The organism is Paraburkholderia franconis, from assembly GCF_009362735.1.
GTDB lineage: Bacteria > Pseudomonadota > Gammaproteobacteria > Burkholderiales > Burkholderiaceae > Paraburkholderia > Paraburkholderia franconis.
This window is the reverse complement of sequence record NZ_WHNP01000019.1, coordinates 113,211-154,713: the sequence shown is the minus strand read 5'-3', so window position 1 is coordinate 154,713 and position 41,503 is coordinate 113,211. Positions and strand designations below refer to the sequence as shown.

Here is a 41,503-nt window from a genome sequence, read left to right as displayed (position 1 = left end):
TGCGCGGTTCAGTTGCTGGAACGCGTGCCTTACTGGCTGCTGGCCATTCCGCTGCGCCTCGCGGTTGCAACGATTTTCTGGAATTCGGCGATGACCAAGCTCGCAAACTGGGATGCGGCGCTCGAACTGTTTCGCGACGAATACAGGCTGCCGGTATTGCCGCCGGATGTGGCAGCGCACATCACCGTATCGATAGAACTGAGCATGCCGGTGTTGCTGGTGCTCGGCCTGGGCGTCAGGCCCGCCGCATTGGTCCTGCTCGGGATGACCTCCGTGATCGAGATCTTTGTGTACCCGCGGGCATGGCCGACGCATATCCAGTGGGCGGCCATGCTGCTCGTCCTGTTGTGCCGGGGCGCCGGAGCCTTGTCGCTCGACCATCTGGTGCGTCAGCGACGGTGGCGCGTTGCTTCGTCGGAAGGCGCCCGACGTCAGCGCGGTGACCGCTGATTTCGACAGGAAGACCGCCACCGTGAGCAAAGTCGTTCTCGCATCCGTGCTGACCTGCCCGCAATGTGGAGTTGCCACGCCAGAAGTCATGCCCACGGATGCATGTCAGTTCTATTACGAGTGTCAGGCCTGTCATGCGCTGCTGCGTCCGAAGCCGGGCGATTGCTGCGTGTTCTGTTCATTCGGCTCGGTACCGTGTCCGCCTGTTCAGTACAAGCGCGCGTGCTGCGAACCTCAGACGAGGTGACGCCAGATACGAACTCAGCGGTCGATGGATCGAACACGTCAATCTCACGTCACCGCGGTTACCGGCCCGGATGTTGTCCTTGTGATCCCTTCTTCACAGGAGCCCAACGAGACTTTACATACGGTAGATGAGTCGATGTCCGCGGTACGATGCATAGTCGACGCTCAAATGCCGGTGAAAATGCAAGGACCCGTGCCCGCAGATGACCGCACCAGGTCCGACGTCGATCGGGAGCCGAGGTCCTCCATCGATCGATCCGCATCCGGCAGCGATCGCCCCCTCAGCGGTCCTTCGAACTGCCGAGCATCGAGAGACCGCGTTGCGAGGTCAGCCGGTCACCGACGCCTATATTCGTGACGCGCGGCGTTTCGACGAGCCTCGGGGCACACAGTCGCGGACTGCGGAAAAAGGTACATCGGTCTGGTTGCCGTGTAAAAAGTGCCCATCTCCGGCCGGACATTGATTCGCCCCACCATTAGCGATACCTTTACATCTATCCTGGTCGTCGAATTCTGGTCAACGAGGGAGAACCGTTTCGTGAAGAGAGCGTGGGCTTTCTCCTGCATCGTCGCCTTGAGCGCGATCCTCGGTGGATGCGGCAAGGAGGGATCGCAAAACGTCACTGAGGCATCGGGCGCATCCGCGAGTCAGGCGCCGGGTCAGCCAGCGCAAGGCGCAAGCGATACACACGCCGCATCAGGCGCGCAAGCGACGGGCACGCTGGGCACCGTCACCAGGACACAGTTGCCGGGTGAAGCAGCCGAAACACTGCGGCTGATCAAAGCGGGCGGCCCCTTCCCTTTTGGCGAGGACGGCGTCTTGTTCCGTAACAGCGCGCTTTTGCTGCCGAAGCATCCGCGCGGCTACTACCACACATACACGGTTCGCACGCCTGGCTCGACGGATCGCGGGCTGCGCCGGATCGTATGTGGTGGACCGCGCAAGCAGACCAGCGACTGCTATTACACCGACGATTACTACGCCAGTTTCAAGCGCATTGCAGAATAAAGACGGGATTAACTGCAATATATGTCGGCCGGGCGGCAGAAGCTGGCCCGGACCGAGTCGTTGTCGGCGCCATCGGCTTTAGAGCGCCTCGCTCGCAAGCGGTGTTTTGTTGCCGACGGCGCCAGGGGCAATCAATTTGCCGCAGAGTCCCCATCGTTGGCAGCCCAGGCAGTTAGCTGGCGCGCACCTCGCTGGAGATATCGCGCTTGCTCCGCGTTCTTGTCCTGACGTCTCCTGAGATAATTTCGCGGGTCTTGCGCAACGCGGCACAGATGAACGCACTCCGCCACCCCCAACGCTACCGCGCATCGAACTGCAGATACTTGTGCGCGAAAGCGATTGCCATGCTGCCCTCGCCGACTGCCGAAGCGACGCGCTTGACGGGACTCAACCTCACGTCCCCGCACGCAAACACACCGGGTACGCTGGATTCGAGCAGGTATGGGTCCCGCCTATGGGACCAGCGGCCCGCCTTGACGACATCGTCACCCGTCAGAACATAGCCGCGTGCGTCGCGCGCGATTTCCGCCGGCAGCCAATCCGTTTCCGCATCAGCGCCGATGAAAACGAACAGGCCGCCACAGTCGCAGCGGCGCACTTCTGCGCCCGTTCCATCGCGCACGTCGATCGCGCTCAGACACGTATCGCCATGTGCGCCGACGACTTCCGATCGCAACTGCACCGCGACATTCTCCTTGCCGGCGAGCTGCTCGATCAGATAGCGCGACATGCCTTTCTCGAGCGAATCGCCTCGCACGACGAGCGTCACCCTGCGCGCGTGATTGGCAAAATAGAGCGCGGCCTGTCCAGCCGAATTTCCACCGCCGATCAGATGAACATCCAGTCCATGCGTCGCGCTCGCTTCGCTGCGCGACGCGCCGTAGTAGATTCCTTTGCCAATGAACCGGTCGAAGCCATCAATGGCGAGGCGCCGCCATGTCACCCCCGTCGCGAGAATAATCGTCTGCGACCGCACGACATCGCCGCCGTCGAGGTAAATCTCGCGTCGTTCAACATCGATTCGCGCCACCGACCGCGTAACGAGAATCTCGGCGCCGAGCCGCCTCGCCTGCTGTAGCGCGCGGCTCGCGAGTTCGTCGCCGGAAACGCCGTTCGGAAAGCCAAGATAGTTCTCGATGCGCGACGATGTGCCGGCCTGCCCGCCCGGCGCCTCGCGCTCCAGCACCAGCGTGCGCAGGCCTTCCGATGCGCCGTACACTGCCGCGGCCAGCCCGGCCGGCCCGCCGCCGATGATCGCCGTGTCGTATTCGGCGAAGCGGGGCTGGGTCTGCAAACCCAGCAAGCGTGCAAGCTCGCGCGTCGCGGGCCGGCTCAGCACCGTTCCGTCGACGAGCCGCAGCGCGGGGCACCCCGCCTCAGACGGAATGTCGCCGGGCCAGCGCGCCTGCAGCTCTGGCGCGTCGGGCGTCATCCAGTCATGGCTGATCTGATTGCGCGCGAGGAACTGGCGCAACGCGGTACAGGCGTCGTCCCAGCGACTGCCGACGATGGTCACGCGTGCCTTCGGCGGTTCGGCGGAGAGGCTCTGAAGACCGCCGATGCGCTCGCGCGCGAGAGCCCCCATCTTGAGCGCAACCTCCGGCGACGCGGCCGCGAGCGCGTAGTAGCGCTGCGCATCCACGCGCATGACGCGCGAGGGCTCCGCGGCCCGATACGCGCCCGGAAACGGCGAACTCAGCGCAAGCGGCACTTCGCCGAAGATGGTGCCCGGCAGACGCCAGCCCAAAGTGCGCTCGATGCCGTCGAACGTCTTGATGACTTCCATCTTGCCTGACAGCACCGCATAGAGCGCGCGTTCGCCGCCTTCATGGACGGCGAATTCGCCCGCGCACAGATGCAGGTCGGCGGACGTGTGCGCGAGGCTCTCCAGTTCGTCGGCGGGAAGTGACGAGAAAAGCGGAACTGCCCGGATGTCATCGATGGTCAGCATGGCTTCGTCCTGTCTGGCAGGTGCCGTCAAGCCCGGACCACCAGGCCTCGTGGTCGTCACGTCCGACGAAAGGACATGCGCGGGCAAACGGCTGAGCGATACGGTTACGGCGTTGTTTGTTTTCCAGTCGCGGGGCGTCCAGGCGTGTTCGATGAGCGTTTATGCCGACGCATGCTCCAAACGCACCGAGCCAGTATATGACTTCCGGATGCGAATGCTCACTCGTTGGTGCACTGTCACCGAAGCGAACGTCCGCATTGCCGTTTCGGTCATGCAACGAGCCGGTCCCACTGACCGAAACTCGCCGCGTTCGGAAGGTCGTCGGCATCTTGCTGACGCGGCGATAACTCGTGCATACAGTCAGTGAACCAGCAATCGGGAAATCCGGGTGCACGCCGCACGAAGGCGTCGGGCGCGGTCTTCAAAAATATATGAAGCGGCCAGCGTCAACAGGCCCGACATCACACCGGTTACGACCGCCTCGGCAAAAGGAACACCATAGTGATTCGGGTGCGAGTACGCGTCGCCTAACATCGTCAGGAAGCCGACTATCAGCGCGTTGCCGTATCGCTGCGCATAGAGCCTTGTCAACGGCGTGAACGTCAAAAGTACGGCGAGGATTCCGGTGAGCAGACCTGTTTGCAATGCAATCGTCCAGTGGGCAAGACTCAAGATATTGCCCCAGCTACCCGGCATGCAGGTCATGCACGCGCTGGTCGGCTGCCAGAGACGCTGGATGAACAGCCAGACGCGGCGCTTCCACTCGATTGACATCATGCTTCCTTCTGTCCGTCCGGATTCCGCACCCCGACTTGCCTGCCTTTCTGTGAACTCCAGAAAGTAATGCGCACACCGTGGAATGCTACACCGCGATCGCGCAGATTGTGGCAGGCTGGAATTGCCCCGTACTTCGGACACCATCTCGAACCAACGTCGATGAATCGATCCGGCAACGTCCGATAGAATTTCACGCAGGATGGCATTCGTTCTTCACGTTGGATGGCGTCAAGTTGTTCTGCCGATGGATCAAGGACATTCAGCAACGTGCGAACGACGACATTGTCTTCGGATAGCACGTAACCTTCGCGGCGATCTATCCTCCCCAGCACTTCGGAACCGGCACGGCGCATCGTCTCCGTGGCTTCGTTTTTGTGGCTTCATGTCCCGCCCCCAACAATCGCACCTCTTCTTACGATATATCGCCGTTGCGCTCGCGCCGGCCCTTCTGCTTGGATCATTCGCATGGGTCGGAGGGTGGGTCCGGCTGCCCGGAGGAGCGGACGCGCTGACGCCCGATCGTCTGGTCGATTCTTTCGAAGCCGTCGCGGGCAGGCATCCGGGGTTTCGCCGCAATCACGCCAAAGGCATCTGCGTGAGCGGCTATTTCGACGGCAACGGCAATGGCGCGGCGCTGTCGCGAGCGGATGTGTTCACGCGAGGCCGCACGCCCGTCACAGGCCGCTTCTCTGCGCCTGGCGGCAATCCTGCTGAAGCGGACGCCGACACGACCGTACGCAGCTTCGCACTGCGCTTTCTTCCCGCCGACGGACAGGAATGGCGCACAGGCATGAATTCCGCGCCCGTCTTCGCGGTGCGAACGCCGCAAGCCGTCTACGAGCAGATGCAGGCGTTGCGGCCAGATGCGCGCACCGGCCGTCCCGACCCCGCAAAAGTCGACACGTTCGTCGCGCGTTATCCGGAAACGAGTGCTTTGCGCGATTGGCTCGCGAGTCATTCGCCATCGTCGGCTTTCTATAACGCCAGCTATTTCAGCATCAACGCATTCCGCTTCACCGATGCGCACGGCGTCACGCGATTCGTGCGCTGGAGCGTGGTCCCCGACACGCCTTACGCGCCGCTCGACGAACACGACGCGCGCGCGAGCGATCCCGATTTCCTCGCGCACGACCTGAGAACGCGGCTGAAGTCGGGCCCCGTGCGCTGGCGTCTCATGCTGACGCCGGCGGGCCCGGGCGATCCCGTCGACGATGCGACACGCGCCTGGCCGGCCGAGCGCGAGTTGCATCGCATCGATGCGGGCACGCTCGTGATCGACCATGCGCAATCGCAGATCGACGGTACGTGCCGCGATATCAACTTCGATCCGACGGTGCTGCCGGACGGCATCGCGCCTTCGGACGATCCGCTGCTCGCCGCGCGCTCCGCCGCCTACGCGGTATCGTTCAACAGACGCACGCGCGAAGAAGCAAAGGCGGCCACGAGCGGCCATTGAAGACACGCAACCAGAGAGACAGAACAAGGGCGTGGAATAAAGCACCACCGCCAGGTGTTCCGTCTTAAGTTAGACTAGACGGCCCGAACTTCGCGCCCACAGCCAGACGATCGCACACGATCGCATTCGCGCAAGGTCGGCCCGCACGGGGATCATGGAGAAACACCTTCGATGAGCGGTGCAGACTTACCCGGCATGCTTCCCGCCATGCTGCCTCGACTGTGGGCGTTCGCGCTTCGCCTGTCGGGAAACCAGCATGACGCCGAGGACCTCGTGCAGCGCGCGTGCCTGCGCGGGCTGGAACGCGCGCATCAGCTTCGAGCCGACACGGCCCCGTTGAGCTGGATGTTTTCCATCGTTCATTCCACCTGGATCAACGAGTTACGCGCCCGCAGCGTGCGCAAGCGGGCCAGCTTCGAGTGTGACGACGATTTCCTCGAAAATCTGCCCGATCCCGTCGACAATGGTCCGGAAACCAGGCTCATGCACAGCCAGATCGTCGAAGCGATCGAACGCCTGCCCGAAGCACAGCGTGTCGTGATGCTGCTCGTCGCGGTCGAAGGGCTGACGTATCAGCAAGTCCCGTTCGGCCCTTCATCACTAGCTTCGGTCTCATCGACCTGTCCTGTGACTACTACGGCCTCTGCTGACTTCTCGCTCCGGCTCGACGCCGTCGCCCTTTCAGGCACAAGGCGAGATCTCCCCAGGTAAGAACGCACTCCTTCATCGCACAACCGCCGCATCTACGCCACTTCGCCTTGATCACGGGAGCTTCGCGGTTACGTGCCCGCTCGCCCTGCTCGGCAGCGCCTTCTATACGGTTCTTGTCCATCGGCTCGCGATTTACGCTGCCGACGTACTCGATATACCCATCGGCACGGTGATGAGCCGGCTCTCGCGAGCCCGGCAATCTGTCGGCGCCATGTTCGGCGGCGACACGCCCAAGGCGCGTCCCGCCCCGCAGCACAAGGACTCAATCGCATGAAGGCCGACGACGCTCAGTTACTCGCCTATGTAGACGGCGGCCTGTCGCCTGACGAGCGCGCCGCAGTCGAACTGCAGTTGCGCGAGTCCGCCGAGGCGCGCAAGAAGGTCGCGCTGCTGCGCGCCTCGCAGGTCGATTTCGCGGATGCCTTCGCGCAGCAGACGCTGCCACCCGTGCCGGAATCACTGCGGCTTCGCGTCGACGAGATGGTGCGCGCGCATCGTCCTTCCAGCGCGAACGACGCAGCCATGCCAACGTCAACGCAGTCGCCTTCCGCGCCCGGGCGTTCACGTCTGCGCGGCGTGCCCGTGTGGCTCGCGGCGGCGTGCGTAGCAGGCGCATTCGTGGCCGGCCAGTTCGTTCATCCCGGCGCACTGTTCGGACCCGGCGCGCCGGGCTCGAGCGGCTCGCAGATGGCAAGCGCATCGAACGTGTCGCCGTGGGTGCAGGCGGCCGTCGGTTACCAGAAGCTCTATACGCGCGATACCGTTGCGTATCGCGAGGACGATCCGGCGGTCGCCGCGAAGGTGGTCGAGGACATCCGCCGCGACGACCATCTCGCGCTGCGTGTGCCGGACCTGAGCAGCGCCGGGCTCACCTTCAAGTCGGTGCAGCGTCTGCGCTTCAACAACAAGCCGCTCGTCCAGATCGTCTATCTGCCGCGCAACGGTCCACCCATCGCGCTGTGCGTGATGAAGGACGCGCGCCCCGATCAGGCGGTCGCGTCCCGCACCGTCGAGTCGATGGAGGTCGCCACGTGGCGTCAGGCCGAACTGAGCTATGCGCTCATCGGCCAGGCGGACGAAGCCGATCTCGCCGCGCTCGGCAAGCGCATCTCCAACCTCGACATGGCCCCTCTGTTCGGCGATGCGCAACAGGCGGACCCGTCGCGCGCCGGATAGCGCCGTCTCGCGGAAACGCTCCACGCATCGAATGGAATAACGACCCGGCACAGGTGTTATGCCATTGACCCGCATGGCTGCATGCGGGCGCGGGCCGCGCCATGCACTCGTGGAAATGCGCGGCACACGCACTGCGAACCGCGTTGGACCGGCCTTATGAATTCGGACGACATCGAACTGATGGCCTACGTCGACGGCGCGCTGGCCGCCCGACGGCGCGCAGAAGTCGAGCGCATGTTCGACGATGATCCCGACGCGACCCGGCGCGTCGCGTGGCTCGGTGCGTCACGCCTGCCCTATGTGCAGGCCTTCGCGCATCAACGGCTTCCGCCCGTACCCGCGAGCCTGGCCAACACGATCGATGTCATGGCGCATACGGCGCGGCGCAGAACCGATTTCACCGCATTCGTCGACGGTCGCGAGAGTGCGAACGATGCCTTCGCAGGCAAGCGGTGCGGCACGACGTGGAATTGGCGCCGATGGATTGCGCTCGCGTGGTTCGGCGCGGCCCTGGGCATCGCCTTCGTCGCCGGTGCGTCCGTTTGCAGGCTCGTGCTGTGTCTCGCGCATGCCGCGAACTAGCTCGGAATAATTTCTCTGTCCGGCTGTTGTGCTGAAGGGACCGGCATTTGCCGGACGCGAACGCTCCTTCAATCAACGGTTGAGCATGATTCATCGATTGCACACATGGGCGGCGGGCGACGCCCTCCCCGACGGCGATTTCATCGAATCGCGCGAAAGCATTGTGCGTTTGCGGGATGGGCGCGGCACGCTCGTCGCGCTCGGTCTGCGGACGCGCGCGACGCTCACGGCCGATGCGTTATTCAGTTAGATTTTTGTTTTGCATTGCAATCCTTGCTATATGGACGAATATGATCGAACAGATGAATCGCGGGTCTAACCTGCAGTCTTACCTGTAGAAAAGATAAGTCGCGATATAGGGCGAGCTGCCCGGCTGATGCTGCACCGTGCAGGGCGCGGTCGGCTTCACACCGCCGACTGTCTTTACTCGCTGCACATAGCGCGCCGAAGCGAGCAAGCCTTGCGCTCCTGTCGAGCGCGCCCGCAGCAGAAGTTGCGGCACGCTGCCAGGCATGTCGCTCGGCTTCTGCGCGATGATGTCTCCTTCGATGCGGCTGCCGTCGCGCGCTTCCCATGAGGGTCCAGTCGAATGCGCGATCACGGCGGCGCCGTTCGCATCGTAGAGCGTGGCGCGCGGCTGCCGGAAAACCCAGCCGAGCGCGTGATCCGAACCGTACTCGCATGCATAGATCTGCACACCCGATGCGGTCGCACTCAGAAACGCGCGTGCGTCGGGCAGATCGATCGATTCCGCTCGCGCGGACGATCCGATCACGGCCCAGATCAAACCAGCACCAATTGCAATTGGTGTCCCGTGTGAACGACGAATCATGGCGATGCTCCTCCTGTTGTTGGGTCGAGGCGGTTCGAACCGCTCTTCCACAACACTCCATCGCATGAGCCTATTCCATTTATTTCGCGGATTCGTGCATCGCGCTATATGGAATATTCGACGACGTCCGGCTGTTTCCTCTCCCATTGCGGATTGCTCAAAGGCGCCCGTTAGCCGGTACTTCGGACGCGTGCCTTCCTCTCGCGCTTCAGACCCATTCGTCAGTACTTCGTCTTGAATGCAGCTTGCCATCGCGCAGAACTTCAGGCGCGTCTGTTCGCGTGACCGTGCGGGACCGGCGTGCGCAACTCCGAGCTCAACTAACACGGATCTTTTATTGCCATGAATTGCGCACACCGTCTCTATCGACTGACACATCCTGCGTGGCGTTCCCTCATGCCACCGCAACCGTGATCACCGTGCGGCCCTTGGCCCGATCGACAAGTTCAGAATATGTCGGCGCGCCACCCAGCCAGCGAGCAAGCCCGTAACGCCTTCGATGACCGACGACCAGCAGGTCTGCGTCAATCATTTCAGCATGTTGTGCGATGCGCTCGACCACGTTGCCAACCGCGAAGTGTCCACTCACCTTGATGCCGCGCGCGGTCATGTGATCGAGTGCTTCCTGTAGCACGTCGCGCGCCCTGTTCTCGATCAGAAAGTACGCCGGCTCGCACAACATGCCCGAAGTTGACACGATAGCTGTGTTGGTGTCGACGACAGTAAGCACATGAATATGCGCATCGAGCGCCAAAGCTATCCGACTCGCGCGAGCGATCGCCGAACGAGCCTCCTCGGTGCCGTCGTAATAGATGAGTATCCGCTGATTCGAAGTCATGTGTTGTTCCTGTTTCAATTGTCCTTTCCTTCGCGAAACGAGGTGACTTCTCGTCGCGTCCGGCACTCAGAAAACACGTCAGCGCTATTTCTATTCCATGCGCTATTACTATCGTTCCGGTTGCTGGCCGCACGGACGCATGAGCGGAATAGCTCTGTGAGCGACGTGTTCTCGTAGGAACCGACGGGCATGGCCGCGCCGGTGCAAGCAACCCGGCGCGCGAGTGAAAGCAACCAGTCAATCAGGCGTTCAATATATCGGCCATTTTTCGTTCTATCGCATCACGAGAAGGAGTTGAATCATGAGTCAATTGACGACAGCGGTGGATAGAAGAGAGAAAAGGGCGACTCGTCGATAGCACTGCAACGACGTTCGAGGCGTAGGCAATTGATCAGAAATACGAACTACGTGTCGACCGTGACAGCGCGCGAATTTTCGCCTTGATTGATCGGTTATCGCACTGCCCTGATGTTGCATACGTCATTGGCTTAGGCGCTTAGGCGCGAGGGCACCTCCTTCAACCTGCGCACGTGCGAATTTTGCGCTCACGCTCCGCCGCGCTCGACATAGACGGCTCATAACTGTGCCGATCGGCACATCGAGGACTTTCGCAGCCTCTTGATAGCTTCTTCCCTCAGCGTCCACCAGCAGTACAACGGCACGCTGCGCATCCGGCAATTGCTCCACGGCCTTGATGATCTGCCGACTCATTGCCTCACATTCGGGATTACGAGTTGCAGAGTCCGCGACCATTTCGAGGAGGCTATCGTCCCATGCCGCGCTTGTGCGGCTTCGCATGTTGCGTGAACGAAGTTCGTTGATCCACGTGGAATACACGATCGAAAACATCCAGCTCAAGAGCGACGTGTCCGGCCGCAACTGATGCTTGAGTTCGAGCGCGCGTAAGCACGCGCGTTGCACCAGTTCCTCGGCGTCGTAGTGATCCCGCGAAATTCGTAACGCGAATGCCCATAACCTCGGAAGAAGTTCGGGAAGAACCTTAGGTAAATCGCGAGCCATCGACGCCAACCTCATGCTTGATCTGTCGTTGTGGGCGAAGTCGCCGAAAAGGAAAGACTCGATTTTCCGGAGCCTCAACATTGGCGGCCCTTTCCGGACCTGGATCGTCAAACCCGCATGACGGAAGGTGGCCATCCGCGCGAGCAGGTCCTTGAGTGATTCAACCGCTTTTCGTCGCAGAAATGGTGCCAGCAACAAGCGTATGTGCAATGCGCGGTCCACGTCCAACCGCATTTCGCGAAACTGACTTCGTGAAATTCGAACGGTTACTCTGCGTCGCTGTTGTCATAACGAGGGACCGGTGCGCCCTTCCGGGCGATGGCGTCGACGCGCAATCGCCCTGAACTCCGCTTCGCACCCGCTGATTTCCAAGTAGGTGCACGACCTATCTGTACGACGACACCGTGGCCTTCATTTCGTCGCGGGCGGAGCACTACGCGTTGTCCAGTCAAAGCGCGCGGAGTTCTTTGCGTTCGAGTGCAGTCTCTTCGAATTGCTGTGGAGCGTGAGCCCGCCCGATCGGTTCGACAAACCCGCACGAACTGCTTTCACGCTTATCGATAGTGTTGCGAACTAATTCAAAGACGCGAACCAGAAAGAAAGCGATTGCAAATCCGTTCGCGGTCTTCGCGATAGTGCTGTGGGCGCGCAATTCGGATCGCACGAACGAACGCCCGTCTGCACGTCGCGATCGCGTGTCTGGCGGCCATTATCGACATGCTGATGTCCGGACACGCGAGCCAAGCAGTCGTGCTGATCATCGGACTGACGCTTGCGAACGTCGGCATCAATGCGGCAAAGCCGCCGTTGTGGAGCATGCAGACGCAGTTCCCGTCCGGTTCCGCGACGGCCGCGCGCATCGCGCTGATCAACGCAATGGGTAGCCTGATCGCCGGCACGATTGGGCCGATGGTGATCGGCAGGCTACGCGACATCAGCGGCGACTATTCGCTGGGGCTGCATTTCGTCAGCGCGACACTGCTCGTTTCATCGGTGCTGTCGTATTCGTTCGGTCTGCACGCCGCCACCTCTGCACGGTGCCTCGCGATGAGCGGCGTGCATAACCGGCAGACGCATTCACCCGCCCGGCGCGTCCGCGAGCGGCGCGGGCGCGATGTTCTGGTTCAGGCGGAACAGGTTCGTCGGGTCGTACTTTGCCTTGATCGAGGCAAGCCGACCGAGTTTGGTTCCATACGCTGCCTGCAATCCGTCAACGCCCTCGTCGCCGCCGAGATAGTTCACGTATGCACCGGGCGCTGTGTACGGACGCAGTGCGTCGAGCAGCTCGCGCGTCCATGCAATGTTCCGTTCACTATCCTTCGCATCGGACCATGCAGACGTGACCACGATATTCCACGGCCAGTTGCGATGCCCGAACGCGGTCGCGGATTCGGGAACGCGGCTCCATGCGCTGTTGCCATAGTTCTCCAGCACGATCACGGTCTGCCGCGACGGGACACGCGCAAAACGATCGACGACGATGTCGACGGCTGCGTCGTCAAGCGCCTTGAGGTAGCTCGATTTCCAGTAGCTATGCAGGCCCGGCGGCCACAGGAAGTCCGCCATGCGCTGAGCCTCGTTGTATGGCGTGGGTGCGAATTTGTCGACAAGAGGCGGCCCGTATTCGCGCAAGCGCCGCAAGACTTTCTCGCCCTCTTCCACCGGACCGGCGTAGACGCCACCGAGACCTGCGACGGGAGCGCCGCGCATCGGTGGAGGCAGCGAAGGATCGTCCGGCATGTGAAACAGAAGCGCGCCTAGCGTCGATTCGTCCGGGGCTTCCGCTTCGAGATCTCGCCACCTGCGGATCGCACCCGCGGCTGCGCTGGCGGGATGGAGCACGATGCCGGCGAGCACGGTACCAGCCGGGTGCGCCTGGAATTCGAACGACGTCACCACGCCGAAGTTGCCTCCGCCGCCGCGTATCGCCCAGAACAGATCCTCATTCTCGCGGCTGTTGGCCTTCACCTTGCGGCCGTCGGCGAGCACCACCTCGACGCCCAGGAGATTGTCGAGCGCGAGTCCATGCTTGCGGACGAGCCAGCCAAGGCCGCCACCCAGCGTCAGTCCGCTTACGCCGGTAATCGACACGAAGCCGCCCGTGGCGGCAAGGCCGTGCAACTGAAGCGCGTCGTTGACTTCGCCCCAATCGCAACCGCTTTCCACACGCACGGTACGCGCCGACGGATCGACCGTGATGGCTTTCATCAACGACAGATCGACCACGACGCCGTCGTCGCAGACTGCATATCCGGCGACGTTGTGACCGGTGCTGCGTATGGCAAGCGGCAGGTTGTGCCTGCGTGCGAGCGCCACGATCCTTGCCACGTCGTCCGCGTCGACGCAGCGCGCGATCAGAAGAGGACGCCGGTCGATCGAGACGTTGAACACGGCACGCGCTTTGTCGTATTCCGGATCGCCAGATTGAATGACTTCGCCCTGAAAGCCGGATTGGCGAATTTCAGAAGAATTGATCATTGCTTTCTCCTTCGGTGATTCGCCCGTCACGTAGTAGAACTGTGTTGGCCTGAGACGCTAGACAAATGCGTCGCTATGCCGACGCCGATGAAGCGTAGGCTCTTGTCGAAAAGCGGATGACGATCGCAGATCAGCCGACGGGCTTCTCCAGCGCTTCGGCGCAGATAATCACTGACGATCGGTGAATCGGGTAGTTCAGGATGGGCGTCATTCTTGCCCGATACGGCCAGTTCACTTTAGGAAAATGTAAGCCGTATATCAAGGTTCGCGACAGGATAGCGTTGATTTTCGTTGCGCGTGCAGCGTCTGGTCGCGCCCACTAATCCCACAGTGAAGTGCTTCGTTAATACAGTGGAGATCCAGGTGAAGGTCGTGTTGGATATCGGCCGTCCATTTCGCAAGTCAGTTCAGTGTCTGCGCTTGCGGTGGCGTGAGTTCACGCAAGTGGAATTTGCGGTCGTCGTTGAACAGCCAGTCCTCGAACAGTTCCAGCTGCCCGCGTCCATCGAGCAGTTGCGCCGGCGGCTGCGGCAACGGCGAAGAGCGGCGAAGAGAGGCGAGCGCAATGCTCTCAGCGTCGCCGTCGCCATTCGTTCGATACACCGAAGATTCGATCACGCGTCCCTCGCGGTCGACGACGAACGAAAGGACCACGACCGAGCGCAGCATCGCCTGGGGATCGCCGTGCAGCACATCCGACGGGTTGCTCTTTTCAATGCGTTGCGCGACCGCGACCTGGTATTGGTCGAGCTGTGCAGTGGGAGCTTGCATGTCGTTCGCCATCAGATCGTGATGCACGTCGTGCGCGCGTTTTTCAGCCGTATTTTTCTCAGCGATATCGAGTGGATGCGTCACCTGCCCCAAACGATCACCGCCTCCACCTGTATTCGCCAGCCAGCTTCCGACATTTCGTGCATCGAGGATGGTAACGGCGACGCTCATCGGTTGCCGGGCACGAACCAGCTGTACTGCGATAGTTACCCCGGGACGCAGGTTTGCCACAGCCTCGGAGAATGCGGCTGCGTTGGCAATCGCCCCGTCGCCGATCCGGACAATCAGGTCCCCCGGCACGATGCCAGCGACCGCGGATGGAGATTCCGGCTTGACTGCGTTGACCAGCGCCCCTGACGGCTGAGGCAAGCCCAGCGCAGCGGCAACTCCCGTACCGACATCCTGCACATCCAGACCCAGATCATCGGGTGCCCGTGCTATCGGACGTCCCTGCCGGCTTTGCAATGTCTTCAACAGCGCGCTTGCGGCGTCGACGGGAATGGCGAACGTCATTCCCGTATACCGACCGACATCCGGGTGCATCTGCACGCCAATGCCGATAACCTGGCCGGCCCGGTTGAACAACGGACCACCGGAATTGTCTGGATTCGTCGCTACCTCGGTCTGGAAGAACGTAAACCGCCTGCCATCAACAAGGGTGGTTGGCGCAGCGCTCACGATGCCCGCTGTCACCATGTTGTCCCCCGCAGGCGTCGTTCCGATCGCGAGTACCGGTTCGCCGACGCGTACGTGCGAAGCGTCGCCGAGCCTGACGACGGGCAGATTCGTTGCCTCGATCTTGAGAATCGCCACGTCGCTTGCGGTATCGACCAAAAGCACCTTCGCCTTGTATGCGCGATGGTCGGTCATGGTAATCGTCACATCGCGTGCATGATCGATGACATGCGCTGTCGTCAAGATCAAGCCATCGGCACTGGCGATGAAACCCGAACCAGCGCCCGTCATCACACCTGGGAAATGGCCCGTGGTCGGCCGCATCTTAGGCGACGAAGTATTGAAAAACGCAACGAGTGGATCGGCGGGATCGACGGCTTCTACTGCCGGTGGCTTCTGCCTGGACCGCGCTATGACGCTGACCACCGCGGGACCGTATCGGTCGACGATAGCCGGAAAACCGCCAGGCTCGCTCTCTCCTGACCCGACTGGCACAGCGTCGGCCGTTCCCGGCGGAGGTTGAATGACATCGGCAGCGAACGCTGCAGGTAGCGAACAGGAAATGCCGACGACGACGGCAAGCGCGACAGTCCGCAAGGGCCTGCGAACGCGCTTCTGGAGCAACACGGACTACTCCTGGTTCTGCTCGTCGGTTCGACCGAACGCCTTCTGGCGGCAACGCAACTGCTGCTGAGGATGGCGAGAAGAACCGGCACGCATCTCGCGCGTTCGATTTACCCAAGCATACGGAGTGCCCGGTGCCCGAGCTGCTGCCAGGCGTGCGCTCCTTGCCAGCGAACGGGCTCTTCCTTTAGCACGGAAGCCCATTTCATTGCCCCTCTAGCCGATGCAGAACTGCCCGCATCAACCGATCGAGCACATCCAGGACGGGTTAATCTTTCAATAGCTGTTGCGATTTTTTTCTTCGCTCGCTCTATCGTTTGGTGTCAATTGTCAGACGAGCGTCTGCGGCGCTCGAACAGATGGCCATGCGGCTGAACTCGAATCCGCGAGCAGCATGACAACGCCGATGTGCAAGACGCCTTCGTTCAGTGATGTCGCGAGCCGCAAACGTAAAATGGTTCAAACCGAGCCGCGCAACGGGTTTTCGTCGAGCCGCCGCGCCGGCACTGATTTAAGCCCTCGTTCAGCGCTGATTCACTGAAGGGAGACGTTGCATGAAGAACTCGCCGACGATCTGGCCAGTGCTTCTCGCATTGACCTTCTCGCTCGCTGGCTGCGCCACAGCCGGCACGCCGGAAGGCGCGGCGCATCTGAGCGCAGCGCAATGCCGCGACCTCACCGCTCTCAGAAACAACGCACCCCCCGCATCCCAGCGCAACAGAAGTGAACTCGCCGCGCTCGAGGCAGCGGGATACGACCCGTCAAGGTGGTTCGATCCGTACTATCCGGATGATCTGCAAGCGGCGCAACGTCAAGTGGATCGTTGGTATCAGCAGGATTGCCAGCAGGCGCGGCTTGAGTGAGGCATGCACGGCAGCACGTGAAGGTCGCCGGACTCGTTGTCGATTCACATGCGAATTGTTCGTCGTATCTTAGGGAGCGGTTGGGTCCGTAGACCTGGAGAACATCATGCGCAAGCTCATCGTTTCAGCTTTCATCAGTCTGGATGGCGTAATTCAGGCCCCTGGCGGGCCTGGAGAAGATCTCAGCGGCGATTTCCGCCTGGGTGGCTGGATCGTTCCCTATGCCGACGAAGCCATCGCCCAAAACTTGCACGACCTGCTCTCGCAGCCGTTCGACTTGCTGCTGGGGCGCAGCACCTATGACATATTCGCGGCGTATTGGCCGCACGTACCGGCCGATTCAGGCAGCCGCGCCATCGCTGATCTCTTCAACAGCGTACCCAAACATGTGGCCACGCATCGACCCGGTACTCTCGACTGGCAGAACAGTCACGCCCTGGAGGGCGATCTTGCGGACGCGACACGCGCGCTTCAACGCCAGGACGGCGCCGATTTATTGACGTTTGGCAGCGGCGACATGGTGCGCCAACTGCTCGCAGCCAGTCTGGTGGACGAACTCCGGCTTGTGATCTACCCGGTCATACTTGGGCACGGCAAGCGCTTGTTCGGTGACGACGCACTGGCGTCCGCCTTCACTCTGGCGCGCTCCACCAGCACGCCTGGCGGTGTGCTGATTACGCGCTACGTACGCGACGGCGAAGTGCGCACAGGAACGTTCGAATAGGACGATCAACACTCCATGCAGCAAAGTAGCTTGACATTCTATCTATCAGTAGATAAGGTTCGTCCCATGGACACGACAACCACAGTTCGCGATCAGATTCTCGACCACGCCATCACGTTGATGATGCTGCGCGGCTACAACGGGTTTAGCTATCGCGACCTGTCCGGGCTGGTTGGCGTGAAGACTTCAAGCATCCACTATTACTTCCCGTCGAAAGACGACCTGGTGCTCGAAGCCGTCAACCAGTACAGTAGCGGCATTCTCGCGACGCTCGGTTCTATCGACGCTACGCTCCGTGCGGATCAGAAACTCAGCAAGTACACAAAGCTGTTTGGCAGAACCTTGGGCGAAGGCGATCAGATCTGTCTTTGCGGCATGCTCGCCGCCGATATCGAGGCATTGCCCGACAACGTGCGCGCGGCGGTGCAAGCATTTTTCAAGGCCAACGAAAGCTGGCTCGCAAAGGTGCTTGCGCAAGGTGCGAAGGAGGGCACGTTGAACGTCAACGGCAAGCCCGAGCATGTCGCACGAACGCTGTACGCTGCCTATCAGGGCAGCGTACTTGCAAGCCGGCTGTTCAGGACGAAGGCGCGGCTTGAAGAAGTCGAGACTTCGTGGAAGGTTTCGAAGTAGAGGTATTGAGGCGGTCGAGCACCGCCTTTTGTTGGGTCAAGTTATCTATCTTCTAGTAGATTCATGTCTGGGCAAGTTGCATCGAAGACGGGTCGAGGTTCGCACAGCTGCCTATCTACATGTAGATAGCAGACGAATCGCTCCGCATTTCAACCATTGTTTGTCAGGAGTTACATCATGTCGATCGAAAAAGTTCTGTACCGTGCCCACGCTCATGCCACGGGAGGCCGCGACGGCCGCGCTGTCGTCCCCGAAGGCAAGCTCGATTTCAGGCTGGTCACGCCGCGCGAACTGGGCGGCGCGGGTGGAGAAGGCGCCAATCCGGAGCAGTTGTTCGCCGCCGGCTACAGCGGATGTTTTCTTGGCGCGATGAAGTTCGTTGCGGCGCGCGACAAGACGCCGATTCCTGCGGACGTCTCCATCGACGGCAGCGTCGGCATTGGCGCGATCCCGAACGGCTTCGGCATAGAAGTCGAACTGAGGATCTCGCTGCCCGGCATGCCCCGCGACGCCGCTCAATCGCTGATCGACAGGGCCCACATCGTGTGCCCGTACTCGAATGCAACGCGCGGCAACATCGACGTCACGTTGACGCTGGTTTGATCGACTTCGCCTCATTGACGGAATACTGGAGCCCAAAATGAAAACCCTGAAGCCTTTCATCCTCGCCGCCGTTCTCGCCGCGAACGCCGTGCTTGCTTCAGCAGCAACGCCTGCCACGCAGGCAACGCCGGACCGTGTCACGATGGCATTCCTGACGCAGCTCAACAGCGGCACGGGTCCCGCCATCAATACCCTGCCGCCCGCCAAGGCGCGTCAGGTGCTGATCGATGCGCAGAACAGCGTGAAGGTCGATTTGTCGGGCATCGAAGTGTCGAACCGCACGATCGTACAGGACGGCATTAGCGTGCCGCTGACCATCGTCCGTCCGCAAGATGCCACGGGCACGCTGCCCGTGTTCATGTTCTTCCATGGCGGCGGCTGGATACTCGGCGACTTCGAGACTCACGAACGGCTCGTGCGCGACCTCGTCGTTCAATCCGGCGCGGTTGCCGTGTTCGTGAACTACACGCCCTCGCCCGAGGCCCGTTATCCTGTCGCGATCAATCAGGCCTATGCCGCAACCAAATGGGTCGCGGAACACGGCAACGAGATCGGCGTGGACGGCAACCGTCTCGCCGCGGTCGGCAACAGCGTGGGCGGCAATATGGCGGCCGTGGTGAGCCTGATGGCGAAAGACAAGCACGGTCCGCAAATCCGCTTCCAGGGTTTGATGTGGCCCGTCACGGACGCAAACTTCAACGACGGCTCGTACCTCGCCTACCAGAAGAACCATTTCCTGACGCGAGCCATGATGCAGTGGTTCTGGGACGCGTACACCTCGAACCCCGCGCAGCGCACGCAGGTCTACGCCTCGCCGCTGCGTGCGTCCGAGGAGGAACTACAGGGACTGCCGCCCGCATTGATTCAGGTTGCGCAATTCGACGTGCTGCGCGACGAAGGCGAAGCATACGGACGCAAGCTCGGTGCAGCGGGCAACGAGGTCACGACGACGCGCTACAACGGCACGATCCACGATTTCGGTCTGCTCAATGCACTCGCCTCCGACGCACCGACGCACGCTGCGACGAAGCAACTCGCGAACGAAATCAGGACGCGGCTGCAATAGTGGTTTGATTCCCGTCCCGGCGAAACGGCAGACAGGCCATCATGTCGGGCTCCGGGTTTCGGCGAAAGCGTCAACCTCGAGCGCTCTCGCCTCTCCGACGACATTGACCCTACTCCACAGTGTCTACGTCAGGGGATCACATCGCGCGAACCCGCGATGTGTTTGTGAAGGCATCGCGATGCCTTTAGCTCCACGGTGCTTCTTGCGGACTGATGTTCTCCGATGCAAGACTCACTTCGGGGCAGCCTGTTCACGGACGATGAATTCGGCATACCAGTCCGGCCAGTTTTCGTCGTGCTGGCCGGTTAGTTTCTCGTGCTCGCCGTGCGCGGCAGCAGCACGGCGCAGCGCGCCCGCGAGCTCCATCGACGAAGCGAATGTCGTTTCGCGCGTCTCCACCCTTCCGGGGAGCCGTGTGGTCACCTCCTGAAAGACCCAGCCATTTCCATCGGGATCGCTGAACGAAGCGAATGAACCGTAGCTTTTTCGTTCAGGATGAGGGCCGCTCACACGCCCTTCTTCACCGGCATGGTGGAATACGCCGCCGACGTCGTGGAAGATCTCGCTCACGTCGACGCAACGATCGACAAGCGCTGCGCGCGCCGCGTCTATGTCGGACACAATGAGGTGGAGTCCCTGCGCCGAGCCGGGCTCTGCTGTCGTGACGCCCTTGCCGAACAGGACCGAGCACTGCGAGCCCGGGGGCGTGAAGTGTACAACCCGAAACTGATCATCCTTCGCGATATCGACGTCGAACCTCCATCCCAAGCCAGCGTAGAACTGCTTCGCGCGGTCGACGTCCGACACGGGAATGACGACGACCTCAAGTTTCATGTCGACCGTGCCCGCTCTTCCCGTCGCCGCCGCAGCAGCCTCGCCGCGCGTCTGTCCATTGCTCATGTCAAGCTCCTTTCGATTGCAAGACCCACGGGTATTAAATGCAAACAAACAACGGCAGAAACAGGCAATCGATTCGATTGCTAGTAGAAACGGTTGAGTACAAGTTCAGCGCTGCTTTAGCAGATTGCCGTTGCTCACGTAAAGTCTCTGTAAGACCTTTACTCTCGTCAAAGAAATCTGCTGCGTGTGCGCTGCACCCGGGGCGCGCGAACTCGACGGGTTGCGCATGTCGTCATGTCGGACACCGCAACAAGCTCATCGTCGAAAGGTTTTATTCGTATCGGAACTCACGACCGAGTTCCATCTGCGAAACATCAATGCCAGGCTCGATGCGAAAAACCGAACCCAAGTTGTCGCGACAGGAAGAGACTTCGCGTTCGGCGTCATCGTGTCGAAGTCGCAGCGTCGACTTGCATGTCGACAAACGGCGTCGCGGTCATGGATGCGGCTACGTGATCCGATGCCGGTAGAAGACCAGCAAACGCCGCAATACCTGTCGCACACATTACCGCAACAGAGAAAACGGCAATGATGACGAGCGAACGACGGGTTGCGAAGGATGCGACAACGTTCCGCGGGATGAGCATGACCATCTCCTGTATTGACGCAGCGATGGTCCGCAATAACCGCGCCAATGGAGATAGCGTCTGCCCCGCTTTTGCAGCATCGTGGTGTTTCGTCGCGCTGCCCACGATTGCGCGCGGCGAGCGATTGGCGAACGATCGCCGCGATGTTGGATTTGGTCCAACACTGCATCGCGTCCGCTACGCTTCAGGCCAACACCGACACCGCCCGACACGCGTCTTATCGCCCGCTCCCCGAACGATGCGAGTGCTCGCACAGGCGCAATCCGCTGGCAACGGCAGCCGTGTTAAGCGACAGCAATGCCTTGTCCAAGCTCGGCCGGTTCGAGTATGTGCCGCGTCACCTCGATAAGGCCCAGCACTGCTCCGAGGATGCCGAACGTCGGCGCATAGCCGCCCGCTTGCTGCCAGATGCGCGCGGCGGCCATGTGGTTGCGCTCGTACGCATCCAGTTCACGCTGAAGCGCGTCTTCAAGCACGGGGGTAGGCACGCCATTGGCCAGAAGCTCCAGGCCTTTTTGCGCGAACGGATTCAGTCCTCCCGTATCGATCGACTCGAGCGCCAGCATCCCGTTGAGCTTGGCCTGATCGCCCCACTCGAGCACAGCGCCAGGTTTTCCCTGTCGACCTGGCGTGCCTTGAGGAACGCAAGACGAATCTGGCCCACGCCAACGAGCACTCTGTAGCATTTGATTAACGTGGTAGGTACTACCACAATCATGACGTCGGGCGGGAGAAGCGCCGAGTGACTCACTGACCGGCGTGCGACTTTCCCACCGTCAATGCTGCCCGCGAAGAGCACACGTCTCAAACGTCAGTCGAAAGGCACATTTTTCTCGTTGTTCCAGCGTCGTATTGCGTTTGATCTGCGCGCCGGTGCGTATTAGCACTGCGGCTTCAGGAAGAAGCGAACAATGGGTACCATCCGGGGCAATTCCAGGTTCAGCCTTTTCCTGCACACCGGGATCGTTGCATTGGCATATTACGCAGGTGCAAGGATAGGTCTTGCCTACGCCGTCGTGGGCGGCGCGATCTCCCTGGTGTGGCCTTCCAGCGGTATCGCTCTTGTTGCGCTGCTCGCTCTGGGCTTCAGAGTTGCGCCGGGAATTGCCATTGGCTCATTCCTCGCCAACGTGTCGGGGGGCGTGCCGGTTGCAGTGGCGGCAATGATCGGCACCGGGTCAATGGTTGGCGCCTTGACGGCCGCAATCGTGCTGAGCCGCGCGACCCGATTCCAGATCACCCTCGACCGCATCAACGACGTGTTGGCCTTCATTGGCGTCGCTGCCGTGATGAGCACGGCAGTCAGTGCGCTGGTCGGCACGACTGCCCTGCTAGGAGGGGGCCTGGTGCCCGTCACCCAGTACGTCGCAGCCTTTCTGAAATGGTGGCTCGGTGACATGATGGGCGTCCTGGTCGTGGCGCCGCCGCTGTTCAGCTTCCTCACGTACTCGAACCCTGTCCGCTCTGCGGAGCAGGCCATAGAGGCGTGCGGACTGACCATTGCGACTTTCTGGGTCAGCTATCTCGTCTTCGGCGCCCCGCAACTTGCCGGGCTTGGCTACTACCCTGCGGCTCTCGCGATTTTCCCGTTCATCATCTGGGCGGCTCTGCGCTTTCAGCACCTCGGCACCAGCATCGCGACCCTGATGGTCTCAATCGTTGCCATCTGGGGCACCACCCACGGCACGGGCCCCTTCGCCGCCGAATCTCCAGTGGATAGTCTCGTGAGGTGGTGCACCTTCGCGAACGTCGTGGCGGTAACGGGACTGCTGCTGGTGGCGGCACGCGCTCAGGAACAGCGCGTCTATCGCCTGCTGCAGGCAGCTCACGTCGAACTGGAACGACGCGTCCAGGCGCGAACAGAAGATCTCGAGAAGGCAAACGATGAACTAAAGGAGGAGATGGCGCGACGCCGTCTGCTGGAAGGAGAACTGATCCAAATCGGCGATCAGCAGCAGAAGCTCATCGGCCGTGAACTGCATGACGGACTCGGGCAACAGCTGACCAGTCTGGGGCTGTACTGCACCGCCCTGAATCAGAAGCTGCAGACGCAAGGCCACCCCGCCGCCGCCGACGCCGCTACCGTCGTCGGCCTGGTGAAGCAGGCGTCGCTGACGACCCGCAGGATTGCTCATGGCCTGGACCCGGTCGCGATGGAATATGGTGGCCTTGCGGCCGCACTGCATGGGCTGGCAGACACGACTCACACGCTCAACGGCGTGGATTGCACGCTGCGGATCGCGCCGGACGTGGACTTGCTCGATCCGCTCATGCAGATCAACCTTTACCGTGCAGCGCAGGAAGCGGTCAACAACGCGCTGAAGTATTGCCACGGCCACCGCATCTGGATCGACCTGGAGCGCGCGGGCGGTCTGCAGACGCTTTCAATCAGCGACGACGGCGTAGGCATCGGCCAGGAAGAAATGGAGCGTGCGTCAGGACTGGGACTGCGCAATCTGCGTCACCGGGCAAGCCTGCTGGGCGGCTCTTGCACCGTGACTCGCAATGATTTGGGTGGCACCACGGTCGCCATCAGCTATCCGCTGCCTGAGGGCCCTGGCCATGCACGAGAAATCCGCTAGCCCGGGCCGCAAGACCCAGATCCTGATCGTGGATGACCACCCCATCATCCGCGAAGGGATGACACATCTGCTGAATCTGCAAGAGGATCTGCACGTCTGCTGTGCAGCCGGCAGCGCCGAACAGGCTCTCGCAGCGATGGCCTGCCGGCCCGACATGGCGATTGTGGACATCAGCCTGCAATCGGACTCCGGCCTGGAGCTTGTCAAGACTCTCCGTCATCGCTATCCCGATCTGATCATTCTCGTGCTCAGCATGCATGACGAAAGCCTCTTTGCCGAACGCGCACTGCGGTCCGGGGCAAACGGGTATCTGATGAAACTGGAGGCCACCGAGCACGTCATGAGCGCCATCCGCGAAGTGCTGGCAGGCAATGTCTACTTGAGCGCCGCCATGCACGAGAAGCTGGCGAGAGCGCTTACGGCCCCTCATAAAAAGCCGGAGGGCCGAATTGCGAGCCTTTCGGAACGGGAATTCGAGGTACTGCACCTGATCGGCCTCGGCTTCAGCACCCGCGAAATCGCAGAGAAGCTGAACCGGAGCGTGAAGACGATCGAGGCGCACCAGGCCAATATCAAGGAAAAGCTGAATATCCGTAATGGCAAGGAACTGATGCGGTTCGCCATTCAGTGGATCGAGAGCCAATAGAAGCCAATAGAACGAAACCAGCCTGCAGAATAGGGCAATCCCCGATCCTCTTTTAGGACCGGGGCCTTATTCATGCGCATGTGACCAGCGAATACAGTCGGCGATGCCGGCGTGCTGCGTCGGCAATGTCAATGCACCATGCTGGAGAATGCGATGAAAGCCTTGATTTTGATTCCCGTCGCAGCATTGTCACTGTCTGCGATGCAGGTCCATGCCGCCGATGCCGCGAGTACTTCGAGTACTGGTTCCGAAAGCAATGCCGCGATGGCAACCGACTCCGTCGGCGGAACGACGGCAGGCGCGACCACCAGCGGAGCGAGCGTCGGCAAGACGCGCGCCCAGGTCTATCAGGAACTGATCCGTGCCGAGAAGGATGGGACGCTGAATCGGATAAACGAGTACTACGGTGGAAATTGACGCCTGATTAAGAACTGCACGGCGCCCGTTTGGAGCCGGCGACTCCCGGGCGCTGCTCGAACATGTTTGGCGATCCCTGGATGCGCGACCACAGCCAGACTGAAATTGATATCCGCGTTGATCGTTCTCCAATGGCGCGATGACGCTCGACACTTCGCGATCGCCTCGGACTAGCGGTACAAAGATTTCGGCTCACAGCGGCTTTCACAACAGGCAGTCCCCAACCGGATCTCACATCGGCTTATTGAACCAAGCGCCTCAGCACCGAGCGATCCTCTGCCGGTGCGTCTGCCGAAACCATGCGACGGGTGCAACAAATGGGGACCCGACGCGACACGCTGAAGGAACGATCATGCGCGCACTCGACATCATGACTACGCCCGTCGTTACCGCCACACCAGACATGACGATCCACGACGCTGCAAGACTGTTCGTCGACAACGGCATCAGCGGGATGCCTGTCGTCGACGAGGACGGAAAGGTCATCGGCATCGTCAGCCAGAGGGACCTGCTGCATCGCGTGGAGAACGGCACCGGCCACGGGAAGCGTCGGTGGTGGCTCGAATTCCTGTTGTCGTCGCCCCGCGAGCAGGCGGCGAGGTATGTGAAGGAGCACGGTCACGTCGTCGGCGACGTGATGTGCAATCAGGTGATTTCGATTTCGGAAGACATGTCGCTCGCTCAGATCGCGGACCTCATGGAGCGCCGGCACCTCAAACGCGTGCCTGTGCTCAAAGACGGCAAGCTGGTCGGAATCGTGAGCCGTTCGAATCTGATTCGCGCACTGGCGAGCGTCGTGCCGGCCGTTGACGCTATTTCGCTCGACGATGCGAGCCTGCGCGACGCGATCGTTCGGGCAATGCGCGGGCAGCGCTGGAGGGTGCCGAAGCAGGGTGTGCTCGTCAAGGACGGTGTCGCACACCTGTGGGGCGTCATCGAATCCGAGGAGGAAAAGCGCGCGATCCACATTGCGGCCGAGTGCGTGCCCGGCGTCAAGCGCGTCGAATACCACCTCGAGTTTCCGAGCGTGATTCCGACGCTTTAGCTGTTCTCCGCGCGCGCCAGACAACATCGGGCTATAGCAAGTCCCGCGACAAGATCCAACCGGAGACCATTCATGAGAACATTGCGCACCTTGATGGCCAGTCTGCTTTGTTGCCTGTTTGCAGCCGCGGCCTATTCCGCCGACATTACGGGAGCCGGCAGCACGTTCGCCGCGCCTCTCTATGCCAAGTGGGCCACCGACTATCAGAAGTCGGGCGGAAGCAAGGTGATCTATCGCGGCACGGGCTCGTCCAACGGACTCAAGCAGATCATCGCCCACGAAGTCGACTTTGCCGGATCGGACGCACCGCTCACCGACGATCAGCTGGCCAAAAACGGATTGCGGCAATTCCCAACGGCGATCGGCGGCGTGGTGCCCGTCGTGAACCTGCCCGGCCTCAAAGCGGGCGAGGTCATCCTGACGGGGCAGGTACTCGCCGATATCTTTCTCGGCAAGATCCTGTATTGGGATGACCCCGCAATAGTGCGGCTGAACCCGAAGATCAAGATGCCCAACTACCCGATTGCCGTCGTGCGCCGCCAGGACGGCTCAGGCACGACGCTCATCTGGACGCACTATCTTGCGCAAGTCAGCCCGGAATGGAAGCGCAGGGTCGGCGAAGGCACTAGCGTGCGCTGGCCGCTCGGCATCGGCGGCAATGGAAACGAAGGCGTTGCCACGTACGTCGGGTATCTGCCTGGCGCGATAGGCTATGTTGCGTGGGACTTCACGAAACAGAACCACTTGACGTACACGGCGATGACCAACGCCGCTGGCAACGTCGTTCAACCCGGCGTCGCGACGTTCAAGGCAGCGGTGGCTAGCACCGACTGGTCCGGTTCCCTCTATCAGTTGCTGACCAACCAGCCGGGCAAGGATGCATGGCCGGTGATGGGGGCCACGTACGTGTTGCTTCATCAAACGCCCGACAAGCCGGGCCACGACGGAGCAACGTTGAGGTTCTTCGATTGGGCATTCAACCACGGGGGACAGACGGTCGATACCCTGGACTACATACCGCTTCCAGAGTTGGTCCTGGCGAAAATCCGCGCGCAATGGCCCGCGACTGCGGGCGAAAACGTGGCGGGTAAGCGGCTCGCAGGCCAATGATCCGAAACGGCGGATATGAACTCGCCCCCAATCGGGCGTCCTTCAGACGGGGGCATGAAGCGATATCGGGCACTGCTGGCATCATACGAATCCGTAACGTGTGCATTGTCCGATTGCATGGGACGGTTCGGGGCAATGTCCGCCCGACGGGCACTCACCGTCCCATACGTCTGTCATAGCTGCGCGAGATGCGATCGAGCAGCGAAGGGTCGCGTGCGTCCTTCGAATTGAACTGCACGACGACACTTCCATCGGCTTGCTGTCGTACGCTTGCGGTCACAGTAGCACCGTCAAGTCCGCCGGCGATCGTGCCGCTGGCAGGGTCCTGCACGGTAATCGACAGACCCTCGTCTTGCATTGCGCCCGATGCGGCAGCGAACGAGCGGTCGAAGCTTGCCGGCGTTGTGATGACGGTGCCGGGAGGCACGGCATAGTATGGACATCCCGTCAGAGCCAGCAGCGAGCCGAAAACGCCCATCAGCAAAAGGCACCTGAAAATGACGCCGCCTGGTCCGGGCTTGCCTTTGCCGCGCATAGCCTTCTCCGTGCCTGCATGAAACCGGCTTGTTCCGCGAAGAATCATCGCTGTTCCCTGGATCGAACACGACATCCGCGTGCACCATTGGCTGCCGGCGTTCGCGCGTCTATACGTGATGTTTCGCGCCGTTTTTACTGTGTGGCACCAGGCGTGACCGTGATCGCGACGGCTTCTGTGTAGACAATCTCCACCTGATCACCCTTGCGGACGTTCTTCATCTGCTCCGGGTCCTCCACGTGCACGTCGACCAGATTGCCCTGCGGTCCCTTCAACGTGACCGTCTTCGCCTTTGGATCGACCGAGACGACATCTGCCATCACGGTGATCTCCCGGCCGATCGTGCCGCCTGGCTTGGCTCCGGGAGCCGCGCGCTCTTCGATCAGGCGTTGCGTCGCTGAACGCGGACCGTTGGTTTTCGAGAGGCTCAGCGACATCGCTTCCCTGTATTCGGTCGTGACGATATCTCCGACCTTCAGCTGATCGAAATTACGCGCCTCTTCTCCGACCTCCAACTGGATCACCTTGCCTTTTCTGTCTTTCAGCGTAACCGTCCGGGTCGCCGGCTCGATTGCTACGACCGTGGCCGTCACCTTCGACGTTCCGACAACCGTCGCGCTTCCCGCCCCTTTCGTGACATCCACTGAGGTTTGCGGTTGGGCAAGCGCCGGGCACGCCGTCATTACGACAGCCATCGCAAGAAAAACGTGACTCGCTTTCATTTCTGCGCTCCCGGCAATTAGCCAGTAGTCCGCTGCCCGGAACAAGTTCTGCCGGAGAAGGACTGCGGACCACGGTCAATGGCGATTGAATTCAAGAATTCAGCGTGGCTCATGTGCGCACACGCGCTCGACGCGTCGCGGCCAGTGTGCGCGCATTCAGTCTAGACGCTGCCTCTGATGGACGGTATTGGACTTTGGTCTTATGGACTGCGGACGTGCGCAGCGCGCATTCTTCCTGGATAGGCCGCCCGATCCTTCTATTGCCGTTGGCGTGACTGAACTATTCTTCTTTTGAAACGGCATTGCGACCGCTATCCGGTTAGTGGCTCTTTCGATCTCGAGCATCAAGCAAATGCAATCCGATCATCCAGTTCCTGAAGGCGGGCAAGCCGCGGCCAGCGCGCCGGGATGGTTGCGCTGGCTGCCGGGCCTGACGATGCTGAAGACGTATCAGGCGAGCTGGCTGCCAAGAGATCTGACAGCCGGGCTCGTATTGACCACCATGCTGGTGCCCGTCGGCATTGCTTATGCCGAGGCGTCTGGTGTTCCCGGCGTCTACGGCCTCTACGCGACGATTGTTCCGTTGCTTGCGTACGCCATTTGGGGACCCAGCAGAATCCTCGTCCTGGGTCCGGACTCCGCACTTGCTGCACCGATTCTTGGCGTCGTCATATCGGTCGCGGGCGGCGATCCGTCGCGCGCGATCGCGGTGGCCAGCATGATGGCGATCGTCTCCGGCGTGTTCTGTATCGTGATGGGGCTTTTGCGACTCGGTTTCATCACGGAACTGTTGTCCAAGCCGATTCGATACGGCTATATGAACGGCATTGCGTTGACCGTGCTGATCAGCCAGTTGCCGAAGCTCTTTGCGATTTCGTTCGACGATCAAGGTCCGCTGCGGGACCTCCTGACGCTCGGCAACGCAATCGCTGCGGGCAAAGCCAACTGGTACAGCTTCGCCGTGGGCGCGGGAAGCCTTGTGCTGATCCTCGCGCTCAAGCGCTTCGAGAAGGTTCCGGGCATTCTGATCGCGGTCGTTCTGGCGACGCTGTGCGTCACCGTATTCGACCTCGACAGCGTCGGCGTGAAAGTGCTGGGCAAGATTCCGCAAGGCCTGCCGTCATTCGCGTTGCCATGGGCGAGCGATGCCGATCTCGTCAGGATATTGCTTGGCGGCTGCGCGGTCGCGCTGATCTCGTTTGCGGATACGAGCGTGCTGTCGCGCACCTTCGCGGCGCGGTTTCACACTCGCGTCGATCCGAACCAGGAAATGGTCGGGCTTGGGGCAGCCAATCTGGCGGCCGGCTTCTTTCAGGGTTTCCCGATCAGCAGCAGCTCGTCGCGAACGCCCGTGGCGGAGGCGGCGGGTGCCCGAACGCAGTTGACGGGCGTTGTCGGCGCGGTGGCGGTAGCGTTTCTTCTGATGGTGGCGCCGAATCTGATGCGCTATCTGCCCAATAGCGCGCTGGCTGCCGTCGTCATTGCCGCGGCCCTCGGACTCTTCGAATTCGCGGACCTCAAGCGCATCTATCGCATTCAGCAATGGGAGTTCTGGCTCTCTGTCGTCTGCTTTGCCGGAGTCGCGGTTTTCGGCGCGATTCCCGGCATTTGCATCGCGGTGGTGATTGCGGTCATCGAATTTCTATGGGACGGATGGCGGCCTCATTTCGCCGTTCTCGGCCGCGTGGAGGATTTACGCGGCTACCATGACATCAAGCGCTATCCGCATGCCACGCGGATCCCGGGACTGCTGCTGTTCCGCTGGGATGCACCGTTGTTCTTCGCAAATGCAGAGCTCTTTCAGGAACGCCTGCTCGAAGCGGTGGACGAATCACCGACGCCCGTGCGCAGGGTCGTGGTGGCCGCCGAACCCGTGACCAGTGTCGACGTGACTTCTGCCGACATGTTGCGGGCGCTGACGCGAATTCTGGACGAGCGCGGAGTCGCGTTGCACTTCGCCGAAATGAAAGACCCCGTGCGCGATAAGCTCAAGCGTTTCGAACTGCTCGACATTCTCGGCGATGAGCGCTTCCATCCTACCGTGGGCAGCGCAGTGGATGCCTACGTTGGAACCAATGGACAGCGGCCATAAACGTTGATCGATCGCCGGCATCCACGTGACGAACGGCCGACGTTTTCGAGGAATCAGAAGCTCACCGCCAGCCCGAACGACACGCCGTGCACATTGTGTCCGAACACATATCTCACGAGCGCGCGCGTGCGAGTGATGACGATCGGATATTTGCTGCTGTCGAGTTCCAGTCCGACGCCCAGCGACGTCAGATCGTTGAAGCCCAGCACGCCGGCGCTGTCGCCGAAGTAATGCGAGTAGGCAAGCTCCAGCACGTAGCGGACCGGCCGGTCCAGCGCACGCCAGCCGGTCGGCGCGCGCCAGCGCGTCCACAAGCTCAGTTGCTGCGCCATCGCTGAACCCTGAACGGCGTCGGAGCCACCAAAGCTGCGCAGATAGATATCGGTGGCTCGCAGTTCAGCGTCGATTTCGTAGTTCTCGCGGTAGTGCTCGTAGTCGAGCATCAGCGAGCCGCCATAGCCGTATGCGTCCAGCGATCCATTCTCGAGAAACTGGAGGTTGCTGTCCGTGACGTGGTTGAAGACAGACTGTCCTACCTTCAGATCGCTCGACACGCGTCCGATCGTACCGTTCAGGATGGGACGGAACACGAGTTCATCGGTGATCCGGAAATCCCAACCGAGGCCCACCGTGCCGCTGAAGGTGTTCCATCGGGTCGGCACCTCGCGCTGCGTGGCGCCATCCGTGGCGATGAACGTCGGGTCGTAGCGGCTATAGGCGAGCGTGCCCTCCATGTACAACGGAAACGACTTGCTGATCGTGAACCCGCCGCCGAGCTGCGTCTGGCCAAACCCCGGGTTGCCCGTGGCACCGCTATTGATCGACAGCGAACTGGTCGTGACATCGGGAACGGTCGTGTACGTCATGATGGCAAGCACGGCGTCGGCGTGCTGCTTCACGTTACCGCCTATCACAGTGCGGCTCGACAGTTGATTCGGTGTCCCTTGGGCATGTGACTGCGAGGAAAACAGCGCGATGAGCAGATACGCGCCCATCATCCATCGCGCGTAACGTGACCGTTTGCACCGGACAGCGCCGGTTTTCATGCGAGCTCGCGGACCGTCGAGTTGACCGCACGCCCATCTATCGGTGTGCGCCTGCATATGTGCTCCGTCGATTTGCTGCGTCTGATTGCTTCCCTGCAACTTCCGTCGACCATTCCGGTTTTCTATCCGGCTAATCCGCTGCGCCCGACAGGCGCGCGGCTTCCTGCACCCCACGGACGGCCGCCGCAACGATCAGCCCCGTAAACACCACGCCGATCAACCCGAGCAATACGGCGTCGATCCGACCAAACGTCGAAGTGGGCACCACATCGCCATATCCGATCGTCAGCGCCGTAATCGCGCAGAAGTACACGGTTTCATCCATCGGCGAAGGTGTGCGGTTCGCCGTCTCAACAGGACCGCCCCAGTGGTACATGCCGAGCGTCAGCAGAACGAACAGGACAAGAAGGCCAGCCAGAATCGCGCGGAGATACCAGAGGGTCCTGCCCATTTCTCGCAGAATCTCACCAGCCCGCAGTCGGACGATGGTATCCCTTGTCGCATTTCCCATTGCACGCTCCTCTCAGAACACGATAGACCGCTTCAGGCCAGTCATCTTGCAGAAAGCCGCCCGACCGCGTTCGGCTGGCTGGCGAACGACTGGACTGAACACCGCTTCATCCCGCCCGGTGGCGTTGCTCGAAAAGCAGAAGCATGAAACACGCGTAGACCGTTACCGCCAGAAAGAGTCCCATGCGCACCGCGAATGCGGTGTACACATCCTTGCCCGCGACGCTGTCCTGCACCGACTGCCCCAGCAGAATGATCATCGTGACAAGGCTGTTCAGCCAGAAACCCGGCGAGTAGCGCGTCTGGCTAAGGCCGTGAAGCTTGCGTCCCACCAGCAGTCCGAAAAGCAGCATCCACAGAAAGAACATCCATAGATCTACAAAGAGCCTGAGTGAAAACCAGAATGCGATGGCGAGCAGGCCGCCGAGCAGCGTGGAGCCGATCAGATCGCGTGCCGCACTGCGGGCCGTCGTTGTGCAGCTTTGTCTTCCGAGGCTGACGGACTTCATGATGATCGGCATATAGCCCGCGGGATCGGTCATCGCGAGCAGATACGCCGGCATCACCACTAGCGCGGCGCGAAGCGCGATGTACGCGGCCTGATCGTCGGGCATGGCTCGCGGGGCAGGCTGCGGCCGCGCGCTCACGGGTTCGGGAACGAGCCCGTGCGTCAGTGCGGACACCAGCACGGCAAGCAGGAGCCCCTTCACCAATGCGCCGACGACCGTCATGGCCAGTTCGAAGTCAGCCGTGCCTGCTGCGGAGATCATCGTCAGTCCGGCCACCAGAAACGTCGCGACGAGATTGTTGCCGCCGCGCAGTCCGTAGCGGAAGGCGAGGAAGAGCATGAGGCCAATGAGCGCCACGCCAGCGAACGCATAGTGACGAAGCAACGGAACAAGGAGAAGGCCGCTGCCCGTGGTCAGCGCCACGACCAGCGCGAGAACCACGCTGGCCTTCAACGACAGTGGCCGGTTTCGGGTGGCAAGCAGATAGACGGCAAACACGGGCGCGACGACGGGAATCGACAGGTCCAGCGCGAAACTGAGCGCGAGACATAGCGCCGTCCCGATAGCCAGGCGGAGCGCGCGTCGACCGGGAAGCAGGAGCCTGTTTTCCATAGCCGTCGTCAGTAGAGGTAGGAGACCCAGCTCATCACACGCAGGAACACGCGACCCAGCGGATTGAGCGGATTGCCCTGACTGGGAAACGCCATGACCTCGGCCTGCCCGCCCACGCGAATGTCATGCAGACGCGCGCGCTCGTCGCGATCGAACTCGACGATCACCGGAAAGCGTTGAGCGGGACGCAACCAGTCACGGCTGTTCTGCACGGTGGGCAGGCTGCCGGGCGGCGTATCCTGACCCACGCTCACGCCATAGCCGATACTGCGGACCCGGCCTTCGAAGACTTCGCCCGGCAGTGCGTCCAGCGCGATCGCGACGGGTGTGCCCGGCTTCAGATGACCCAGGTTGTTCTCGGTCATCTCCGCGCTGACCCACACATCGCGAATCGCGATCAGCGTCATCACCGGCTTGCCTGCCGCCGCGAACTGGCCGACCTCGGTACTGAGATCGGTGATAACACCACCCGTGCGCGCCTTGATGCGCGTATTGGCCAGATCGAGTTCGCTTTTCTCGAGCGCGGCGGCAGCGCTGCGCAATTGCGCGTTTCCGGCCTCTTCGCCACCTTGCTGCTCGCGTGCGCGCTCGACTTCGGCGCGCGCCGCGGCAACCTGGCTCTGTGCCTGCTCATGCGTCGCTCGCGCCACTTCGAGGCGCCGCAGCGAGACCGTACCCTCGTCCTCGCGATACAGCCTTTCGAGCCGCTCGCTGTCCTGCCGCGCTTTCACCTCGTTCGCGATCGCTGCGCGAAGCGACGCGAGCGCCGAATCAATGCCGGCCGTGCTCGCCCCGACCTGGCGTCGTGTGGTTTCGAGGTCGGCCCGCGCGCGATCGGCTGCAATGCGGTACTGCTCGCCATCGATTTCGAAGAGCACGTCGCCCGCGTTGACCTCCTGGTTGTCGTGCACGAATACGCGCGTCACCCGTCCCGATACCTCCGCGGCGACAGGGACGACGAAGGCCTGCACGCGCGCCTGCTGCGTATAGGGCGTAAAGCGGTCGGCAAGCAGATACCAGATCAGGCTCACCGCGATCAGCCCGACGATCCACTTCACCGCCCGGCGCGACGGATCGGCGGGGGGCGCTGGCGGCGGGCCCGGCGACGGCGCAGTCGTCGATCGGGAGGTCTCAGTCGTTTCGCTCATTGCGACGTACCTTCGGATGGAGCGGTCGCCGCTGGTGCGCCCGTTTCGTTCAGCAAGTCGCCCCAGTCGGTGCGTTGCTGCATCTGCTGGCGCGTCGCGGCATCGACGAGCGGCTGTTGCGTGGTCCAGCCGCCGCCGAGTGCCTTGTACAGCGCGACCAGACTGCCCACCGCGTTGCTGCGGTTGACGATGTAGGCGTCCTGCTGTGCGAAGAGCGCGCGCTGCGCATCGAGCACACGCTGGAAGTCCGAATACCCTTCGCGGTAGACCGTGTTGGCGAGCGTGAGCGAACGCCGCGCGGCCGCTTGTGCGTCGTTCAGGATCGAGTCCCGCTGCAACGCGGCGATCAACGCGGTGGCGGCATCGTCGGCCTCTCGCGCCGCCTCGCGCACGGTGTTCTGGTAGGCGACAGTCAACTGCTGCAACCGGGCATCCTGCACGCGCACGTTGTTCGTGATCCTTCCATGATCGAACACGTTCCATGTCACGCTCGGGCCGGCGGCAAAGGCCAGCGTGTTCGGCGAACCGGTCAGCGAACTCGCGCTCCAGACCAGCGAGCCCAGCAACGAAACGGACGGATACAGATCGGCCTTGGCGACGCCGATAAGCGCCGACTGCGCTGCCATCTGATACTCGGCGGCGCGCACGTCCGGACGGCGCAACAGCAGATCGGCGGGAACGCCCTGCAGAACGGCACGATCCACGAGCGGCACCAGGCCTTCTTTTCCGGATTGCGCATCCAGTTCGGGGAGCGGGCCCGGTGGCCGCCCCATCAGCACGGACAGCGCGTGACGCGCGAGCACGATCTGGCTTTCGAGATCGGGGATGCTGCTCAGCGTGCCCAGATACTGCGTCCTCGCCTGCTGGAGATCCAGTTCATCCGTCTCGCCGGCCTTGAAGAGCTTCTGTGTGATGTCGTAGCTGCGCTTTTGCAACTGGGCGTTTTCGCGCGCAATACGCAGACGCGCCTCGGCCGTGCGCAGCACGAAATAAGTATCGGCGACCTGCGCGTGCAATAGCACCAGCGCCGCATCGCGGTTGGCCTGCGCGGCGAAGAACGCGGCGTCGGCCGACTCGATGGCGCGGGCGAAGCGCCCCCAGAAATCGAGCTCCCATCCGAGGGTGAAGCCCGCGCCGTACTGCAAATAGACGCCCGAGCGCGTATTGAATCCATCCGAGCGCTTGCGCGCCGAGGCAAGAACATCGGCACTCGCCTGTTGCACCTGAGGATAGCGCCCCGCGAGCGCGATGCCGAGCTGGGCGCGTGCTTCCAGTACGCGCAGGCCTGCGATCTTCAGATCGCCATTGCCGGCATCGGCTTCGGCGATCAGATGCTCGAGGTTCGCGTCACCGAATACCTGCCACCACTGCCGCACGTCGGGCTGCGCCGCCTGCTGCGTGACCTGTTCTATCGACGCGCTGCTCCAGTGTTCGCTCCATGCCTCATGTTGCGGATGAAAGTCGGGTCCCACGCGCATGCAACCCGTCAGAACGCCCGCGAGGCACACGATGACGCCGCCTGGCCGAAGCAGCAGTAGCGTCCCGTATCGGCGAATCGAAGGCAACATGGCGCCGTCTCCACAGCGTCCTTCACGGCTGCTTCTGTTTATGCCACTGCTCGCGTTCCGGCTGTTCTTTCACCCAACGCCAGAACAACTGATAGGCCACTGCGAGCATCACGGGACCGATGAACAGCCCAATCACCCCGCCCGTCACCATGCCGCCGAGCGCGCCGATCAGCACAACGGGCATCGGCACCGCGACACCACGCCCGAGCAGCAATGGCTTGAGCACGTTGTCGGCGAGACCCGCGACGAAAACGTAGACGGAGAAGATGATCGTCGCCGTGCTCACACCTTCCGTAACGATCACGAAGACGATGACGGGAATCGTGATCAATGTGGCGGGTAACTGCATGATGCCGATCAGCAGCACAGCGAGCGCGAGCAGACCCGCGCCCGGGATGCCCATCACGATGAACGCGATGCCGATCAGCAGCATCTGGATGAACGCGATCCCGACCACGCCCTGCGCCACGGCCCGGATGGTGGCTGTGCAGAGATCGGCGATCTGCCGGCCGTTCTCGGGTCCCGAGATGCGCGACGCGATCTGCACTGCGCTGCCATAGCCCTTCTCGCCGTGAGCCATGAAAATGCCCGCGACGATCAGCGCGAAGAAGAAGACGAGCAGCCCTGCGCCAAGACCCGTGACCATGCCCAGCAGGGCGACACCCGCTTCCTTCAGTTGAGGTGCGAACCTTTGTGCAAGACCGGTGATATCTGTCGAAGCCTGCGCCCAGAAGTCGTACACCCGCTGGCCCACTATCGGCCAGGCGGCAACCGATTCGGCGGGCGGCGGAATCTGGAAGCTACCGCCCCTGACAACGGCCATCGCGCGCTCGATCGAATTGGCCACCGCGACGCCCAGCAGATAGGTCGGCACCAGAATGACCGCAAACGCGACGAGAATGATCAGCGTGGCAATCAGGCCGTCCTTGCCGGCAAGCGGACCGCGAAGTTTTACCTGAAGCGGATACAGTGTGATCGCGAGGATCAGTGCCCAAACCATCAGGTTGAGGAACGGGACGAAGATCCGGAAACAGAAGACGGCCAGAACAGCGATCAGTCCGGCGCGAATCAGGACATCGAGCAAGTCTCTCGATAGCGTCCGTTGGGTAATCGGCGTGAGCATCATCAGGTGTCTCCTCACAGGCTGCCGCAAACAGTTGTCGCTGCCCTGGCGACCCAAGGCCTGCCTGGGCAGGACGCTATCGTGTGCGCGACCCGCTGGCAGAAGTTCGTCGAAACGGACGAAGCCGTCCCGACGTGCCGTCTACTGGCATGCGCTCAAAGGACTTGCCGCGCAGCCGCCGTTTTAACGAATCAGTTTCGTCCCTGTTGCTTCGGGAACGGTGCCGCCTTCTTCTCGCGACGTTACGCGGCCGTCGCGATTCCGTTCAAACTCAAGCGCGGAAATGTGCTCACGCTTACTCATGTTATTTAACGGACCCGAAAATTCAACGCTGTTGCAATGTCCAGTCAGTCCGGCCGGTACCGCAAAAGTTGGGGTGGAGATTCATCGACTGCCCTTTCGCAGACAGGACGACGGAAACACGACGGCACGTTTTTTCGCCTTCGTGGCTCGTGCTCTCCGGTGTCATTGCCGCATCAATCTTTACGCTATTTCCCGTACCCTCGTTTATCCATCGAGTCGTCTCGCCGTCATTCTTTGTGTTGAGCACCTCGACCAGCGCACTTTTGATTGAGTCCATGTCGCGCTTTTTAATGTATGACATCGGCGTGTCCTTGAGGAAATTGAGGTTGCTCGCCTCTGCAGACGCCGTGCTAGCCAATAGCAGCGCCGCGAACATCACGCGCACGCAATGCGTCAACAACGGGAACTCGAGTTTCCGTAACGACATAAAAATTTCCTCCTTCTACCGCCGCTCATTGCCTTGCATGGGATCGCAGCGACGCGTGAAGCGCATATAGCAGAGAGTAGTGCACGACGCACTACCAGAAGTATTTCATCGAGAAAACACGTTCCCCTATTCACCATTGCCGGAGCGAGCGAATCGACCTTTGGCTGACCTCGTATGAAGACATATCGCGTCCCAGTTTCAACGATAACGATCGATCCATATGTCATTTGAGACGCACCCACAGCGGTACAGATTCGAGCAGGTCATCGATGCCCAGCCACAAGATCTGAATTCCGATGCAAAAGAGTACGAACGCGAAGAGCCGCTCGGCGACTTCAGTGCCGACTGGCCCAAGCAGCTTCTCGATGTTCGCTGTGAACCGGATGCACACGTAGATGCTGCACCATAGAACGGCCAGGGCCACAAGCACACCGGCGAGGTGCATCAACGCGACGCCTCCGCGTGGCCTGCCAGTGCCAAGTGCAATCGCGACGGCGATCGATCCTGGGCCGACAGTGATGGGAAGCGTCAGCGGATAAAAGGCCCTCGCGCGCAGCGAGGCCTCGCGAGTCGCGTCGGACGCCGTCCTCTGTTCCGGCTCGCGATCCGCATCCGAAGGCGCGTGCAGCAGATTCCATCCGGCAAACGCAATCACCATCCCACCGGCCACCCGCAACGCCGGCAGCGATATACCGAAGAAGGACAGCACATACGCGCCAATCGAGAGCGAGAGAAACAGGATGACGAGACTGTTGATCGAGATGCTTTTGGCAAGATAGGCTCGCTCAGCCGGCGTCGCTTGCGGGACCAGGCTAAGGACGATGAATCCCGCCGCCGGCGGATTGATGACGGGAAAGAGACCCGCGACGACGAGAAGAAAGGTCTCGGCAAACTGATTCAGCATTCTGCCTCCAGGCTTGCACGAACGTCAGATCAGCGGAGGGCGTATGCGGTCCCGACGCCGTATGCGATCTGGTTGCGTGTCCCCGCTGCGTGACGATGGTGAGGGTCGCGATCGTCACGCTCGACAGCAACGTGCACGGACAGCGCAGCGGATCGGCAGACTTCCATGACAGCCTGCCCGCTGTGGCGAACTGGCGCGCGTAAACTATGCTCCAGTAACTTCACTGGCGTCCTTCCACGCACAGCAAGCGAGTGCGGCAATGCCGCCGGTTTACTTGACTCGCCGTCTGCCGGAGCCATACTCCAGCCGTACTCTTCTATCGCTGCAAGCCATCGGGACATTGGAGGGCGCATCATGTTCACCTGGAATCGTGGTTTCACCGTTGCGATCGCTGCGATAGTCCTGGCGATGTCTTCTGGTCATTCCTCTGCTACAGAGCAGGCGCAACAACGTCGTGCGGGCCGGGACGTCCGGCAGGAAACCCGTCAGGGGGCCCGCCATACGAAGCAGGAATGCCGCGCCGCCGATCAGAAGAACAATGCGCAATGCCGGCAGGACAAGCGACAGACCAAGCAGCATGGCCGCCAGGTTGCCCGCGATATCAAGTACTGAGTAGCGTGCCGCGACGACACGGGCAAATCGCGGCGCTTGACCTTCTGTACGTGGCCAGGCAGCTTCCACCAAGGCGGCCCGACGACGAGCCAGAAGCGCAATGCTGGTCAAGGCACCGCCCTTTTTGTTCCACCCTTTTTGGTCCCCCGTCGTTAGCAGGCGACAGCAGGCATCGTCACCTGTGGCGCGCAATAGCATCGATGGCTGTCGTCACCACCGGGTCCGCCTGCGGCCACGGCGCGTACAACCCGCGTTCTTCATGCCTTTTCCTCGCGACCGTACCGGCGCACGCAAACACGCGCGCCCCCCGGCCGCGATGACTCGCGCAAACGTGGCGCGTTACCTGCAGCGCTCCATCGGCCAACATCACGCGTACGGCGACGAGCACCTCGTTGCGGCTCGTGCCCAGTTGCTGCGCGATCTGCATCGCGGTGCGCTCGCCGCCATCCGCCAGCAGCGCCTTGATTTGCCCAGCCAGCCGTTCCGTCCTCTGGGGCTGACGATCAACAGCCCGGGGAATCAACGTCCCGCTCTTTTCACACATGTCTCGCCTGATCACAGGCGAACGGGCTGTTAGCTCGCTGTCATGCTTCCCGGGATTGCGCGCCCAATAGCAACGCCGATCGACATCGAGACGGCAAAGCGGGTTCTCGAAGATCGTCGTCAGTTGATCGACGGTGAAGCGCGCACGGAGCGCACGCCATACGTCCTGCCATCCATCGCAAACTCCGCTACGAGCGAGATCGTAGGCAGCCTGCCTGATCGTTTCGCGAGTCTGGAGGATGTCCCAGTCGGGCACCCGTTTCATGGCCGGCTTCGCCGTGCGCGGCCCGTGTTTCGCCTGCCCGGCATACGGGCTGTGTGGAATGGGCCCTGAATGGAACATTCTGCCGGTAACATCGCCCGAAATCGGGTCATAGTCGAAACGTACGGCCAACCGACCGCCGCACGGACCATGGCTATCAGCAGATTCTTTGACGTCGTCATGCGAATCTCCGAACGAACATGCGCGAAGTCAAGAATAAGCCGGGCGTGCGCCAGCGGGTATTGGACCTTGGTCCAATACCCGGTCCGAGCATTTTTACCTGCGTCTGCCCATTGCGTTCACGGTATTCGGTCATGATTACCTGCTAGATGTGTTCCAGCAGATTCTCCACCCGTTTTTCTATTTCGCTTTCCCTATAACGGCTTCTTCTATTCCGTCATATTCTTGCCGAAAAAATGACCGACAGATGCGGCAATGGCACTAATTACTGGTCGATGCGACGTGCCGGCAACGGCGGCTCGTGTCGTTACCCGTCTGGCACCTCCACGGTTTGTTTCCGGTACTCCGGCGGCGGAAAACTTACATGCTCAAAAGACGGCAGATTCTCGGCTGCCTGACGGCGCTCGGCGGCAGCTATGTTCTTGGCGGATGCGGGGGCAGCGGTTCCGGCCCAAGCGCTGTCACGAACAATCCGCGTGTCGTCAATGCTGCGACGGCGGGCACGTTTTACGGTATCAACGGACACTTCGACTATCGCTACACGCCTGCCCAAGTCGTATCGATCATGAAGAGCATCGGCTGCTCGACGTATCGGCTCGGCTGTACAGACGACCCGGCGCAACTGAATGCCGTGGCCAAACTCGCTCAGGCATTCCAGTCGGCGGGACTGACCTTGTTCGTGCTGATCGATCTCAGCATTTACGATAGCAACCGCAGAATGTTCGCGAGCGAATCGATCGCGTACGATCGTGGGCAGTCCTGCGCGGCAACGGTCGCCAGCGCGCTTGCCCCGTATGGCGTGACGATGTACGAGTGCGGCAATGAGTTGACACGGGCAAGCGACATCATTCTCGATTCCACCAATGCCGGCACGAAGGCCGTGGACTTCAACAACACCAACTGGCCGGTCATGCGCGGCGTCATGCGCGGAATGATCCAGGGCGTGAAGTCGGTTCAGCCCGGCGCGAGTTGCGGCATCAATTTCTGCGTCGCCGACATCGGCGCATCGGACGCTTTGTGGGACGGCATGCAGCCGGATGGAACAGGCGGTCATCCGACGGTACGATGGGACATGACGACGTGGCACAACTTCGAGGTTTACGGCGACATCTTCAATATCGGTTCCGATGGGTCAGGTCCGGGCTTCAATCTGCCGGCGTACTGCAAGTCGCGCTACGGCGTGCCGTTCCTGCTCACCGAGTGGAACACGGGGCCCGAAAAGACAGAGGCCTATCGGGCCACCTATATCAGTGCTCAGTTTGCCAACTACTTCATGGCCAGAAAGACGGCAAACATCCAGTCGGTGATGTACTACGAACTCGATAGCGGAGACTCGACCTACGGCCTGATGATCGACGGTGCGATATTGAGTCAGCCGTATGACGCATTCACCAGCTTCATCGCGGGACACCCTGATACCTGACGGCGCCGCCCTGTGAGCGTACGCGTACGCGAGGATTCGCAGCGCACAGTCAGTCCGGCATGCCCACGCCACGTGTCTCGGGCAGGAACCACGGCAACACGATACCGAGCACGTACACCGAACCGAGCGCGAGCGCCGCATGCGACACGCCGCCGAACGACTTGATCATGCTGCCCGCGATAATCGGGAACACCCACGCGATCAGCCGCGCC

At 61.4% G+C, this 41,503-nt stretch carries 41 protein-coding genes and 2 pseudogenes (1 of these 43 running past the window's edge); 21 read left to right on the top strand and 22 right to left on the bottom strand.

Annotated features, from left to right (window positions below):
* The 3 genes from GCT13_RS21495 to GCT13_RS21485 form a co-directional block, all read left to right on the top strand.
* Positions 1 to 450 (top strand): DoxX family protein (locus tag GCT13_RS21495; RefSeq protein WP_407670832.1); only part of this gene is annotated, 450 nt, incomplete at its 5' end.
* Between the two features lie 22 nt (positions 451 to 472).
* Entirely contained in the window at positions 473 to 697 is a 225-nt protein-coding gene (locus GCT13_RS50895) for a GDCCVxC domain-containing (seleno)protein (protein WP_321574515.1), read from the top strand.
* 537 nt (positions 698 to 1,234) lie between these two features.
* Positions 1,235 to 1,705 carry a ribonuclease gene (locus GCT13_RS21485; RefSeq protein WP_321574518.1) on the top strand — a complete coding sequence of 157 codons (471 nt, stop codon included), beginning with the start codon at positions 1,235 to 1,237 and terminating at the stop codon, positions 1,703 to 1,705.
* A gap of 298 nt (positions 1,706 to 2,003) precedes the next feature.
* Here GCT13_RS21485 and GCT13_RS21480 read toward each other — a convergent pair whose 3' ends face one another.
* From GCT13_RS21480 to GCT13_RS21470, 3 genes are all read right to left on the bottom strand, one after another.
* Positions 2,004 to 3,656 carry an FAD-dependent oxidoreductase gene (locus tag GCT13_RS21480; RefSeq protein ID WP_152761359.1) on the bottom strand — a complete coding sequence of 551 codons (1,653 nt, stop codon included), beginning with the start codon at positions 3,654 to 3,656 and terminating at the stop codon, positions 2,004 to 2,006.
* A gap of 360 nt (positions 3,657 to 4,016) precedes the next feature.
* On the bottom strand, positions 4,017 to 4,430 hold the full coding sequence (locus GCT13_RS21475) for a hypothetical protein (protein WP_152761401.1): 414 nt from the start codon (positions 4,428 to 4,430) through the stop codon (positions 4,017 to 4,019).
* Positions 4,430 to 4,786 carry a hypothetical protein gene (locus GCT13_RS21470; protein ID WP_152761357.1) on the bottom strand — a complete coding sequence of 119 codons (357 nt, stop codon included), beginning with the start codon at positions 4,784 to 4,786 and terminating at the stop codon, positions 4,430 to 4,432. The genes GCT13_RS21475 and GCT13_RS21470 overlap by 1 nt, the downstream gene beginning before the upstream one ends.
* Positions 4,787 to 4,815: 29 nt before the next feature.
* Here GCT13_RS21470 and GCT13_RS21465 point away from each other — a divergent pair, with 29 nt between their 5' ends.
* The 5 genes from GCT13_RS21465 to GCT13_RS48475 all read left to right on the top strand — a co-directional run bounded on the left by GCT13_RS21465 (position 4,816) and on the right by GCT13_RS48475 (position 8,608).
* Positions 4,816 to 5,889: a catalase family peroxidase gene (locus GCT13_RS21465; protein WP_152761355.1), complete on the top strand. Its 1,074-nt coding sequence runs from the start codon at positions 4,816 to 4,818 to the stop codon at positions 5,887 to 5,889.
* A gap of 171 nt (positions 5,890 to 6,060) precedes the next feature.
* Positions 6,061 to 6,600, top strand: a complete 540-nt coding sequence (locus tag GCT13_RS21460) for an RNA polymerase sigma factor (RefSeq protein ID WP_193727721.1) — start codon at positions 6,061 to 6,063, stop codon at positions 6,598 to 6,600.
* A 270-nt stretch (positions 6,601 to 6,870) separates the two neighbouring features.
* Positions 6,871 to 7,776: an anti-sigma factor gene (locus tag GCT13_RS21450; protein WP_152761353.1), complete on the top strand. Its 906-nt coding sequence runs from the start codon at positions 6,871 to 6,873 to the stop codon at positions 7,774 to 7,776.
* A gap of 156 nt (positions 7,777 to 7,932) precedes the next feature.
* Positions 7,933 to 8,358, top strand: coding sequence for an anti-sigma factor family protein (locus GCT13_RS21445; RefSeq protein ID WP_152761351.1), 426 nt, complete (start codon positions 7,933 to 7,935; stop codon positions 8,356 to 8,358).
* Between the two features lie 85 nt (positions 8,359 to 8,443).
* Entirely contained in the window at positions 8,444 to 8,608 is a 165-nt protein-coding gene (locus tag GCT13_RS48475; protein ID WP_193727720.1) for a hypothetical protein, read from the top strand.
* A gap of 78 nt (positions 8,609 to 8,686) precedes the next feature.
* On the opposite strand, the gene GCT13_RS21440 is transcribed toward GCT13_RS48475, so the two are convergent.
* The 5 genes from GCT13_RS21440 to GCT13_RS21410 all read right to left on the bottom strand — a co-directional run bounded on the left by GCT13_RS21440 (position 8,687) and on the right by GCT13_RS21410 (position 15,296).
* Positions 8,687 to 9,190 (bottom strand): DUF3455 domain-containing protein, encoded by a 504-nt coding sequence (locus tag GCT13_RS21440; protein WP_152761349.1) that lies wholly within the window; start codon positions 9,188 to 9,190, stop codon positions 8,687 to 8,689.
* A gap of 394 nt (positions 9,191 to 9,584) precedes the next feature.
* Complete coding sequence (locus tag GCT13_RS21430) at positions 9,585 to 10,046, bottom strand: universal stress protein (protein WP_152761347.1); 462 nt, start codon at positions 10,044 to 10,046, stop codon at positions 9,585 to 9,587.
* A gap of 462 nt (positions 10,047 to 10,508) precedes the next feature.
* A complete protein-coding gene (locus GCT13_RS21425) occupies positions 10,509 to 11,048 on the bottom strand; it encodes an RNA polymerase sigma factor (protein WP_152761399.1) in 540 nt (179 codons plus the stop codon).
* Positions 11,049 to 12,125: 1,077 nt separating this feature from the next.
* Positions 12,126 to 13,526 carry an FAD-binding oxidoreductase gene (locus GCT13_RS21415; RefSeq protein WP_152761345.1) on the bottom strand — a complete coding sequence of 467 codons (1,401 nt, stop codon included), beginning with the start codon at positions 13,524 to 13,526 and terminating at the stop codon, positions 12,126 to 12,128.
* A gap of 402 nt (positions 13,527 to 13,928) precedes the next feature.
* Complete coding sequence (locus tag GCT13_RS21410) at positions 13,929 to 15,296, bottom strand: trypsin-like peptidase domain-containing protein (RefSeq protein WP_152761343.1); 1,368 nt, start codon at positions 15,294 to 15,296, stop codon at positions 13,929 to 13,931.
* Between the two features lie 854 nt (positions 15,297 to 16,150).
* Here GCT13_RS21410 and GCT13_RS21405 point away from each other — a divergent pair.
* The 5 genes from GCT13_RS21405 to GCT13_RS21385 all read left to right on the top strand — a co-directional run bounded on the left by GCT13_RS21405 (position 16,151) and on the right by GCT13_RS21385 (position 19,485).
* Positions 16,151 to 16,459, top strand: coding sequence for a DUF4148 domain-containing protein (locus tag GCT13_RS21405; protein WP_152761341.1), 309 nt, complete (start codon positions 16,151 to 16,153; stop codon positions 16,457 to 16,459).
* Between the two features lie 106 nt (positions 16,460 to 16,565).
* Positions 16,566 to 17,183 (top strand): dihydrofolate reductase family protein, encoded by a 618-nt coding sequence (locus GCT13_RS21400; protein WP_152761339.1) that lies wholly within the window; start codon positions 16,566 to 16,568, stop codon positions 17,181 to 17,183.
* 66 nt (positions 17,184 to 17,249) lie between these two features.
* Positions 17,250 to 17,816 (top strand): TetR/AcrR family transcriptional regulator, encoded by a 567-nt coding sequence (locus GCT13_RS21395; RefSeq protein WP_152761337.1) that lies wholly within the window; start codon positions 17,250 to 17,252, stop codon positions 17,814 to 17,816.
* Positions 17,817 to 17,993: 177 nt separating this feature from the next.
* Positions 17,994 to 18,419 carry an organic hydroperoxide resistance protein gene (locus tag GCT13_RS21390; RefSeq protein WP_152761335.1) on the top strand — a complete coding sequence of 142 codons (426 nt, stop codon included), beginning with the start codon at positions 17,994 to 17,996 and terminating at the stop codon, positions 18,417 to 18,419.
* A gap of 37 nt (positions 18,420 to 18,456) precedes the next feature.
* Positions 18,457 to 19,485 carry an alpha/beta hydrolase gene (locus GCT13_RS21385; protein WP_152761333.1) on the top strand — a complete coding sequence of 343 codons (1,029 nt, stop codon included), beginning with the start codon at positions 18,457 to 18,459 and terminating at the stop codon, positions 19,483 to 19,485.
* 231 nt (positions 19,486 to 19,716) lie between these two features.
* Here the strand turns inward: GCT13_RS21385 and GCT13_RS21380 are convergent, their stop codons facing one another.
* Complete coding sequence (locus GCT13_RS21380) at positions 19,717 to 20,385, bottom strand: VOC family protein (RefSeq protein ID WP_152761331.1); 669 nt, start codon at positions 20,383 to 20,385, stop codon at positions 19,717 to 19,719.
* Positions 20,386 to 21,259: 874 nt separating this feature from the next.
* Positions 21,260 to 21,771, bottom strand: a pseudogene (locus GCT13_RS21370) (MotA/TolQ/ExbB proton channel family protein); the annotation flags it as partial.
* A 112-nt stretch (positions 21,772 to 21,883) separates the two neighbouring features.
* Between GCT13_RS21370 and GCT13_RS21365 the strand changes: the two are divergent.
* From GCT13_RS21365 to pstS, 5 genes are all read left to right on the top strand, one after another.
* Complete coding sequence (locus tag GCT13_RS21365) at positions 21,884 to 23,554, top strand: MASE1 domain-containing protein (protein ID WP_152761329.1); 1,671 nt, start codon at positions 21,884 to 21,886, stop codon at positions 23,552 to 23,554.
* Positions 23,535 to 24,200, top strand: a complete 666-nt coding sequence (locus GCT13_RS21360) for a response regulator (RefSeq protein ID WP_152761326.1) — start codon at positions 23,535 to 23,537, stop codon at positions 24,198 to 24,200. Before GCT13_RS21365 ends, GCT13_RS21360 begins: the two co-directional genes overlap by 20 nt.
* A gap of 138 nt (positions 24,201 to 24,338) precedes the next feature.
* The gene (locus GCT13_RS21355; RefSeq protein ID WP_152761324.1) at positions 24,339 to 24,617 is read left to right on the top strand and encodes a DUF4148 domain-containing protein; all 279 of its coding nucleotides are present in this window, start codon (positions 24,339 to 24,341) and stop codon (positions 24,615 to 24,617) included.
* 352 nt (positions 24,618 to 24,969) lie between these two features.
* Entirely contained in the window at positions 24,970 to 25,662 is a 693-nt protein-coding gene (locus GCT13_RS21350; RefSeq protein ID WP_152761322.1) for a CBS domain-containing protein, read from the top strand.
* A 72-nt stretch (positions 25,663 to 25,734) separates the two neighbouring features.
* Entirely contained in the window at positions 25,735 to 26,772 is a 1,038-nt protein-coding gene (pstS, locus tag GCT13_RS21345) for a phosphate ABC transporter substrate-binding protein PstS (protein WP_152761320.1), read from the top strand.
* Positions 26,773 to 26,926: 154 nt separating this feature from the next.
* Here the strand turns inward: pstS and GCT13_RS21340 are convergent, their stop codons facing one another.
* Positions 26,927 to 27,250, bottom strand: coding sequence for a hypothetical protein (locus GCT13_RS21340; protein ID WP_152761395.1), 324 nt, complete (start codon positions 27,248 to 27,250; stop codon positions 26,927 to 26,929).
* 191 nt (positions 27,251 to 27,441) lie between these two features.
* Positions 27,442 to 28,029, bottom strand: a complete 588-nt coding sequence (locus GCT13_RS21335; RefSeq protein ID WP_152761318.1) for a hypothetical protein — start codon at positions 28,027 to 28,029, stop codon at positions 27,442 to 27,444.
* A gap of 352 nt (positions 28,030 to 28,381) precedes the next feature.
* On the opposite strand from GCT13_RS21335, the gene GCT13_RS21330 reads away from it, so the two are divergent.
* Positions 28,382 to 30,121: a SulP family inorganic anion transporter gene (locus GCT13_RS21330; protein WP_152761316.1), complete on the top strand. Its 1,740-nt coding sequence runs from the start codon at positions 28,382 to 28,384 to the stop codon at positions 30,119 to 30,121.
* Positions 30,122 to 30,174: 53 nt separating this feature from the next.
* Here the strand turns inward: GCT13_RS21330 and GCT13_RS21325 are convergent, their stop codons facing one another.
* The 8 genes from GCT13_RS21325 to GCT13_RS21290 all read right to left on the bottom strand — a co-directional run bounded on the left by GCT13_RS21325 (position 30,175) and on the right by GCT13_RS21290 (position 38,271).
* Complete coding sequence (locus GCT13_RS21325; RefSeq protein ID WP_152761393.1) at positions 30,175 to 31,116, bottom strand: hypothetical protein; 942 nt, start codon at positions 31,114 to 31,116, stop codon at positions 30,175 to 30,177.
* Between the two features lie 181 nt (positions 31,117 to 31,297).
* Positions 31,298 to 31,678, bottom strand: a complete 381-nt coding sequence (locus GCT13_RS21320; protein WP_152761314.1) for a potassium channel family protein — start codon at positions 31,676 to 31,678, stop codon at positions 31,298 to 31,300.
* Positions 31,679 to 31,784: 106 nt separating this feature from the next.
* On the bottom strand, positions 31,785 to 32,798 hold the full coding sequence (locus GCT13_RS21315) for a DUF2955 domain-containing protein (RefSeq protein WP_152761311.1): 1,014 nt from the start codon (positions 32,796 to 32,798) through the stop codon (positions 31,785 to 31,787).
* Positions 32,799 to 32,806: 8 nt separating this feature from the next.
* Positions 32,807 to 33,946, bottom strand: a complete 1,140-nt coding sequence (locus tag GCT13_RS21310; RefSeq protein ID WP_152761309.1) for an HlyD family secretion protein — start codon at positions 33,944 to 33,946, stop codon at positions 32,807 to 32,809.
* Positions 33,943 to 35,514: an efflux transporter outer membrane subunit gene (locus GCT13_RS21305; RefSeq protein WP_152761307.1), complete on the bottom strand. Its 1,572-nt coding sequence runs from the start codon at positions 35,512 to 35,514 to the stop codon at positions 33,943 to 33,945. The genes GCT13_RS21310 and GCT13_RS21305 overlap by 4 nt, the downstream gene beginning before the upstream one ends.
* A 22-nt stretch (positions 35,515 to 35,536) precedes the next feature.
* Positions 35,537 to 36,640: an AI-2E family transporter gene (locus GCT13_RS21300; RefSeq protein ID WP_152761305.1), complete on the bottom strand. Its 1,104-nt coding sequence runs from the start codon at positions 36,638 to 36,640 to the stop codon at positions 35,537 to 35,539.
* A gap of 322 nt (positions 36,641 to 36,962) precedes the next feature.
* Positions 36,963 to 37,367, bottom strand: coding sequence for a hypothetical protein (locus GCT13_RS21295; protein ID WP_193727719.1), 405 nt, complete (start codon positions 37,365 to 37,367; stop codon positions 36,963 to 36,965).
* A 223-nt stretch (positions 37,368 to 37,590) separates the two neighbouring features.
* A complete protein-coding gene (locus GCT13_RS21290) occupies positions 37,591 to 38,271 on the bottom strand; it encodes a MarC family protein (RefSeq protein ID WP_152761303.1) in 681 nt (226 codons plus the stop codon).
* Between the two features lie 354 nt (positions 38,272 to 38,625).
* Between GCT13_RS21290 and GCT13_RS21285 the strand changes: the two genes are divergently transcribed.
* Entirely contained in the window at positions 38,626 to 38,883 is a 258-nt protein-coding gene (locus GCT13_RS21285; RefSeq protein WP_152761301.1) for a hypothetical protein, read from the top strand.
* Positions 38,884 to 39,058: 175 nt separating this feature from the next.
* On the opposite strand, the gene GCT13_RS21280 is transcribed toward GCT13_RS21285, so the two are convergent.
* Entirely contained in the window at positions 39,059 to 39,691 is a 633-nt protein-coding gene (locus GCT13_RS21280) for a helix-turn-helix domain-containing protein (protein WP_152761299.1), read from the bottom strand.
* Between the two features lie 646 nt (positions 39,692 to 40,337).
* Here GCT13_RS21280 and GCT13_RS21270 point away from each other — a divergent pair.
* Positions 40,338 to 41,291: pseudogene (locus GCT13_RS21270) on the top strand (hypothetical protein); the annotation flags it as partial.
* Positions 41,292 to 41,340: 49 nt separating this feature from the next.
* Here GCT13_RS21270 and GCT13_RS21265 read toward each other — a convergent pair.
* Positions 41,341 to 41,503 carry the final stretch of an MFS transporter gene (locus GCT13_RS21265; protein WP_152761295.1) on the bottom strand. Its footprint extends 1,214 nt past the window's final position, so only the last 163 of its 1,377 coding nucleotides appear in the window; the start codon falls outside the window, past its right edge; the stop codon is at positions 41,341 to 41,343.

What these genes read in the sequence shown, in the direction of transcription:
- GCT13_RS21480 (WP_152761359.1), bottom strand. Translation starts at nt 3,656, where the DNA reads ATGCTGACCATCGATGACATCCGGGCAGTTCCGCTTTTCTCGTCACTT.
- GCT13_RS21475 (WP_152761401.1), bottom strand. Translation starts at nt 4,430, where the DNA reads ATGTCAATCGAGTGGAAGCGCCGCGTCTGGCTGTTCATCCAGCGTCTC.
- GCT13_RS21470 (WP_152761357.1), bottom strand. Translation starts at nt 4,786, where the DNA reads ATGCGCCGTGCCGGTTCCGAAGTGCTGGGGAGGATAGATCGCCGCGAA.
- GCT13_RS21465 (WP_152761355.1), top strand. Translation starts at nt 4,816, where the DNA reads ATGTCCCGCCCCCAACAATCGCACCTCTTCTTACGATATATCGCCGTT.
- GCT13_RS21460 (WP_193727721.1), top strand. Translation starts at nt 6,061, where the DNA reads ATGAGCGGTGCAGACTTACCCGGCATGCTTCCCGCCATGCTGCCTCGA.
- GCT13_RS21450 (WP_152761353.1), top strand. Translation starts at nt 6,871, where the DNA reads ATGAAGGCCGACGACGCTCAGTTACTCGCCTATGTAGACGGCGGCCTG.
- GCT13_RS21445 (WP_152761351.1), top strand. Translation starts at nt 7,933, where the DNA reads ATGAATTCGGACGACATCGAACTGATGGCCTACGTCGACGGCGCGCTG.
- GCT13_RS48475 (WP_193727720.1), top strand. Translation starts at nt 8,444, where the DNA reads ATGATTCATCGATTGCACACATGGGCGGCGGGCGACGCCCTCCCCGAC.
- GCT13_RS21440 (WP_152761349.1), bottom strand. Translation starts at nt 9,190, where the DNA reads ATGATTCGTCGTTCACACGGGACACCAATTGCAATTGGTGCTGGTTTG.
- GCT13_RS21425 (WP_152761399.1), bottom strand. Translation starts at nt 11,048, where the DNA reads ATGGCTCGCGATTTACCTAAGGTTCTTCCCGAACTTCTTCCGAGGTTA.
- GCT13_RS21415 (WP_152761345.1), bottom strand. Translation starts at nt 13,526, where the DNA reads ATGATCAATTCTTCTGAAATTCGCCAATCCGGCTTTCAGGGCGAAGTC.
- GCT13_RS21410 (WP_152761343.1), bottom strand. Translation starts at nt 15,296, where the DNA reads ATGCGGCCGACCACGGGCCATTTCCCAGGTGTGATGACGGGCGCTGGT.
- GCT13_RS21405 (WP_152761341.1), top strand. Translation starts at nt 16,151, where the DNA reads ATGAAGAACTCGCCGACGATCTGGCCAGTGCTTCTCGCATTGACCTTC.
- GCT13_RS21400 (WP_152761339.1), top strand. Translation starts at nt 16,566, where the DNA reads ATGCGCAAGCTCATCGTTTCAGCTTTCATCAGTCTGGATGGCGTAATT.
- GCT13_RS21395 (WP_152761337.1), top strand. Translation starts at nt 17,250, where the DNA reads ATGGACACGACAACCACAGTTCGCGATCAGATTCTCGACCACGCCATC.
- GCT13_RS21390 (WP_152761335.1), top strand. Translation starts at nt 17,994, where the DNA reads ATGTCGATCGAAAAAGTTCTGTACCGTGCCCACGCTCATGCCACGGGA.
- GCT13_RS21385 (WP_152761333.1), top strand. Translation starts at nt 18,457, where the DNA reads ATGAAAACCCTGAAGCCTTTCATCCTCGCCGCCGTTCTCGCCGCGAAC.
- GCT13_RS21380 (WP_152761331.1), bottom strand. Translation starts at nt 20,385, where the DNA reads ATGAGCAATGGACAGACGCGCGGCGAGGCTGCTGCGGCGGCGACGGGA.
- GCT13_RS21365 (WP_152761329.1), top strand. Translation starts at nt 21,884, where the DNA reads ATGGGTACCATCCGGGGCAATTCCAGGTTCAGCCTTTTCCTGCACACC.
- GCT13_RS21360 (WP_152761326.1), top strand. Translation starts at nt 23,535, where the DNA reads ATGCACGAGAAATCCGCTAGCCCGGGCCGCAAGACCCAGATCCTGATC.
- GCT13_RS21355 (WP_152761324.1), top strand. Translation starts at nt 24,339, where the DNA reads ATGCTGGAGAATGCGATGAAAGCCTTGATTTTGATTCCCGTCGCAGCA.
- GCT13_RS21350 (WP_152761322.1), top strand. Translation starts at nt 24,970, where the DNA reads ATGCGCGCACTCGACATCATGACTACGCCCGTCGTTACCGCCACACCA.
- pstS (WP_152761320.1), top strand. Translation starts at nt 25,735, where the DNA reads ATGAGAACATTGCGCACCTTGATGGCCAGTCTGCTTTGTTGCCTGTTT.
- GCT13_RS21340 (WP_152761395.1), bottom strand. Translation starts at nt 27,250, where the DNA reads ATGGGCGTTTTCGGCTCGCTGCTGGCTCTGACGGGATGTCCATACTAT.
- GCT13_RS21335 (WP_152761318.1), bottom strand. Translation starts at nt 28,029, where the DNA reads ATGAAAGCGAGTCACGTTTTTCTTGCGATGGCTGTCGTAATGACGGCG.
- GCT13_RS21330 (WP_152761316.1), top strand. Translation starts at nt 28,382, where the DNA reads ATGCAATCCGATCATCCAGTTCCTGAAGGCGGGCAAGCCGCGGCCAGC.
- GCT13_RS21325 (WP_152761393.1), bottom strand. Translation starts at nt 31,116, where the DNA reads ATGGGCGCGTATCTGCTCATCGCGCTGTTTTCCTCGCAGTCACATGCC.
- GCT13_RS21320 (WP_152761314.1), bottom strand. Translation starts at nt 31,678, where the DNA reads ATGGGAAATGCGACAAGGGATACCATCGTCCGACTGCGGGCTGGTGAG.
- GCT13_RS21315 (WP_152761311.1), bottom strand. Translation starts at nt 32,798, where the DNA reads ATGGAAAACAGGCTCCTGCTTCCCGGTCGACGCGCGCTCCGCCTGGCT.
- GCT13_RS21310 (WP_152761309.1), bottom strand. Translation starts at nt 33,946, where the DNA reads ATGAGCGAAACGACTGAGACCTCCCGATCGACGACTGCGCCGTCGCCG.
- GCT13_RS21305 (WP_152761307.1), bottom strand. Translation starts at nt 35,514, where the DNA reads ATGTTGCCTTCGATTCGCCGATACGGGACGCTACTGCTGCTTCGGCCA.
- GCT13_RS21300 (WP_152761305.1), bottom strand. Translation starts at nt 36,640, where the DNA reads ATGATGCTCACGCCGATTACCCAACGGACGCTATCGAGAGACTTGCTC.
- GCT13_RS21295 (WP_193727719.1), bottom strand. Translation starts at nt 37,367, where the DNA reads ATGTCGTTACGGAAACTCGAGTTCCCGTTGTTGACGCATTGCGTGCGC.
- GCT13_RS21290 (WP_152761303.1), bottom strand. Translation starts at nt 38,271, where the DNA reads ATGCTGAATCAGTTTGCCGAGACCTTTCTTCTCGTCGTCGCGGGTCTC.
- GCT13_RS21285 (WP_152761301.1), top strand. Translation starts at nt 38,626, where the DNA reads ATGTTCACCTGGAATCGTGGTTTCACCGTTGCGATCGCTGCGATAGTC.
- GCT13_RS21280 (WP_152761299.1), bottom strand. Translation starts at nt 39,691, where the DNA reads ATGAAACGGGTGCCCGACTGGGACATCCTCCAGACTCGCGAAACGATC.